This window comes from Streptomyces sp. NPDC057099, assembly GCF_042671245.1.
Lineage (GTDB): Bacteria > Actinomycetota > Actinomycetes > Streptomycetales > Streptomycetaceae > Streptomyces > Streptomyces purpurascens.
The window spans coordinates 1-57,671 of the sequence record NZ_JBHUTX010000046.1 but is presented as its reverse complement, the minus strand read 5'-3'; the positions used below and the strand labels follow the sequence as shown (position 1 = coordinate 57,671).

The 57,671-nt window shown below is 71.3% G+C and carries 46 protein-coding genes (1 of these 46 running past the window's edge); 28 read left to right on the top strand and 18 right to left on the bottom strand.

Translation table 11 applies throughout. From position 1 onward, the window contains the following. From gcvT to ACFT4A_RS34870, 4 genes are all read left to right on the top strand, one after another. A protein-coding gene (gcvT, locus tag ACFT4A_RS34885) for a glycine cleavage system aminomethyltransferase GcvT (protein WP_382838524.1) crosses the window boundary here: on the top strand, window positions 1-37 show its end. 1,085 nt of this gene lie to the left of the window's left edge; the window shows 37 of its 1,122 coding nt (coding positions 1,086-1,122); the start codon falls outside the window, past its left edge; its stop codon occupies window positions 35-37. A gap of 135 nt (window positions 38-172) precedes the next feature. Then, window positions 173-550 (top strand): glycine cleavage system protein GcvH, encoded by a 378-nt coding sequence (gcvH, locus tag ACFT4A_RS34880; protein ID WP_382838521.1) that lies wholly within the window; start codon window positions 173-175, stop codon window positions 548-550. Between the two features lie 14 nt (window positions 551-564). Beyond that, window positions 565-1,827: a serine hydroxymethyltransferase gene (gene glyA / locus ACFT4A_RS34875; protein ID WP_382838519.1), complete on the top strand. Its 1,263-nt coding sequence runs from the start codon at window positions 565-567 to the stop codon at window positions 1,825-1,827. A 116-nt stretch (window positions 1,828-1,943) separates the two neighbouring features. Beyond that, a complete protein-coding gene (locus ACFT4A_RS34870; protein ID WP_382838516.1) occupies window positions 1,944-3,311 on the top strand; it encodes an L-serine ammonia-lyase in 1,368 nt (455 codons plus the stop codon). 69 nt (window positions 3,312-3,380) lie between these two features. On the opposite strand, the gene ACFT4A_RS34865 is transcribed toward ACFT4A_RS34870, so the two are convergent. Next, window positions 3,381-4,961, bottom strand: coding sequence for a GMC family oxidoreductase (locus ACFT4A_RS34865; protein ID WP_382838514.1), 1,581 nt, complete (start codon window positions 4,959-4,961; stop codon window positions 3,381-3,383). 172 nt (window positions 4,962-5,133) lie between these two features. Between ACFT4A_RS34865 and ACFT4A_RS34860 the strand changes: the two genes are divergently transcribed. Continuing rightward, complete coding sequence (locus ACFT4A_RS34860) at window positions 5,134-6,717, top strand: GMC oxidoreductase (protein WP_382838511.1); 1,584 nt, start codon at window positions 5,134-5,136, stop codon at window positions 6,715-6,717. 27 nt (window positions 6,718-6,744) lie between these two features. On the opposite strand, the gene ACFT4A_RS34855 is transcribed toward ACFT4A_RS34860, so the two are convergent. Then, on the bottom strand, window positions 6,745-8,352 hold the full coding sequence (locus ACFT4A_RS34855) for a PucR family transcriptional regulator (protein WP_382838509.1): 1,608 nt from the start codon (window positions 8,350-8,352) through the stop codon (window positions 6,745-6,747). 127 nt (window positions 8,353-8,479) lie between these two features. Here ACFT4A_RS34855 and hisD point away from each other — a divergent pair, with 127 nt between their 5' ends. The 4 genes from hisD (at window position 8,480) to ACFT4A_RS34835 (ending at window position 13,998) form a co-directional block, all read left to right on the top strand. Continuing rightward, complete coding sequence (hisD, locus tag ACFT4A_RS34850; protein ID WP_382838506.1) at window positions 8,480-9,805, top strand: histidinol dehydrogenase; 1,326 nt, start codon at window positions 8,480-8,482, stop codon at window positions 9,803-9,805. A gap of 95 nt (window positions 9,806-9,900) precedes the next feature. Continuing rightward, window positions 9,901-11,511 (top strand): APC family permease, encoded by a 1,611-nt coding sequence (locus ACFT4A_RS34845; protein ID WP_382838503.1) that lies wholly within the window; start codon window positions 9,901-9,903, stop codon window positions 11,509-11,511. Then, entirely contained in the window at window positions 11,508-12,176 is a 669-nt protein-coding gene (locus ACFT4A_RS34840) for a ThuA domain-containing protein (RefSeq protein WP_382838500.1), read from the top strand. Before ACFT4A_RS34845 ends, ACFT4A_RS34840 begins: the two co-directional genes overlap by 4 nt. Window positions 12,177-12,210: 34 nt before the next feature. After that, window positions 12,211-13,998: a thiamine pyrophosphate-binding protein gene (locus tag ACFT4A_RS34835; RefSeq protein ID WP_382838497.1), complete on the top strand. Its 1,788-nt coding sequence runs from the start codon at window positions 12,211-12,213 to the stop codon at window positions 13,996-13,998. 87 nt (window positions 13,999-14,085) lie between these two features. Here the strand turns inward: ACFT4A_RS34835 and ACFT4A_RS34830 are convergent, their stop codons facing one another. Then, window positions 14,086-14,847 (bottom strand): DeoR/GlpR family DNA-binding transcription regulator, encoded by a 762-nt coding sequence (locus ACFT4A_RS34830; RefSeq protein ID WP_382838494.1) that lies wholly within the window; start codon window positions 14,845-14,847, stop codon window positions 14,086-14,088. Window positions 14,848-14,937: 90 nt separating this feature from the next. Between ACFT4A_RS34830 and ACFT4A_RS34825 the strand changes: the two genes are divergently transcribed. The 5 genes from ACFT4A_RS34825 to ACFT4A_RS34805 all read left to right on the top strand — a co-directional run bounded on the left by ACFT4A_RS34825 (window position 14,938) and on the right by ACFT4A_RS34805 (window position 20,125). Further along, window positions 14,938-16,146, top strand: a complete 1,209-nt coding sequence (locus ACFT4A_RS34825) for an MFS transporter (RefSeq protein WP_382838491.1) — start codon at window positions 14,938-14,940, stop codon at window positions 16,144-16,146. A 104-nt stretch (window positions 16,147-16,250) separates the two neighbouring features. Next, window positions 16,251-17,240: an LLM class flavin-dependent oxidoreductase gene (locus tag ACFT4A_RS34820; protein ID WP_382838487.1), complete on the top strand. Its 990-nt coding sequence runs from the start codon at window positions 16,251-16,253 to the stop codon at window positions 17,238-17,240. Between the two features lie 36 nt (window positions 17,241-17,276). Continuing rightward, window positions 17,277-17,912, top strand: coding sequence for an HAD family hydrolase (locus ACFT4A_RS34815; RefSeq protein WP_382838484.1), 636 nt, complete (start codon window positions 17,277-17,279; stop codon window positions 17,910-17,912). 112 nt (window positions 17,913-18,024) lie between these two features. Beyond that, window positions 18,025-19,437 carry an MFS transporter gene (locus tag ACFT4A_RS34810; protein WP_382838481.1) on the top strand — a complete coding sequence of 471 codons (1,413 nt, stop codon included), beginning with the start codon at window positions 18,025-18,027 and terminating at the stop codon, window positions 19,435-19,437. Between the two features lie 130 nt (window positions 19,438-19,567). Next, window positions 19,568-20,125 (top strand): glycoside hydrolase family 25 protein, encoded by a 558-nt coding sequence (locus ACFT4A_RS34805; RefSeq protein WP_382838478.1) that lies wholly within the window; start codon window positions 19,568-19,570, stop codon window positions 20,123-20,125. A gap of 13 nt (window positions 20,126-20,138) precedes the next feature. On the opposite strand, the gene ACFT4A_RS34800 is transcribed toward ACFT4A_RS34805, so the two are convergent. Both ACFT4A_RS34800 and ACFT4A_RS34795 read right to left on the bottom strand, forming a co-directional pair. Continuing rightward, window positions 20,139-20,801 (bottom strand): NADPH-dependent F420 reductase, encoded by a 663-nt coding sequence (locus ACFT4A_RS34800; protein ID WP_382838476.1) that lies wholly within the window; start codon window positions 20,799-20,801, stop codon window positions 20,139-20,141. Between the two features lie 88 nt (window positions 20,802-20,889). Continuing rightward, window positions 20,890-21,582, bottom strand: coding sequence for a FadR/GntR family transcriptional regulator (locus ACFT4A_RS34795; protein ID WP_382838473.1), 693 nt, complete (start codon window positions 21,580-21,582; stop codon window positions 20,890-20,892). 208 nt (window positions 21,583-21,790) lie between these two features. Between ACFT4A_RS34795 and ACFT4A_RS34790 the strand changes: the two genes are divergently transcribed. Continuing rightward, window positions 21,791-23,506 carry a 2-isopropylmalate synthase gene (locus ACFT4A_RS34790; RefSeq protein WP_382838470.1) on the top strand — a complete coding sequence of 572 codons (1,716 nt, stop codon included), beginning with the start codon at window positions 21,791-21,793 and terminating at the stop codon, window positions 23,504-23,506. Then, a complete protein-coding gene (locus tag ACFT4A_RS34785; RefSeq protein WP_382838467.1) occupies window positions 23,503-24,294 on the top strand; it encodes an ABC transporter ATP-binding protein in 792 nt (263 codons plus the stop codon). The genes ACFT4A_RS34790 and ACFT4A_RS34785 overlap by 4 nt, the downstream gene beginning before the upstream one ends. Window positions 24,295-24,368: 74 nt before the next feature. Here the strand turns inward: ACFT4A_RS34785 and ACFT4A_RS34780 are convergent, their stop codons facing one another. After that, window positions 24,369-24,581, bottom strand: a complete 213-nt coding sequence (locus ACFT4A_RS34780; protein ID WP_189727755.1) for an EF-hand domain-containing protein — start codon at window positions 24,579-24,581, stop codon at window positions 24,369-24,371. Between the two features lie 48 nt (window positions 24,582-24,629). Next, window positions 24,630-25,544 (bottom strand): MerR family transcriptional regulator, encoded by a 915-nt coding sequence (locus tag ACFT4A_RS34775; protein ID WP_382838462.1) that lies wholly within the window; start codon window positions 25,542-25,544, stop codon window positions 24,630-24,632. 49 nt (window positions 25,545-25,593) lie between these two features. On the opposite strand from ACFT4A_RS34775, the gene ACFT4A_RS34770 reads away from it, so the two are divergent. Further along, window positions 25,594-26,265 carry a GNAT family N-acetyltransferase gene (locus ACFT4A_RS34770; protein ID WP_382838460.1) on the top strand — a complete coding sequence of 224 codons (672 nt, stop codon included), beginning with the start codon at window positions 25,594-25,596 and terminating at the stop codon, window positions 26,263-26,265. Here the strand turns inward: ACFT4A_RS34770 and ACFT4A_RS34765 are convergent. The 6 genes from ACFT4A_RS34765 to ACFT4A_RS34740 form a co-directional block, all read right to left on the bottom strand. Continuing rightward, on the bottom strand, window positions 26,219-26,851 hold the full coding sequence (locus tag ACFT4A_RS34765; RefSeq protein WP_382838457.1) for an ADP-ribosyltransferase: 633 nt from the start codon (window positions 26,849-26,851) through the stop codon (window positions 26,219-26,221). The genes ACFT4A_RS34770 and ACFT4A_RS34765 overlap by 47 nt on opposite strands. Before the next feature lie 91 nt (window positions 26,852-26,942). Beyond that, window positions 26,943-28,121, bottom strand: coding sequence for a YncE family protein (locus ACFT4A_RS34760; RefSeq protein ID WP_382838454.1), 1,179 nt, complete (start codon window positions 28,119-28,121; stop codon window positions 26,943-26,945). 123 nt (window positions 28,122-28,244) lie between these two features. Next, a complete protein-coding gene (locus ACFT4A_RS34755) occupies window positions 28,245-28,748 on the bottom strand; it encodes an ATP-binding protein (protein WP_382581168.1) in 504 nt (167 codons plus the stop codon). Window positions 28,749-29,022: 274 nt separating this feature from the next. After that, on the bottom strand, window positions 29,023-29,790 hold the full coding sequence (locus ACFT4A_RS34750; protein ID WP_382838451.1) for an enoyl-CoA hydratase/isomerase family protein: 768 nt from the start codon (window positions 29,788-29,790) through the stop codon (window positions 29,023-29,025). An 89-nt stretch (window positions 29,791-29,879) separates the two neighbouring features. Next, window positions 29,880-31,112 (bottom strand): Ig-like domain-containing protein, encoded by a 1,233-nt coding sequence (locus ACFT4A_RS34745; RefSeq protein ID WP_382838448.1) that lies wholly within the window; start codon window positions 31,110-31,112, stop codon window positions 29,880-29,882. A gap of 155 nt (window positions 31,113-31,267) precedes the next feature. Further along, window positions 31,268-32,512, bottom strand: coding sequence for an Ig-like domain-containing protein (locus ACFT4A_RS34740; protein WP_382838444.1), 1,245 nt, complete (start codon window positions 32,510-32,512; stop codon window positions 31,268-31,270). 188 nt (window positions 32,513-32,700) lie between these two features. On the opposite strand from ACFT4A_RS34740, the gene glgX reads away from it, so the two are divergent. After that, window positions 32,701-34,953: a glycogen debranching protein GlgX gene (gene glgX / locus ACFT4A_RS34735; protein ID WP_382838441.1), complete on the top strand. Its 2,253-nt coding sequence runs from the start codon at window positions 32,701-32,703 to the stop codon at window positions 34,951-34,953. A 172-nt stretch (window positions 34,954-35,125) separates the two neighbouring features. Further along, on the top strand, window positions 35,126-36,532 hold the full coding sequence (locus ACFT4A_RS34730; RefSeq protein WP_382838438.1) for a sulfatase: 1,407 nt from the start codon (window positions 35,126-35,128) through the stop codon (window positions 36,530-36,532). Here the strand turns inward: ACFT4A_RS34730 and ACFT4A_RS34725 are convergent, their stop codons facing one another. The 4 genes from ACFT4A_RS34725 to ACFT4A_RS34710 are packed head-to-tail and all read right to left on the bottom strand — an operon-like array spanning window position 36,533 to window position 40,119. After that, window positions 36,533-37,180: a response regulator gene (locus tag ACFT4A_RS34725; RefSeq protein WP_382838436.1), complete on the bottom strand. Its 648-nt coding sequence runs from the start codon at window positions 37,178-37,180 to the stop codon at window positions 36,533-36,535. Continuing rightward, window positions 37,173-38,426 carry a sensor histidine kinase gene (locus tag ACFT4A_RS34720; RefSeq protein ID WP_382838538.1) on the bottom strand — a complete coding sequence of 418 codons (1,254 nt, stop codon included), beginning with the start codon at window positions 38,424-38,426 and terminating at the stop codon, window positions 37,173-37,175. Before ACFT4A_RS34720 ends, ACFT4A_RS34725 begins: the two co-directional genes overlap by 8 nt. A gap of 44 nt (window positions 38,427-38,470) precedes the next feature. Then, window positions 38,471-39,220, bottom strand: a complete 750-nt coding sequence (locus ACFT4A_RS34715) for an ABC transporter permease (protein WP_382838435.1) — start codon at window positions 39,218-39,220, stop codon at window positions 38,471-38,473. After that, complete coding sequence (locus ACFT4A_RS34710) at window positions 39,217-40,119, bottom strand: ATP-binding cassette domain-containing protein (protein WP_382838432.1); 903 nt, start codon at window positions 40,117-40,119, stop codon at window positions 39,217-39,219. The genes ACFT4A_RS34715 and ACFT4A_RS34710 overlap by 4 nt, the downstream gene beginning before the upstream one ends. Window positions 40,120-40,303: 184 nt before the next feature. Between ACFT4A_RS34710 and ACFT4A_RS34705 the strand changes: the two genes are divergently transcribed. The 7 genes from ACFT4A_RS34705 to ACFT4A_RS34675 all read left to right on the top strand — a co-directional run bounded on the left by ACFT4A_RS34705 (window position 40,304) and on the right by ACFT4A_RS34675 (window position 52,561). After that, window positions 40,304-42,415 (top strand): ABC transporter transmembrane domain-containing protein, encoded by a 2,112-nt coding sequence (locus ACFT4A_RS34705; RefSeq protein ID WP_382838429.1) that lies wholly within the window; start codon window positions 40,304-40,306, stop codon window positions 42,413-42,415. After that, the gene (locus ACFT4A_RS34700; protein WP_382838426.1) at window positions 42,412-44,274 is read left to right on the top strand and encodes an ABC transporter ATP-binding protein; all 1,863 of its coding nucleotides are present in this window, start codon (window positions 42,412-42,414) and stop codon (window positions 44,272-44,274) included. Before ACFT4A_RS34705 ends, ACFT4A_RS34700 begins: the two co-directional genes overlap by 4 nt. Window positions 44,275-44,296: 22 nt before the next feature. Beyond that, window positions 44,297-46,075 (top strand): ABC transporter ATP-binding protein, encoded by a 1,779-nt coding sequence (locus ACFT4A_RS34695; RefSeq protein ID WP_382838423.1) that lies wholly within the window; start codon window positions 44,297-44,299, stop codon window positions 46,073-46,075. Next, a complete protein-coding gene (locus tag ACFT4A_RS34690; protein WP_382838420.1) occupies window positions 46,072-47,844 on the top strand; it encodes an ABC transporter ATP-binding protein in 1,773 nt (590 codons plus the stop codon). The genes ACFT4A_RS34695 and ACFT4A_RS34690 overlap by 4 nt, the downstream gene beginning before the upstream one ends. Before the next feature lie 168 nt (window positions 47,845-48,012). After that, complete coding sequence (locus ACFT4A_RS34685; protein ID WP_382838417.1) at window positions 48,013-50,094, top strand: M4 family metallopeptidase; 2,082 nt, start codon at window positions 48,013-48,015, stop codon at window positions 50,092-50,094. A 235-nt stretch (window positions 50,095-50,329) separates the two neighbouring features. Beyond that, entirely contained in the window at window positions 50,330-51,973 is a 1,644-nt protein-coding gene (locus tag ACFT4A_RS34680; protein ID WP_382838414.1) for a M4 family metallopeptidase, read from the top strand. Between the two features lie 69 nt (window positions 51,974-52,042). Beyond that, window positions 52,043-52,561 (top strand): DUF1990 domain-containing protein, encoded by a 519-nt coding sequence (locus ACFT4A_RS34675; protein ID WP_382838412.1) that lies wholly within the window; start codon window positions 52,043-52,045, stop codon window positions 52,559-52,561. A 74-nt stretch (window positions 52,562-52,635) separates the two neighbouring features. Here the strand turns inward: ACFT4A_RS34675 and ACFT4A_RS34670 are convergent, their stop codons facing one another. Further along, window positions 52,636-55,254: a glycosyltransferase family 1 protein gene (locus ACFT4A_RS34670; RefSeq protein ID WP_382838409.1), complete on the bottom strand. Its 2,619-nt coding sequence runs from the start codon at window positions 55,252-55,254 to the stop codon at window positions 52,636-52,638. Between the two features lie 289 nt (window positions 55,255-55,543). On the opposite strand from ACFT4A_RS34670, the gene ACFT4A_RS34665 reads away from it, so the two are divergent. Both ACFT4A_RS34665 and ACFT4A_RS34660 read left to right on the top strand, forming a co-directional pair. Further along, window positions 55,544-56,746 (top strand): S8 family peptidase, encoded by a 1,203-nt coding sequence (locus ACFT4A_RS34665; RefSeq protein WP_382838406.1) that lies wholly within the window; start codon window positions 55,544-55,546, stop codon window positions 56,744-56,746. 215 nt (window positions 56,747-56,961) lie between these two features. Then, a partial coding sequence (locus tag ACFT4A_RS34660; protein ID WP_382838403.1) for a maltotransferase domain-containing protein occupies window positions 56,962-57,671 on the top strand: 710 nt, incomplete at its 3' end.

Genomic DNA, 57,671 nt, shown 5'->3' with positions numbered 1-57,671 from the left:
GGTCGTGGCGCTGCCGTTCTACAAGCGCCAGAAGTAGAGACTGGCCGAGCGCCAGAAGCAGACACCGGCCGCGGGCCGCCACAGCGGTCCCGGGCCGTCTCACCCCCGCTCACCAGCGGTCCCCTTCACAAGCACTCATCAGCACTCCCGCGCGTACAGGAGAATTCAGGCCATGAGCAACCCCAAAGAGCTGCGGTACAGCAAGGAGCACGAGTGGCTGTCGGGCGCCGAGGACGGCGTCTCGACGATCGGCATCACGGAGCACGCGGCGAACGCGCTCGGCGACGTCGTCTTCGTCCAGCTCCCGGAGGTCGGTGCCGCCCTGTCCGCGGGCGAGACCTGCGGCGAGCTGGAGTCGACCAAGTCCGTCTCCGACCTCTACTCCCCGGTCTCCGGTGAGGTCACCGAGGTCAACGAGGACGTGGTGAACGACCCGTCGCTGGTGAACTCGGCCCCCTTCGAGGGCGGCTGGCTGTTCAAGGTGCGCGTCACGGACGAGCCGGGCGACCTGCTCTCCGCCGACGAGTACGCCGCCTTCTCCGCCGGCTGAGAGGTCGTAGCCGTATGTCCGTCCTGAACACGTCCCTGCACGAGTTCGACCCGGCCGTCGCCGCCGCGGTCGACGCCGAGCTGCACCGGCAGCAGTCCACGCTCGAGATGATCGCCTCGGAGAACTTCGCCCCGGTCGCGGTCATGGAGGCGCAGGGCTCGGTCCTGACCAACAAGTACGCCGAGGGCTACCCGGGCCGTCGCTACTACGGCGGCTGCGAGCACGTCGACGTGGTCGAGCAGATCGCGATCGACCGCGTCAAGGAGCTGTTCGGCGCCGAGCACGCCAACGTCCAGCCGCACTCCGGTGCCCAGGCCAACGCCGCCGCGATGTTCGCGCTGCTCAAGCCGGGCGACACCATCATGGGTCTGAACCTCGCGCACGGCGGGCACCTGACCCACGGCATGAAGATCAACTTCTCCGGCAAGCTCTACGACGTCGTCGCCTACCACGTCGGCGACGACGGCCGGGTCGACATGGCCGAGGTGGAGCGGCTGGCGAAGGAGTCCCGGCCGAAGCTGATCGTCGCGGGCTGGTCGGCCTACCCCCGGCAGCTGGACTTCGCCGAGTTCCGCCGGATCGCGGACGAGGTCGGCGCGTACCTGATGGTCGACATGGCGCACTTCGCCGGGCTGGTGGCGGCGGGGCTGCACCCGAACCCCGTTCCGCACGCGCACGTGGTGACCACGACCACCCACAAGACGCTGGGCGGCCCGCGCGGCGGTGTGATCCTCTCCACGGCCGAACTCGCCAAGAAGATCAACTCCGCTGTCTTCCCCGGTCAGCAGGGCGGTCCGCTGGAGCACGTGATCGCGGCCAAGGCGGTCTCCTTCAAGGTCGCGGCCTCCGAGGACTTCAAGGAGCGCCAGCGCCGTACGCTGGAGGGTGCCCGCATCCTGGCCGAGCGTCTGGTGAAGGACGACGTCCGGGCCGTGGGCGTGGACGTCCTGTCCGGCGGCACGGACGTACACCTGGTCCTGGTCGACCTGCGCCACTCGGAGCTGGACGGACAGCAGGCCGAGGACCGCCTCCACGAGGTGGGCATCACGGTCAACCGCAACGCCATCCCGAACGACCCGCGCCCGCCGATGGTGACGTCCGGTCTGCGGATCGGCACGCCGGCCCTGGCGACCCGGGGCTTCGAGGCCGAGGACTTCGCGGAGGTCGCGGACGTCATCGCCGAGACGCTCAAGCCGTCCTACGACACGGACGCGCTCAAGGCCCGGGTGAAGGCCCTGGCCGACCGGCACCCGCTGTACCCGGGCCTGAACAAGTAGCTCCCGCACAAGCAGCACCTGCACAAGTAGCGAAGAAACCTTTCAGGGCGCCGTGCCCGCCACAAGCGGTCGCGGCGCCCGGCCCCACCGCACCACCCCCGTAGTCAGGAGTTCCCGTGGCCATCTCGGTCTTCGACCTGTTCTCGATCGGCATCGGCCCGTCCAGCTCCCACACGGTCGGCCCCATGCGCGCGGCCGGCCTGTTCGCCCGGCGGCTGCGCAACGAGGAGCTGCTGGAGTCGGTCGGATCGGTCCGTGCCGAGCTGTACGGCTCGCTCGGCGCCACCGGCCACGGCCACGGCACGCCCAAGGCGGTCCTGCTCGGACTGGAGGGCGAGTCGCCGCGCACGGTCGACGTGGAGAAGGCCGACGCCCGGGTGGACGCGATCAGGACCGACGGCCGGCTGAATCTGCTGGGCGAGCACGAGATCGCGTTCTCCTTCGACGACGACATGGTCCTGCACCGCCGCAAGGCCCTGCCGTACCACGCGAACGGCATGACCCTGTGGGCGTACGACGCCTCGGGCGCGGAGCTGCTGACGAAGACGTACTACTCGGTCGGCGGCGGGTTCGTCGTCGACGAGGACGCGGTCGGCGCGGACCGCATCAAACTCGACGACACCGCGCTGAAGTACCCCTTCCGCACGGGCGACGAGCTGCTGCGCATGGCCGAGGAGACGGGCCTGTCCATCTCGGCGCTGATGCTGGAGAACGAGCGCGCCTGGCGCACCGAGGAGGAGATCCGCGAGGGCCTGCTGGAGATCTGGCAGGTGATGCGGGACTGCGTGGCACGCGGGCTGTCGCAGGAGGGCATCCTGCCCGGCGGCCTCAAGGTCCGCAGGCGCGCCGCGAACACCGCGCGCAAGCTGCGCTCCGAGGGCGACCCGAAGGCCCTCGCCATGGAGTGGATCACCCTCTACGCGATGGCGGTCAACGAGGAGAACGCGGCCGGCGGCCGGGTCGTCACCGCCCCCACCAACGGCGCCGCCGGCATCATCCCCGCGGTCCTGCATTACTACGTCAACTTCGTGCCCGGCGCCGACGAGGAGGGCGTGGTCCGCTTCCTGCTCGCCGCCGGCGCGATCGGCATGCTGTTCAAGGAGAACGCCTCCATCTCCGGCGCCGAGGTCGGCTGCCAGGGCGAGGTCGGCTCCGCCTGCTCGATGGCCGCGGGCGCCCTGGCCGAGGTCCTCGGCGGCTCCCCTGAGCAGGTCGAGAACGCCGCCGAGATCGGCATGGAACACAACCTGGGCCTCACCTGCGACCCGGTCGGCGGGCTGGTCCAGATCCCGTGCATCGAACGCAACGGCATGGCCGCGGTCAAGGCCGTCACCGCCGCCCGTATGGCCATGCGCGGCGACGGCTCCCACAAGGTGTCCCTCGACAAGGTCATCAAGACGATGAAGGACACCGGCGCGGACATGTCGGTGAAGTACAAGGAGACGGCCCGGGGCGGGCTGGCGGTGAACATCATCGAGTGCTGAGGAAGCAGGCCCTGCCCGGCGCGTTCTCGTCGTCCGGCGCCGCCAGGGCCTTCCTCACCCGAAAGGGGTTCAACCCGCCGACGTCCGGATGAACTCGGCGGCCCTCTCCCCGATCATGATGGCGGGAGCGTTCGTGTTCCCGGTGACGAGGGTCGGCATGATCGACGTGTCCGCCACGCGGACGTTCTCGAGCCCGCGCACGCGGAGTTCGTGGTCGACGACCTTGCCCATCATGCAGGTGCCCGACGGGTGGTAGAAGGAGAACGACTGCGTGCGGATGAAGTCGTCGATGTCCTGGTCGCTGTCCGACAGCGGGGCGAGTCCGGCTTCGGCGGCACCGCGCAGGTCCGACTGCAGCAGGGACGTCAGCCGCTGCTCACGGGCGATGCGCATGCACAGCCGGACGCCCTCGCGCAGCCGCCGCCGGTCGTCGGGGTCGTCGAGGTAGTTGTGGAAGATGCGCGGCTTGGCGTACGGGTGGGAGTGCCGCAGCCGCACCGAGCCGCGGCTCGCGGGCCGTGCGACGTAGGGCCCGAACGACATTCCCGGCTCCAGCGGCGCGGCAAGGCCTTCGTCACGGACGATGCCCAGCGCGGCGTGGACCTGGATGTCCGGGGCAGGAAGGTCGTCGCTGGAGCTGAAGAAGCCGCCGGTCTCGTTCCACGCCATCGGGCCGGTGCCCTGCCGGCGCAGGAGCTGCTCCTCCGCGGAGGTGTCCGGTCCCAGGAGCGGCTCGGTGTCGCTGAAGAAGCTGATGAAGCACCCGGTGTGGTCCTGCATGTTCCTGCCGACGTCCGGCAGGTCGTGCCGGGGGGTGATCCCTCCCGCGGTCAGTTCGTCGGCCGGCCCGACGCCGGACTGGAGGAGCAGGTGGGGCGAGTTGTAGGCCCCCAGGGACAGCACGATCTCACGGTCGACGCGGATCGTCCGGACGGTTCCGAGGTGGTCGACCTCCAGGCCGGTGGCCCGCGAGCCGTCGAAGCTCAGGCGCAGAGCGGTCGTCGAGGGAAGCACGGTGAGGTTCGCACGGCCCGCGGCCGGCTCCAGGAACGCGATCGCGCTGCTGCACCGCAGGCCGTTCCGCTGCGTGACCTGGTGGTAGCCCACGCCCTCCTGCTCGGCTCCGTTGAAGTCCGAGTTGTACTTGTGGCCCGCGTCCTGAGCCGCCTCGACCCATGCCGTCAGCAGGGGGTGGACGGAGTTGGGGTTGCTGACGGTGAGGGGGCCGCCGACGCCGTGGAAGTCGTCGGCTCCGCGCTCGTTGTCCTCGGACTTCTTGAAGAAGGGCAGGACGTCGTCGTACCCCCAGCCCGGGTTGCCGAGCCGCTCCCAGGTGTCGTAGTCGTAGCGGTGACCGCGGACGTACAGCATCGTGTTCATCGAGCTGGTGCCGCCGATCGCCCGGCCGCGGGGCAGGTAGGCACGGCGCCCGCCGAGCTGCGGCTCGGGTTCCGTCTCGAAGTCCCAGTCGAACGCCGTCTTGAGCTGCTGCGAGAACAGGGCGGGGATCTCGAAGAGGCGGCCCCTGGCCGGCGGCCCCGCTTCGATCAGCGCGACCGTGACATCAGGATCCTCGGACAGCCGGGCCGCCAGCGCACAGCCGGCCGAGCCGGCACCGACGACGATGTAGTCATACGTTTCCGTGTTCATTTCGCCTCCCTGGAACTGGTTCCTGGAGAGGCTAGAGACGCCGGGCATGCTCAGCCCATGCACGACGTGAGCAACTCAGGCGGCTGTCATTACCCATTCCGTGCATGTGCTGAATCCGTGCCGCTGCTTACGCTCTCTTGGAACCACCGCGGCAAGGAGGGGAATCCCACTCATGTCCGACCCGGTCCGTCAGGATTACACGCCCCCGGAGCTCCGGCCCGAGGCCCTCGTTTCAGTCGGTACGGCCGAAGAGATCAGCACCGATGTCCTGATCATCGGCTCCGGCATGGGCGGGTCCTCGCTGACCTGGGCGCTGAAGGACTCCGGTCTCGACGTGCTCGTCGCCGAACGCGGCCATTTCCTGCCCCGTGAACCGGAGAACTCGCAGCCGGCCGAGATGTATATCAAGGGCCGGTACAAGAACGCCGGCCATTGGTACGACGGCAGCACCGGCAAGCCGTTCGCGCCGGGTGTGTATTACTGGGTGGGCGGAAACACCCGTTTCTACGGAGCCATGCTGCCCCGTTTCCGGCGCAGTGACTTCACCGAGGTGGAACACCACGAGGGCGTCTCGCGTGCCTGGCCTTTCGATTACGACGACCTGGAGCCCTTCTACACCGTCATGGAGCATCTGCTCCAGGTGCACGGGCAGACCGGCGAGGACCCGACCGAGCCGCCCCGCTCCAAGCCCTACCCGTACCCCGCGCTCCAGCACGAACCGGAGATCGAGCGGTTCTCCCGGTCGCTGCGCAGGCAGGGCCTGCACCCGTTCCACACGCCGAACGCGCTGAACATCAGCACGCAGGCCGATCGCGCCGCCGTGACGACCGCCGACGGCTGTCCGGACGAGACGGGCATGAAGTCGGACGCCGAGAACCGGCTCCTGCTCCCCGCGCTGCGCGACGGCGTGAAGATCCTCACGGGTGCGGAGATCACCCGTCTGATCACCTCGCCCGACGGGCGCAAGGTCGTCGCCGCCGAGGCACGGCACGCGGGCCGTACCGTCCGGATCAACGCCAAGACCTTCGCCCTCGCCGGAGGCGCCGTCAACTCGACCGCGCTGCTGCTGCGTTCGGCCGACGACGCGCACCCTGAGGGTCTCGCCAACTCCTCAGGGCTGCTGGGCCGCAACTACATGGTCCACAACAGCACGTTCTTCGTCGGGGTCAACCCCCTGCGGACCAACCCCACGCAGTGGCAGAAGACCCTCGGTCTGAACGACTTCTACGAAGCGGGACCAGGGACGCGCTTCCCGCTCGGGAACCTCCAGATGCTGGGCAAGCTACAGGCCCCCATGCTCAAGCCCGCCCGTCCGTGGGCACCGACGTGGGCCCTGAAGTTCATGGCGGCCAGGAGCCTCGACATCTACCTGACGACCGAGGACCTCCCGTCCCGGAACAACCGGGTGCGCGTGGACGGCGACCGCATCCTCATCGACTGGACGCCGACCAACCTCGCGCCCCACCACGAACTCGTACGCCGGGTGACCCGGGCGGTCCGCAAGTCCGGCTATCCGCTGATCTTCACCCAGCGCATGGGGATCGAGACCAACTCCCACATGTGCGGAACGGCCGTGGCGGGTCACGACCCGGCGCAGAGCGTGCTGGACCCCCTGTGCCGCAGCCATGACGTCGAGAACCTCTGGGTGACCGACTCGTCGTTCTTCCCGTCCTCCGCGGCGCTCAACCCGGCCCTGACGATCGGGGCGAACGCCCTGCGCATCGCCCCGTCCCTCGCCCGGGCGACGAAGGGCTGACGCCGTAGCGGCCTGACCCGCCGCAGGTCAGGTCCGCCGCAGCGTCGGCTTGCGCAGCAGATCGTGTCCGCGCACGGCCAGTTGCAGCCGCTGCTGGTTGCTGACCTGGGTGAGGTCGAGCCCGAGGATCTCGGAGAGTTTGTCGAGGCGGTGGTAGAGGGTGCGTCGCTGGATGAAGAGTTCCTCCGCCGCCCGCGCCTTGTTGCCACCGCAGTCGAGGAACGAGCGCAGGGTGGGCAGCAGAGGGTTCTTCGCCAGTGCGTCGTGCTCGAGGAGCGGACCGAGTTCGTCCTCGACGTAACGCCTGAGCTCGGGCCCCTCGGAGAGGGCGACGAGAAGGCGCAGAGCCCCCAGATCGTCGAAGTGACGCACTTCCGTGGTCGAGGCCGCCGCGGCGACGGACGCCGCGCTGCGGCTCTGGCGCAGCGCCAGCGGAAGCACCGCCGGCTCCACGATGCGGCTGATGCCACCCCGTACCCCGTGATCGGCCAGCAGGGTCCGCACACGGCCGGCGTCGGCGCGGGTGGGCAGTCCCACGACCGCCACGTCGAAGTCACCGGTGTCGCCCACGACGGCGGGCCAGCCGGCCTCCTCCAGAAGGCGGGCGAGGATGTGGTCCTTGACGGGCTCCTCGTCCCCCGCCCATGCCGTGACGACGATCAGGTCCCGCCCGCGCAGGTCCTGGCCGAGCGCCAGGCTGAGCGTCACGAACCGCTCTCCCGTGACGTCGCCGAGGAGCAGCCGGTTGAGCAGCGCCGTCTGGCGCTGGGACGCGCGGGCGCCGCTCTCCCGCTCGCTCAGCAGCGAGATCGCCACGGCCGCGGCGGCCCGCTCCAGCGTGCGCAGTTCGGGCGGGCTCGGCTGCCTTCCACCGTGCAGAAGGTGCAGCCACCCCCATGACTCGCCCCGGAGCACCACGGGTTGGCGAGCGCACGGCGCGACCTCGCGGAACGACGCCGCCGAGGCGGTCGGGACCTCGGGACGCTGCGCCGCCAGCGAGGTGTGGCGTTCGTGGATCGCCCGGGAGTGCGCGCTCCACTCGTCCACGATCCGGTCGGCCTCCGGCGTCGCGCCTCCGTACGCCAGCATCTGATGGGCGACGTCCTCCAGCACCACGGGGTGCCCGGTGCGACGGGCCAGTTCTCTGACCACTCCGACGTAGTCCTCGTCCGCCAGGAGCAGGTCCATGAACGCCTGGCTGGTGGCCTCCTCGGCGATGAGCTGCTTGACGCGCATCCCGACCAGGACCTCGTGGACCTGGGCCGATGTCTCGACGAAGGGAATCTCGTCGGTGAGTCCCACCAGGGGCAGGCCGACCGCCTCCGCCTCCTCGATCACGGCCTCGGGCATGGAGTCGAACATGCGCCCGGCCAGTTCGACGACGAGTACGGCCGCGTGGGCGTCCGCGAGCCGCCGGATGAAGGCACGCTGCTCGAGCTCCGTCGCGCCCATGCCGAGGCCGGCCGTCAGCAGCATCTCCTGACCCGTGAGAAAGCGATGGATGTCCGGGATCTCCCCGGTGTGCACCCAGCGCACAGGACGGTCCAGATTCCTCTCCCCGGCGTACACACGCACGGCCGTGCGCGTGAACACCTCAAGCTCCAGTACGGCGCGAACAGTCAGAACTTGAGCCATGATCCACGACCTCGGTGTGTGCAGAACCCCCGGTCAATATTGCACACACTGTGCCTGTCGTCCCACGCCCCGTTTGCCCAGACTTCAGGGCAAGCCCGCAGGCACGACCCCGTGCAAGGAGTGCAGAGTGTCAGCACAACACAAGACCATCAAGGCTCCTGTCGCCGTGAAGACGTCGCGGACCAGCCGTCCGGAAATCGTCGAAACCGTCGCGGACGTGATCGCCGACGTACGTGCCAACGGCGACGCCGCCGTGCGCCGCTGGTCGCAGAAGTTCGACGACTGGAGCCCGGAGTCCTACCGTCTCGGTCCGGACCAGATCGCCTCGGTCGTCTCCTCCGTCCCCGAGACGGTCCTCGACGACCTGCGGTTCGTCCAGAAGCAGGTCCGCGGCTTCGCCCAGGCGCAGCGGGATTCCCTCACCGACTTCGAGGTGGAGACGCTGCCCGGCGTCTACCTGGGGCAGCGCAACATCCCCGTCGGCGCGGCCGGCGCCTACGTGCCCGGCGGCCGCTACCCCCTCACCGCGTCGGCCCACATGACCGTCCTGACGGCCAAGGTCGCGGGGGTCGGACGGGTCGCCGCGACGACTCCGCCGGACCGGGGTGCTCCGCCGCCCGTCAGTATCGCCGCGATGCATCTGGCCGGCGCCGACGAGATCTACGTGATGGGCGGTGTCCAGGCCGTGGCCGCCCTGGCGCTGGGCACCGAGACGATCGACGCGGTCGACATGCTCGCCGGCCCCGGCAACGCCTACGTGGCGGAGGCCAAGCGCCAGCTCTTCGGCGAGGTCGGGATCGACCTCTTCGCCGGACCGACGGAGGTACTGATCGTCGCGGACGGCACCGCGGACCCGTTCGTGGTGGCGACGGACCTGCTGTCCCAGGCCGAGCACGGACCCGACTCCCCGACGGTTCTCATCACGACGTCCGAGGAGGTGGGCAGGCAGACCATCGCCTGGGTGGACAAGCTGCTGCCCGACCTGCCCACCGGAGACATCGCCGGGCGCGCCTGGCGCGACCACGGCGAGGTGATCGTGGTCCCCACCCTGGACGCCGCCTACGAACTCGCCGACGAGTACGCCAGCGAGCACGTCCAGATCCTCACCGCCGAGCCCCGCGAGGCGCTGCACCGGATGCGCAACTACGGTGCCCTGTTCCTCGGGGACAAGACGTGCGTCGCCTACGGCGACAAGGTCATCGGCACCAACCACGTGCTGCCCACCCTGGGAGCGGCCCGCTACACCGGCGGCCTCTGGGTCGGCAAGTACCTCAAGACCATGACCTATCAGGAGATCAGGGACTCCGGGTCCAGTGCCCGGCTCGGCGAGATCTGTGGCAGGGCCTCGCGCATCGAGAACTTCGAGGGACACGCGCGCTCGGGAGACGTCCGCGCCGCGCGCTTCGGATCGGCCCGGCTGGACTGGACCGACCACACCTTCGAGCAGAGCTGAACCGCGATGACCGATCGCGACTTATGCCGGACCGCATACGCAGCACGGCAGCCGTTCGACAAGGAGCACTTCCCCCTCGACCCACGGAGATCGTCATGTCAGCTACGGACAACGAGGCGCACGCGGCGCCCACATCCACCCCCGTCGGCCCCTCGGGCGGGGCCGCGACCCCCGTCTCATCGGCCGAGGACGCGGAACTGCTCGCCGCACTGGGTTATGAGCAGAAGTTCGACCGCAAGGTCAGCCTGTGGGGCAACTTCGCCCTGGGCTTCGTGTACCTCTCGCCCCTGGTGGGCGTCGTGGCCCTCTTCGCGGTCGGTCTGGCGACCGCCGGCGGACCGTCCATCTTCTGGATCGGCATCGTCGGGGCCGGGCAGTTCCTGGTCGCGCTGGTCTTCGGGGAGGTCGTCTCGCAGTTCCCGCTCGCGGGCGGGCTCTACCAATGGGTCAGAAGGCTCTGGAACGGGCGCTATGCCTGGTTCAACGCGTGGACCTACATCTGTTGCATCACCATCGGCATCACCAGCACCGCACTGTTCAGCTCGGACTTCGTCGCCAGCCTCTTCGCCGGAACCGCCGACGCGCCCGGCATCAGCTCCACGCCCTCTCAGCGCCTGTGGATCGCGATCGGCGTCACCGCCGTCTGCCTGATCTGCAACTGCTTCGGCACCAGGACTCTGGCGCTGATCTCGAAGATCGGGCTCGCCGCGGAACTGATCGGCATCGTTCTCGTGGGCTTCTACCTGCTGATCTTCGAACGGCACAACTCCATCTCGATCTTCTTCGAGACCAGCAGCTCCACCCACGACAACTACGTCATGGCCTTCATCGCGGCCTCGCTCGTCGGGCTCTTCCTCTTCTACGGCTTCGAGGCGTGCGGCGAGATCGCCGAGGAGGTTCCCAACCCCTCCCGCAGCATCCCGCGGGCCATGCAGCTGACCGTGGCCGTCGGTGGAGTGGCCGCGCTTCTCGCGTTCGTCGGGTACGCGCTCGCGGCTCCGGACCTCGCCTCGATCCTCTCGGGCAAGGACACCAACCCGATCCCCTCGATCCTGCAGAACTCGCTCGGCATCGTGGGCACGAAGGCGGTGCTCGCGGTCATCATCACGTCCTTCATCGCGGGTGTGATGAGCCAGCAGGCCGCCGCGAGCCGGATCGTCTTCTCCTTCGCCCGTGACGACATGTTCCCGGGCTCCCGTGTCTTCTCGAAGATCTCCCGCAAGCACCGCGTCCCCATGAACGCGCTGCTGGCCGTGAACGTCGTCCCGCTGCTGATCTTCGTGTTCGTCTACTACTCGCCCGACTCCCTCACCAAGATCGTGGCGTTCCAGGTGCTGGCCGGATACGCGGCGTTCATGATGGTCGTACTGGCCGCGCTGCGGATGCGCCTGAAGGGCTGGCGTCCCGCCGGAGCCTGGACCCTCGGCCGCTGGGGCTTCGTGGTCAACGTGGCGGCCCTGGTCTACGGCGTGCTCGGGATGGTTCTTCTCGCCTGGCCCACCGGCGACGCCGGAACCGCGTTCCTGGACCGGTGGATCGCACTCATCGGCTTCCTCGTCGTCTCGGCCGTGGGCCTGGTGTACCTGCTGACCGCGAAGCCGGAGCGCAAGTCCACCGCGCCGGAAGGTGACGCGATGGAGGTGGCCGAGATTCTGCGCAGCCGCGCCGCGGCCCTGTCCCGTACGACCGGAGGGAACACCGCATGACCCGCGTCCTGTATCTGTACGGAGGCTGGCCGGGGCACAAGCCCTACCAGGTGGCCGAGGAATGGGCCCTCCCCATTTTCAAGAACCTCGGGTTCGACGTCGCCGAGACCAACGACATCTTCGCGCTCGACGCCGACCTCACCGGCTACGACCTCATCGCGCTCAACTGGAACAACGCCCTGCTGTCCGAGGGGCTGACCGCCGCCCAGGAGTCGAACCTTCTGGGGGCGGTGGAAAGCGGCACCGGGATCGCCGCCTGGCACGGCGCGGCCGCCGCGTTCCGCACGAGCCTCAAGTACCACTGGCTGCTCGGCGGCAGCTTCCTCGAACACCCCGCCGGCGAAGGCGTGAAGTACCCCTACGAGGTCACCGTCACGGACACCGGCCACCCGATCACCGCCGGCGTGCGGGACTTCCGGGTGGCGTCGGAGCAGTACTACATGTCCGTCGACCCCAACAACCACGTCCTGGCCGAGTCCACCTTCACCGGCGAACACCTGCCGTGGCTGGAGGGAAAGACGATCCCCCAGGCCTGGACCCGGACCTGGGGACGGGGCCGCGTCTTCTACAGCGCGGTCGGACACGACCTCGACGACCTCCAGAACCCGGACGTCACCCGCCTGTGCACACAGGGTTTCGCCTGGGCCGCCCGTCAGGACGCCTGACCCCCCTTCGAACCGAGCTGATTGGGAGCACACCATGCCTGTCCTCACCGGAGGCCAGATCGTCGCGCGGACCCTGCGCAACTACGGGGTCGACGTCGTCGCCGGCATCCCCGGCCACGGCATCTGGTCACTGACCGACGCCTTCCTCGACGACGAGTCCAGGATCCCCTTCATCCAGACCTTCCACGAGCAGAGCGCCGTCCACCTCGCCGACGGCTACTACCGCGTCACCGGCCGCCCGCAGGCCGCTGTGACCTCCATCGGCGCCGGCGCGAGCAACACCGTCATCGGCATGGGCACCGCGTTCACGGACTCGACCAGTGTTCTCGTCGTCACGGGCGGCCCGCCGACCCATATGCGCGGCCACGGACTGCTGCAGGAGCTCGACCGCTACACGGCGAACGACTTCCCCAAGGTGGCCGAGGCCGTCAGCAAGCGGCACTGGGTCGTCACCCGGGTCGAGGAGCTCCCCTTCGTCCTGCACCGCTGTTTCAACTCCATGCTGACCGGCCGCCCGGGCCCGGTGCACCTCGAAGTCCCCATGGACGTACAGGCCGAGGCCGCGAACGTGGACCTGCACGACCTGGAGCGGCGCATCCCGGTCGGCCGTCAGCACCCCGATCCGGAAGCCGTGGACCGTGCCGTGGACGTGCTGCGCGCGGCCACCCGGCCGGTCATCGTGGTCGGCGGCGGTGCGATCACGTCCGAGGCGTCCGACCAGGTCCTCGCGCTCGCCGAGCGGTGGCAGATCCCGGTCGTCACCACGTGGAACGGCAAGAGCGCCTTCCCCGAGGACCACGAGCTGTTCGCCGGCAGCGTCGGCCAGACCGGCACGATGACCGGCAACGCGATCGCGAGCTCCGCCGACGTCGTGATCTCGGTCGGCTGCCGCTTCACCGACTGGTCCGCCTCCAGCTACGCCAAGGGCATCAGCTTCTCCATCCCGCCCGCGAAGCTCATCCACATCGACATCGACCCGCACGAGATCGGCAAGAACTACCCCGCCGAAGTGGGCATCGTCGCGGACGCGCAGCGCGCCGTTGCCGCCATCGTCGACTCCCTGCCCAGCAAGGGCGTCGACCGCTCCGAGTACCTCGCCGAACTCGCGAGCCTCAAGCAGGACTGGGAGGAGAAGCTCGCCGGCCGCCGGGACAGTGACCGCTTCCCGTTCACCTCCCAGCGCCCGCTCGGCGCCCTGCGCTCGGTGCTGCCGCGCGACGCGATCGTCGTCGCCGGCTCGGGCAACACCCAGGGAGCGGTCAAGCAGACCTTCCCCGTCTACTCACCGCGCACCCACCTCACCTCCGGCGGCTTCTCCTCCATGGGCTGGGCCGTCCCGGCCGCCGTCGGCGCCAAACTCGCCCGGCCCGACAGCCCCGTGGTGTGCGTCCTCGGCGACGGCGACTTCCTCATGACCGCCCAGGAGATCGCCCTGAGCGTCACCGCCGACGCACCGGTGATCTTCGTGGTCCAGAACAACGCCGGTTACATGTCGATCCGCGGCGGCCAGCGCAAGCAGACCTCGCGGCACATCGGCACCGAGTTCTCCCACCCCGACGGCTCGCCGTACAGCCCCGACTTCGCGGCCATGGGCCGGGCCTTCGGGATCGAGTCGTGGAAGGTCAACGACGCCGCGTCGCTGGAGCCGACCCTGCGCAAGGCGGTCCAGTCCGGGGCACCGGCCCTGGTCGAGGTCCCGACGGACCGCGACGCCGCGGGCCCCTGGGTCCCCGGCTGGTGGGACTTCCCGATCCCGGCCTACATCACCGACGAGCGCCAGGACGAGTACCACCGCACCCGGGCCACCGAGCAGCACCTCTGAGCCGGCGGCACGCCCGGTGACACCCGCCGCCCATGCAGCCGAGACCCGGCCGCAAGGGCGGCGGGCGCCTGTGGAGCAGACGGTCCGTCAGACGGTCTGAACGATGGTGCCGCCGTCCTCGAGTGCGGTGACTTCCCCGGCGGCTGCGGTGGCGTCGGTGACGAGGGTGTGCAGGAGGGCGGCGGGGCCGACGTAGGCATAGGCGGTGTGGCCGAGTTTGCTGCCGTCGGCGGCGGCGATGACGCGGCGGGCGGAGGCGATGCCGGCCTTCTTCACCGCGGCGTCGTCGAGGTCGTAGGCGGTCAGGCCGTCGGCCGCGGTCAGCCCGCAGCAGCCGATGACGGCGGTGTCGAAGCGCAGGGCGGCCAGGGAGGCGAGGGTGAGGGGGCCGGTGAGGGCTCCTTCGGCGGCCCGGGGCTGTCCGCCGGGCACGACCAGCGTGGCCGGGCCGGGTGTCTCGCCGACCAGGTGAATGGCCTGCAGGGACAGGGGCATCACGGTGACGGGCCGCTCGCGCAGGAGGCGGGCGACCTCCAGGCAGGTGGTGCCGCTGTCCAGCAGGACGCTCTCGCCGTCGGCGATGAGTCCGCAGATCCGGGCGGCGATCCGGCGTTTGGCGTCGATCGCCTCGTGGGCGCGCAGCGCGAAGGGCGGCTCCTCGCCCCGGAGCAGCAGGGTGCGTGCCCCTCCGCGGACGCGTTCGAGGACGCCCTGGGCGGCGAGGGTGTCGAGGTCGCGCCGGATGGTCATCTCCGAGGCGCCGGTCAGCTCCGCGAGTTCCTGGACCGTCGCGCCTCCGGCGTCCCTGACGGCCTTCGCGATCAGCCCGTGCCGGTCTGCGTTGCTCATACCGCGATTGAACACCACGGAGAAATGAACAATCCAACTGTTCATTAGAGCGGTTTCCGAACATCGAATATGTTCGTTACGCTGGGCGGTATGGAACGTTCCCTGCGAGCCGCCCGTGTGGCGACCTATGTCTACTTCGTCCTGTACGGCACCTTGTTGGGCACCTGGGTGGTGCACATACCCGCGATCGAGGAACGCGTGGGCATCAGCCACGCCACCCTCGGCGGCCTGCTGGTGGTGCTCGGGCTCGGGGCCTTCGTAGGCATGCAGGTGGCGGGTCCGCTGACCGACCGGCTCGGCACCCGGGTCGTGGTGCCCGCCGGGGGCGTCCTCTGCGGCGCGACCCTGTTCCTGCCCGGTCTCGCCCAGGATCCGTGGACGCTGGCCGGCGCACTGCTGGTCTTCGGACTCTGCAACGGCTGCCTGGACGTGAGCATGAACGCCCACGCCGTTCACGTGGAGAAGGCGTACGGCCGCCCCGTCATGTCCGGCTTCCACGCCACGTTCTCCGTCGGCGGTGTCCTCGCCGCACTCGCCGGAGCGGGCGCGGCGGGCGCCGGCCTGCACCCGGCCGCGGGCATGGCCGCCATGGGAGCCGTGGGTGTGGTGATCTCCCTGGCCTCGGCACGCGCCCTGCTGCCCGCCGCTCCCGCCGTCGAGAGCCCCGGCTCCGCGGAGGCGCCCGGGACGTCACCGGCCGTCGAGCGTGGCGGCAGCACGGGCCGGGTCTGGCTGCTGGCCGTCCTGGCGCTGATGGTGATGCTGTGCGAAGGCGCCGCCAACGACTGGAGCGCCCTGCACATGAAGGACGTCCTGGGTGCGTCCGCCGGCGCGGCGGCCTTCGCGTACGGCACCTTCGCCGCGGCGATGACCGTCGGCCGCCTGCTGGCCGACCGCTTCGTCGCCCGGTTCGGATCCCTGGCGATCCTGCGCCACGGCGCCATCATGGCCGCCGTCGGCATCACCCTCGTGGTGCTCGGCCCGTGGATGTGGGCCGTGTTCACCGGCTGGGCGCTGTTCGGTCTGGGCCTGTCCGGATGCGTCCCGCAGCTGTTCAGCGCGGCCGGGCACGCCGACCCCACCGCCGCCGGGGCCAACGTCTCCCGCGTCGCCGGACTCGGCTACGTCGGCATGCTCGCCGGCCCCGCCGTGATCGGCTGGCTGACCCACGTCGTCGCCCTCAACCACGCCTTCGTCCTGCTGACCCTGCTGTGCGTGACCACCGCCGTGGGCGCGGGCGTCCTGCGCACCGGACCCGACCGCACCCGTCGGCGCGAGATGCCGGCCGACACCCACTGACCGCTTGTGCGGCACGGTCCCTGACAGCCGTGCCGCACAAGCTCTCTTTCCCCGGCCACCCGAGGCCAGGGAGGAACGCCCTCAGCCGACCGAAGGAGTCCCCGATGCCCGAGTCCCACGCACACCCCGCTCGCGGCCGTGTCGGTGTCATGCTGCCGCTCGATCTCCCCGTGGGAGAGGTGCTGCCCTATGTCCGGCGTGCCGAGGAGCTGGGGTTCGACCAGGTCTGGGTGGTGGAGGACCTCGGCTGGCGCGGCGGTGTCGCCCAGGCCGCCACCGTCCTGGCCTCCACCACGAACCTCACGGTGGGGATCGGGATCATGCCCGCCGGCGCCCGCAACGTGGCCTTCGCCGCGATGGAACTGGCCACGCTCGCCCAGCTCCACCCCGGACGGCTCATCGCGGGAATCGGTCACGGCATGCCCGGCTGGATGCGCCAGGTGGGGTCCTGGCCCGCCAGCCCCCTGACGCTGATCAAGGAGTACGCGAGAGCGCTGCGCCTGCTCATCGCCGGTGAGCCCGGCCCCGAGAACGGCCGTTACGTGCGCTGCGAAGGCGTCGTCATCACCGAGACCCCGGACATCGTCCCCCCGGTGATCCTGGGCGTCCGCGGCCCCAAGTCGCAGGCGGTCGCGGGCGAGGTCGCCGACGGACTCCTGCTGGCCGAGCCCGCCGCACCCGGCTACATCACCGCCTCCCTGCGCAACCTGGGCCCCGCCGCCGCGAACTCTCCGGAGATCGTCGTCTACGACGCCGCCGCCGTGGACGACGACGAGGAAGCCGCCCTCACCCGCGTCCGCGCGGCCCTGGAATCGGTCGGTGAGCCGCAGTGGGCCGCGCACATAGACCCCCTGCCCTTCGCCGAGGAACTGCGCGCACACCGCGCCGCCGGCCCCGACGCCCGGCACTTCGCCCGGACGATGCCCGCCGACTGGGTCCGTGCGTTGAGCATCGCCGGCACCCCCGCCCAGGCCCGCAAGGCGATCGACGCCCGTCATGCCGCCGGCGCGACCAGCGTCGTTCTCGCCCCGGCGGGCCCCGACCGCCTGGCCGCACTGGACGCGCTCGCCCGCGCCCTGCCCCACCGGCACTGACCCGAACGCCCCCGACACCCAAGGGAACGGACCCCCATGTCCACCGACCGCCGCATCGTGCTCTTCGACCTCTTCGGGGTCATAGCCCGCCACCAGCGCCCGGGCGCACCGGAGAAGATGGCCGCCCGCTGCCACACCTCCACCGACGCCTTCACCACGGCCTACTGGACCCACCGCCCGCCCTACGACGCCGGCCTGCAGACCGCGTCCGCGTACTGGACCGACGTGCTTCACGCGCTGTCCCGCCCCGCCGACGCCGACACGGTCGAGGAGCTGCGGCTCACCGACATCGACAGCTGGTCCCGGGTCGACGGGCGCATGGTCACCTACGTGCGGAACCTGCGCGAGCGCGCTCGGGTCGCCCTGCTGTCCAACATCCCCGCGGACCACGCGGACGCCTTCCTCGCCGCCCAGCCCTGGCTGCACGACCTCGACCACCTCGCCTTCTCCGGAAGGATCGGCGCCGCCAAGCCCGACCCGGCCGCCTTCCGGCACTGCGTCATCGCCCTGCGGGCCGCACCCGCCGACTTCCTCTTCATCGACGACCGCGAGGAGAACGTCCGCGCGGCGCGGGCCGTCGGCATGGACGGGCACGTCTTCACCGGCCAGGACGAACTCGCGACCGCCGTCGACGCGTGGCTGCCCGGGTTCACGGGCCGGAGTCCGAGTTGAGTGCCGACGGGCGGCACCCGTCCGATATCTCACCATGCGAGACGTCAATACCGAAAAACAAGACGGCTGACATCGTTGCATTACCCATGTTTCAAACGTGAAAGACCGAGCGATGCCCGCACCAGCCACCGGTTCAGCCACCACGCCCGTCAACCCGCGGTCCCGTGTCCTCGTCGCCAGCCTCATGGGCACGACGATCGAGTTCTACGACTTCTACATCTACGCGACCGCCGCGGTGCTCGTCTTCCCCCAGCTCTTCTTCCCGAGCAGCGACCCGACCACCGCGCTGCTGTCGTCCTTCGCGGTCTTCGGCGCCGCGATGGTCGCCCGGCCGATCGGCGCCATCGTCTTCGGGCACCTCGGTGACCGGCTCGGACGCAAAAAGACACTCGTCGTCTCGCTCCTGACCATGGGCATCGCCACGTTCCTCATCGGCGTTCTGCCCACCTACGCCCAGGCCGGCTGGGTGGCCACCGCGCTGCTCGTGCTGATGCGGCTCGCGCAGGGCTTCGCGCTCGGCGGCGAGTGGAGCGGCGCCGCCCTGGTCGCGACCGAGAACGCCCCCAGCGGCAAGCGCGCCCTGTACGGCACCTTCCCGCAACTGGGCGCCCCGCTCGGCTTCATCATCGGCAACGGCCTGTTCCTGGTCATCGGCGCGCTGCTGCCGTCCGCGGCCGGCGCCGACCCCTCGCAGCCCTCGGACGCCTTCGTCAGCTGGGGCTGGCGCATCCCGTTCCTGTTCTCCGCCGTGATGGTCGCGATCGGCCTGTGGGTGCGCTCCCGGCTCGTCGAGTCGGCGGTCTTCGCCAAGACCCGCGAGACCGGCGGGGTGCGGCGGCTGCCGCTCGCCACGGTGGTGCGCAGCCATGGGAAGCAGCTGGTCCTGGGCACCTTCATCATGCTGGCGACCTACGTGCTCTTCTACCTGATGACCACCTTCTCGCTCAGCTACGGACGCGCGGCGAAGGACGGCGCCGTGCCCGGACTGGGGTACGACTACACGACGTTCGTGCTCATGATGATCTTCGGGGTGCTGTTCTTCGCCGCGTTCACCCTGATCTCCGGTCCGCTCGCGGACCGGTACGGGCGGCGCGCCACGCTGATCTGGATCACCGCCGCGATCATCGTCTTCGGACTGGTCTGGGTGCCGCTGATCGAGCTGGGCACGCTCGGCGTGGTGCTGTGGCTGGTCCTCGGCTTCACCCTGATGGGCATGACGTTCGGCCCGATGGGCGCGCTCCTGCCCGAGCTCTTCCCGACCAGCGTCCGCTACACCGGCTCCGGCATCGCGTACAACGTCAGCTCGATCCTCGGGGCGGCGGTCGCCCCGTTCATCGCCGTGGCCCTGTGGGAGGCCGGGGACGGCTCGCCGTGGCTGGTCGGTGTCTACCTCTCGGCGATGGCCGTGCTGACGATGATCGCGCTCCTCCTCGGCAAGGAGACCAAGCACGTCGCCCTGGACGACCGCGAGGCCGTCTCCGCCGACGACGCGACCAGCGCTCCGGCCCCCTCCCCCACCTCCTGAGACCGACCGGCGTTCACCACCGCCGGGTCGCGAGCCTCCTCGCGCCCGGCGTACCGCCGCCGTCGCGGGGCATAACAACAACCCCCGAACCAAGGGAACTTCCGCCCCACCCGCACCAGAGGGAGCCCCCATGCTGCGCGGCATCGACGTGAGCGCCTACCAGTCCTCCTCCTACGGCACCGACGGCCTCTCCTTCGTCTTCGTCAAGGCGACCGAGGGGCGTTCCTACGTCAACCCCAAGCTCGCCGCCCAGACGAAGCGGGCGCGTGATGCCGGACTGGTCGTCGGCTTCTACCACTTCCTGTGGCCAGGGAACCTCACCGCCCAGGCCGAGTACTTCGTCGGCAAGGCCCCGGACCGTCCGGGCGACATCCTCGCCGTCGACTGGGAGACGACCAGCAACGGCACGCACGCGAGCAACGCGGAGAAGGACCTGTTCATCCGCAAGCTGAAGGACCTCCGGCCGAACAACCAGGTGGTGCTCTACTGCAACCGGAACTACTGGCTCACGGTCGACAAGACCTCCTATGCGGGCGACGGCCTGTGGATCGCCGACTACGTCTCCGCGGGCAAGCCCCGCATCAAGGCGAAGTGGCGCTTCCACCAGTACACCGACGACCCGCTGGACAAGAACGTGGCCGACTTCGAGAGCAAGGCGGCGCTGCGGAGATGGGCCGAGGACGCCTGACCGGCCGGGTGCCCTAGCCGCTGAACCCCGGCGTGCGTTCCGGGGACGCCTGCGACAGGGCCCTGGTGACCGCGGACGTGCCGGCGCGCAGGCCGTAGACCGGGGTGTCGGGCTGCTGGCGCCAGGAGTCGTCGATGCCGCCCGCGTCCACCGTGTCGAAGCCGAGGGCGTCGATGAGGTCGCGTACCTTGCGCTTGGCCGGCTCGTCGTCGGCGGCCACCGGGAGGGCCATGCGGTCGGGGTGACCGGGCGGGAGGGGGCGTTCCAGGATGTCCTGGGCGTAGGTGCCGTTGAAGGCCTTGACGACCGGGTGGCCGATCCGGCGTTCCGTCCAGCGGCTCTCGGTGAGGCCGTCGTCCTCGATCGCGGCGATCCTGCCGTCCCGTTGCCTGGGGTAGTAGTTGCCGGTGTCGATGACAGCGACGCCGTCCGCCGCCTCGTCGAGGAGGCCGGACGGCAGGTCCGGGACCGCCTTCAGCGGGACGGTGATCACGACGATCTCGGCGCCGCGCGGCGCCTCCTCGACCGTCACGGGTGTCGCGCCGGTCTCCTCCGCGAGGGCCGTGAGGGTCTGCGGGCCCCGGGAGTTGGCGACGGAGACGTCATGACCGAGGGCGGTGAGCCGCCGGGTCAGATTGCCGCCGATGTTGCCCGCTCCGATGATGCCGATCTTCATGTCCTCGCCTCGCCCTTCCGGGGATCGATAGCGCCCGGGCCTCCTCGCGGAGCCTTCGTGACCAGGGTCAACCTCCGGGGCGGAGGGGCTATTCCGGCTTCCCGGCCGGTGCGAACGGGTCCTCCAGTTCGGCGCGCAGCACCTCGGCCGCTCCGTCCGCGTCGCCGTCCGCCACCGCACGGACGAGCGCCTCGTGGGCGTCGTCGGCGGTGTTCGGGTCGTGGACGCGCAGGCCGGTCAGGGTCAGGAGTTCGATCAGGCCCTCGCGCAGGACCGGGGTGAACTCGGTGAACAGGTCGGCGAGCACCGGGTTGCGGGCGGCGGCGATCACGGCGGCGTGGAAGGCGATGTCCGCGTCGACGAAGGCGGCGTCGTCGGCGGCGGAGGCGGCGCGGCGGCCCTCCAGCGCGGCCCACAGCGCCGTGACGTCCTCCGGTGTGCGGCGGCGCGCGGCGAGCCGGGCGGCGTGGACCTCGACCGCCATACGGACCTCGTAGACGTCGGTCACGGCGGCCCGGCGCAGTCGCGTGGGCCAGTCCTCGACCGGCTCGATCGCGAGGACGAAGACGCCGGCGCCCTGGCGGGGCTGCACCAGCCCGGCTCCCGCCAGGGCGCGCAGCGCCTCGCGGACGGTCGAGCGGCCCACGCCCAGTTCCTTCGCGAGGGTCGTCTCGCCGGGCAGCTTGGTGCCGACCGGCCAGTGGCCGCCGGTGATCTGTTCGCGCAGCCGGGCGGCGGCCTGCTCTACCAGGGGGCTGGGGCGGACGGCGCCGAGCGGCATGTGCTTCACCAACTTGTCTGAGGAGTGGGAGGATTCTACCGAGGTTTCACTTGTCTGAGGAGCTGAGGAGTGGCTAGCGTACGGCGTATGACGTTCCGCGGTCTCCTTCTTCTCGGCTGCCGCGGCGGGGCCTGACGCGACCGGCACCCCGCCGCGGGGCGCCGTGCTGCCGGTCACCGTCCGACCGAGCCGAAGGCCACAGCCGACGATGACCACCACCCCCGCCCCGGCCTGGAACCCCCAGCGCCCGGGCCCCATGCCCTTCCACCGCTACCGCCCCTTCCAGGACCGCGTGCACGTCCCCGCCGCCGGCCGCGACTGGCCCGCGGCCCGTGTCGAGCGCGCTCCCCTCTGGGTCCCCGTCGACCTGCGCGACGGCAACCAGGCCCTCGCCGAGCCGATGGACACGCCCCGCAAGCGCCGCTTCTTCGATCTGCTGACCGGCATGGGCTTCAAGGAGATCGAGGTCGGCTACCCGTCCGCGAGCCGCGCCGACTTCGACTTCGTACGGCACCTGGCGACCGGCGACGCCGTACCGGACGATGTCACGCCGGTCGTGTTCACCCCGGCCCGCCGGGACCTGATCGACCGCACCTTCGAGGCGATCGAGGGGATGCCGAGGGCCGTCGTGCACCTGTACATCGCGACCTCGCCGGTGTGGCGGGACGTCGTCCTGGGGCGGGACCGGACGGAGGTGCGGCGGACCGTGCGGGAGGCCGCCGAGCACATGGCCCGCCGGGCGGACCGGGCCTCGTACGTCCGCTTCCAGTTCTCCCCGGAGACCTTCAACCTGACCGAGCCCGACTTCGTCCTGGAACTGTGCGACGGGCTGACCGAGCTGTGGGACGCGAGCCCGGACCGGCCGGTGACCCACAACCTCCCGGCGACCGTGGAGATCGCGACGCCGAACGTCTACGCCGACCAGATCGAATACGTGCACCGCCATCTGTCCCGGCGCGACAGCGTGATCCTCTCCGTGCATCCGCACAACGACCGCGGCACCGGGGTCGCCTGCGCCGAACTGGCCGTCCTGGCCGGTGCCCAGCGCGTCGAGGGCTGCCTGTTCGGCAACGGGGAGCGCACCGGCAACGTCGACCTGGTGACCCTCGCGCTGAACCTGTACGCCCAGGGCGTCGACCCGATGATCGACTTCCGGGACATCGACACGGTCAGGGAGACGGTCGAGCACTGCAACCGGCTGCCCGTGCACCCGCGCCACCCGTACGCCGGGGACCTGGTCCACACCGCCTTCTCGGGCACCCACCAGGACGCGATCAGCAAGGGTCTGGCCCGGCACGCCGAGCGGGCGCGGGAGCTGGGCGTGCCGGAGCGGCAGGCGCCCTGGTCGGTGCCGTACCTGCCGGTCGACCCGGCCGACGTGGGCCGTTCCTACGAGGCGGTGATCCGGGTGAACTCGCAGTCGGGCAAGGGCGGCATGGCCTATCTGCTGCGCGCCCACCACGGCGTCGACCTGCCCGCGCGCATGCGGCCGGACTTCTCCCGGGCGGTGCAGCGGGCGACGGACGACAGCGGCCGGGAGATGGCGGCGAAGGAACTGTACGAGCTGTTCCGGGCCACGTATGTGGTGGAGGACGGGGAGGTGGCCCTGGAGGCCTGGTCCGTGCACCCGGACGAGTCCGGCGGCGGCCATCGGTTCGTCTGCACGCTGCGGACCGGTGAGCGCACCGGCGACTACGAGGGCACCGGCAGCGGCCCGGTCTCCGCGTTCGTCGACGCGCTGGCCGGGGCGGGAGCCGACGTGGAGGTGCTCGACTTCCACGAGCAGGCCGGTGACGACGGTGCGCACGCCTTCGCCGAGTGCCGTGTCCGCGGTACGACGTGCTGGGGCGCGGGCCGGGACTCCTCGGCCCTGGCCGCGTCCGTCCGGGCGGTGCTGTCCGCGGTGAACCGGGCGCTGCGGTGACGGCGGTCGTTCTGCGCGCCGAGGACGTGGCCGTCGTACGCGAGGGCCTGCCGATCCTTCAGGAGGTGTCCCTCACGGTCCGGGCCGGTGAGCACTGGGCGCTGCTCGGGGCCAACGGCGCGGGCAAGTCCACCCTGCTCCGTCTGCTCGGCGCGCTCGTCCACCCCACCCGGGGCGCCGTGGAGGTGCTGGGCCACCGGCTGGGCCGGGTCGATCTGCGGGAGCTGCGCGCGCACGTCGGGCATGTCGATCCTCGGCATCCGCTCGGCTCGCCGCTGCGGGTACGGGACGTCGTCCTGACCGGCCTGACCAACTCCGTGGAGCCGCTGCCCCGCTGGCGTCCGACGCCGGAGCAGGAGGAACGGGCGGAGCGGCTGATCCGGACGCTGGGGCTGGCGGAGCACCGTGAGGCGCGCTGGCCCACCCTCTCCCAGGGCCAGCGCGGCCGGACGCTGATCGCCCGGGCCCTCATGCCCGAGCCCCGGCTGCTGCTCCTGGACGAACCGGCCACCGGCCTGGACCTGCCCGGCCGGGAGCGGCTGATCGGGGCGCTGGAGGAGCTGCGCCGGGACCATCCGCGGCTGGCGACGGTCCTGGTCACCCACCATCTGGAGGAGCTGCCGCCGCACACCACGCACGCCCTGCTGCTGCGCGAGGGCCGTCCGCTGGCCGGCGGTCCGGTGGGCGAGGTGCTGACGGCCGACCGGCTCGGCAAGTGCTTCGACCTGTCGCTGGCCCTGGAACGGCGGGAGGGCCGCTGGAGCGTGCGCACGGCTCGCGGGGCATGACGAGGGGCCCGGTCCGACCGAGGTCGGACCGGGCCCCTTCGTTCAGGAAGCGGAGCGCCTCCAGCAGCGGGCGACTACTTGTTCAGGTAGGCCCAGAACTCGTCGAAGCTCAGCTGCTTGTCGCCGTCGAGGTCGCGGGTCTTGATGACGACCTCGGCGACGGACTCGGTGACGTTCCAGTCACCCGACCGGGCCAGGGCGGTCTTGAACTCGGCAGCGGTGATGAATCCGTCGCCGTCCGTATCGATCCGCTCGAACTGCTTGCGTGCTTCCTCGATGTCCGCCACCGATCCGCCCCTACTCTCGTGTTCTGCGTCGTGCTGACGCAGGTCAGATTAACTGGCCGTGCGCGCCTCCAGCGCGGCGACCACCCAGGCGAACTCCTCGTCGTGGGTCGGCTGGGGGTCGAGGCCGTTGACGACGGCCTGGAGTTCGCGGTAGCGGGCGACCCGTACGTTGGCCGCGGCCGTGAGGCGTTCGAGTACGGCGGCCCGGTCGGTGTCGCCGAGCAGGTCCCTCAGGATGTCGTCGGCCTCCGGTGCCCCGGGGGCGATGCCGCGCTGCCGGGCGTCGGCCGCGAGCTGTACGAGCCGGCTGACGAACCACAGGGACGAACCGGCCGGGACGTCCGGCCCCCGGTCGGCCGCGTTGAACTCGATCAGCTGCCGCATCTGGGCGCGGAAGCCGGGGTCCTGGATCAGCTCGGCGAGCTCCACCCAGGCGTCGACCTGCTCGGGTGTGGGGTCGTCGGGCAGCTCGGCGGCCGCGAGACGCAGCCTGCGGCGGATGTCCGGGGCGGCCGTGTCGATCCCCTCGAAGACCTCCGCCATGAAGTCCTCGACGATCTGCCGCCGTTCGGCCGCCGAGAGCCGTGCCAGTCTGTTCATGAGTGTCATCTCCTCCGCGCTGGAACCCCGCTTCGCCACCGTCGACAGCACCGCACGGGTCACCTTGAGCGAGCTGATCTGCGCGTCCAGCGCGACCACGTGCGCGGCGGCCACCTGCGCGACCGTCGCCTCGCCGGCCAGGACCCGGCGGACGTCCGCCAGGCCGAGGCCGAGTTCGCGCAGGGTACGGATCAGCTCCAGGCGGGCCACGGACGCGGAGTCGTACAGCCGGTACCCGCCCGCGGACCGGCCCACCGGGGGCAGCGCGCCCTCGTCCGACCAGTAGCGGATGGTGCGCACGGTCAGCCCGGTGACCCGGGCCAGTTCCCCGATGGTGAGAAGTCCGGTGGCTTCGTCGGTCATGTCTGGGAGTCTGGGCCCTCCAGTGGGTGGAGACTCAAGGAGCGCGTCGGTGGCGGACACTCTGCGGGACATTCTGGACGCGGCGGCCCGAGGCGTCTTCCCGCCGGCGGACGGCGGGACGACGATCGTGAACCAGCCCTCGCACCGGGACGCGGGGGTCCTCGCCTTCACGGCCCACTCCGTCGTCTTCACCGACGAGGATCCCGGGTGGATACGCCGGACGCTGGCCGGCACCGACTGCGACGGTCTCGCGGCCACGATGAACGCCCGTTTCCTGGCGGCCCTCATGGACCGCACCGGGCGTACGTCCGACACGATCGACGTGCTGCTGACCGGCGGCGCGCTGCCCGGGGAGCCTCCGCTCGCGTTGACGGAGATCGACGATCCCGGCCATCCACGGGTGGTCTCCGCACGCCGCCGGCGCGACGACGTGCAGGTGTGGGCGGCCGATGGCGGGCTCCTCGTCCTCGGCCGTGGGGTGGCCGGGCGGTGGGAGGTCGCCGTCGAGGTGGTGGAGGAGGCGCGGCGGCGGGGGCTGGGGCGGCGGCTGGTGGAGGCGGCACGGCACCTGGTCGGGGACGCCCCGGTGTGGGCCCAGGTGTCGGCGGGGAACGCCCGTAGTCTGCGGGCGTTCCAGGCGGCCGGCTACCGTCCCGTGGGCTCGGAGGCGCTGCTCAGTGCCAGGGCTCGTAATGCGGATTGCTCTCGCACTTGCTCATGATCTCGGTCTTGGTCTGCTTGTCGACCGGGCAGACGCCGATGATGTACTGCCGGGCGACGCCGCCGGGGAAGGCGACCTCGTGCTGGTCGGCCCACCTGTGGGTGTCGCCGATGGTCTTGTTGACGTCGATGCCGCCGGGGGCGTCGACGTAGTAGTTGAAGCCGGAGCGCCACTGCTTGTACAGGTCGTGGTCGTACGACGTCGACACATACGGGGACGGCTGGTTGACCAGGACGTACTTCTCCAGGTCGTACTGGCCGGCGATGACGTCCTTGGGGTGGAAGCCCTCATCGAAGATGACGGACGGGCCGCGTCCGTCGGCGCGGTAGAGGGTGCCGCAACTGGTGCGCCAGGAGGGTTCGGGGGTGATGCGGTCGACGTCGACACGGCGGTCGGCGGCGGCCTTGATCTTGTCGGTGAACCGGACGGGACAGGCGGTCGGCGCGGGGGCGGCAGCGGCTGTGGCGGCAGCCGTTGCGATGGTCGGGACGGGCGCCTGGACGGGCGTGGCGGCCGTGGTGGTGAGAACGGCCGCGAGGGAGAAGGCGGCGGCAGCGATCCGCCGCCGCAGGGTCATGGTGATCACGAGGGCACGATGGCGGGTCCGCGGCGCCGGGCGTCGGACCCTCACCCGATCAGGGCGTGTCAACTTCCCTTCGGTGGACGGCAGATGGCGCTCACCGGAAAATGCCCGTGTGGCCGAGGGAGTAGCGGCCTGGCTGTGGGTAGACCGCGAGGCCGTGGGGGCCGCTGCCTACGGGGATGCGGGCGAGCTGGGCGCCGGTGCGGGTGTCGATGGCGTAGACCTCGGAGTCGTAGCGGCCGGAGAGCCACAGGACCTTGCCGTCGGCGGAGACGCCGCCCATGTCGGGGCTGCCGCCGTCGGGGAGGTCCCACTTCTTGGTGAGCTTGTTCCGGGTGAAGTCGAAGACGGAGACGGTGCCTTCGCCGCGGTTGGAGACGAACATCTCGCGGGAGTCGCGGCTGACGTAGAGGCCGTGGCAGCCCTTGCCGGTGGGCAGCAGGGTGGGCTCGGTGAACTTGTCGCCGTCCAGGACCCACATGCCGTGGGCCATCATGTCGGCGATGTAGAACCTCTTGCCGTCCGGCGAGACCTTCACGTCCTGCGGCATGGCGCCCTCGAACGGCAGCCGCTGCTGCCCCACGACCTTCATCTTCTCGGTGTCGACCTTGAGCAGCTCGCCGCTGAACTCGCAGGAGACGATGAAGTAGCGGCCGTCGAGGGAGAAGTCGGCGTGGTTGACGCCGTAGCAGGAGACCGGGACCGTCTTCTTGATCTCCATGGTGTGGGGGTCGCGGAAGACCAGCTCGCGGTCGAGGGAGGCCATCACGACCGCGTACTTGCCGTTGGGCGTGAAGTAGAGGTTGTACGGGTCGTGGACCTCCACCTCCTTGCCCGCCTTGCCGGTCTTCGGGTCGATCGGGGTGAGGGTGTGGCCGCGGTTGTTGTTGACCCAGAGCGTCTTCAGGTCCCAGGAGGGCACGACGTGCTGGGGTTGCCGGCCGACTCGGATCGTCTCGATGATCTCGTACGTCTTCGGGTCGATGACGGAGACGGTGTCGGACTCGGTGTTGGGGACGTAGACCCGGGACGGGAAGCCCTTGACCACGGGCGACAGCTTGTTGGGGCGGTCGGCCGCGTAGACGTCCTTCGGGTCGAGGACGGGCGGCATGCCCGGCAGGCCCTGGACGGTCTTCTTCTCGGGCGGGGCGGGCACGGCGGCCTTGGTGGGGCGTGTCTCGGAGGTCCGCTCCTCGCCCTGGGTGCCGCAGGCGGCGAGGACGGCGAGGGCGGCGCCCGCGACGAGGGTGCTCTTGAGGAAGTGGCGGTGCATTGGACCATTTAAGGGGCGTTTCACGGGGAAACCGGTGATTCGCCCGATCGACATCCAGGTGAGTCGTCGCAGGTCACACCCCCGGTCGAGCCCCGGCCGCCACCGGCAGGCGACAAGCGGCCGTCAGCGGTCGACGACCCGCATCTCGAACCACGTCGTCTTTCCCCGGGGCAGCAGATCGACCCCCCAGCGGTCGGCCAGCTTGTCGACGAGGAAGAGGCCCCGGCCGCTGACGTCCATCTCCTGGACCGGCATCAGACAGGGCAGCCCCCGGGAGGGGTCGCGGACCTCGACGCGGATCCAGCCGCGGCGCCGGTGCAGACGCAGCCCGAAGACGCGGGCGCCGGTGTGACGTACGGCGTTGCCGACCAGTTCGGAGACGAGGAGGACAGCTTCCTCGGTGATCTTGGGGGTGAGCCCCCAGTGACGCAGGACCACGACCTGGGTGAGCCGTCTGGCGGTGGCGGCGGACTCGGGGCGGGACGGCAGTGGAACCTCTGCCTCCGTCGGATTGCCGTACAACTCCAGCGCCTTGAGCGCCCGTTCGTCCTCGACGGTCGGCGACCAACGCGCCGCGGCCGCATGTGCGTGTCCCCGCGGCTGTTCCATACCCTCCAGCCCCGCCATGCCCCCCATCATGGCCGTCCAGGGCGCCCGACGGGGCCGTTCCCGGGGAATGGACCCCCCGCGACGGGCCCCGAAACGGCAGTCGGACGGCATGTGCCAGAGGCACTTCGGAGCCTTCCGCAGCCCGTATGACCTGCGGAAACGGCCACTTTCGGGGCAAGCGACAACATTCCCCGACCGGACACGCTTAAGGCTCCCTTAAGGCTGCGATAAACCGCCCCATCGAGGGACCCGGATCAGACGCCGTGTCAATTGCAAGCCCCTGGAGGGGTGTTCACAGGAACTTGGCCTTGCCCGGCCCCTCCTCCACGAAGCTGCGCATGCCGCGCTCGCGGTCCTCGGTGGCGAACAGGCCCGCGAACCAGTTGCGTTCGACGGTCAGGCCCGTCGCGATGTCCGTCTCCAGGCCGGCGTCGATCGCCTCCTTAGCGGCGCGCAGCGCGAGCGCCGGGCCCTGTGCCAGCTTGGCGGCCCAGGCGTGCGCCTGCGCGTACACCTCGTCGGCGGGCACGACCCGGTCCACCAGGCCGATCTCCCTGGCCTCGTCGGCCTTCACCATCCGGCCGGTGAAGATCAGGTCCTTGGCCTTGGAGGGGCCGACCAGACGGGCCAGGCGCTGGGTGCCGCCCGCGCCGGGGATCAGGCCGAGCAGGATCTCGGGCTGGCCGAGCTTGGCGTTCTCGCCGGCGATGCGGTAGTCCGCGCACAGCGCGAGTTCGCAGCCGCCGCCCAGCGCGTAGCCCGTGACGGCCGCGACGACCGGCTTGGGGATACGGGCCACCGCCGTGAACGAGTCCTGCAGCGCGCGGGAGCGCAGGACCATCGCGGCGTGGTCCATCGCCTGCATCTCCTTGATGTCCGCGCCGGCCGCGAACACCTTCTCGCCGCCGTAGACCACCACGGCCCGCACGTCGTCGCGGCGCGTGGCCTCCTCGGCGAGTTCCTTCAGCCGGTCCTGGGTGGCGATGTCCAGCGCGTTCATGGGCGGGCGGTCCAGGCGCAGCGTGCCGACGCCTTCAGCGACTTCGAGAGAGACGGTCATGGGAGCAGGTTAACGGCGACTAACGGCGAGGGCCCCGGTGCTGTCCGTCACACCGGGGCCCTCGTCGTCGGCTCATCGTGAGCCGGGCGCTACTTCTTCCACTTCTCCCACGACATGTTCCAGCCGTTGAGCCCGTTGTCCGGGTCGACGATCCGGTCCTCGGAGTTCTTGACGACGACCACGTCGCCGATCATCGAGTGGTTGAAGAACCAGGCGGCCGGCACCTTCTTGTCCCAGCCGCCGCGCACGTCGCGCAGGCCGATGCAGCCGTGGCTGGCGTTGTACTCGCCGAAGGCGCCGCCCGCCCAGTAGTTGCCGTGCAGGAAGGTGCCGGAGGTGGTGAGGCGGATGGCGTGCGGCACGTCCTTGATGTCGTACTCGCCGCCGTAGCCGACAGTCTCGCCGTTCATCCGGGTCACCGGGAGCATCTCGCTGACGACCATCTGGCCGTTCCAGGTCTCCATGCCGGGCTTGCCGGTGGTGACCGGGATGGTCTTGAACAGCTTGCCGTCGCGCATGACCTTCATCGTGAGCTTCTTGGCGTCCACGACGGAGACCTGGTTGCGGCCGATGGTGAAGTCGACCGTCTTGTCCTGCTCGCCGTAGACGCCGGAGCGTCCCTCGACGCCGTCGAGGTTCAGGTCGACGGTCACCTTGGTGCCGGTCTTCCAGTACTTCTCGGGTCGGAAGTCGAGACGGTCGTTGCCGAACCAGTGGCCCTCGACGTCCACGGCCGGCTCCGTCTTGATGCGGATGGCCTTCTCGACGTCCTCCGGGTTGGTGATGCCCCGGTCGAAGCGGATGGAGAACGGCATCCCGACGCCGACCTTCGAACCGTCCTCGGGAGTGAAGGTGCCGGTGAAGGTGTTCTCCGGCGTCAGCGTGGTGAAGCCCGCGTCCTCGGCGGCCGTGCGGCCCTCGGAGTCCTTCGCGACCGCGTGGACCGTGTACTTGGTGGCGGCGGCCAGATGGCCGGACGGCGTCCAGGTGGCGCCGTCGCCGGATATCTCGCCGTCGACCTTCTTGCCCTTGGCGTCCTTGACCTCGACCTCGGTCAGCTTGCCCTTGGCGGCCGTGACCTTCAGCTTCCCGCTGGTGTCGACGGACTTGGCGCCGTCCTTGGGGGTGATGCTCACGACGGCCTCGGACTGTTTGCTCTGCGCGCTGTCGGAGCCCTTGCCGGTGCCGTCGCCCCCGCCGGCACCGGCCCCGCTCTCCCCGCCGCCACACGCCGTGACGGTGAGGAGCAGCACGCCGAGTATCAGCGCGAGCAGTCCGTGCCTGCCCCCAACCGACGCCCCCGATATCGGTCGCCCGTTCAAGTCGTACTCCCCTCCCCGGGCCTGGTCAGGCCCACAACCCCTGCGCGTCCCCCGCGCCCCGGCGCATAGTAACCACAAGGCACCGGGCACCGGCGGTCCGCGATTGTCACTGTTCCGTCCCAACGGAACGCGGGGTCGATCCGCCCCCTGTCGGACTACTTCACCGCACTGCCCGCTTTCCATGCGTTCCAGCCCATGTTCCAGCCTCCGAGGCCGTTGTCGGGAGAGACCTCCTTGTCCTTGCTGTTGACGACCTCGACGACGTCCCCGATCAGACTGCGGTCGAAGAACCAGCCGGCCGGGGTGGCCGAACCGCCGCCCTTCACATCGCGCAGCCCGATGCAGCCGTGGCTGACGTTGCTCCGACCGAAGACGGTGTGGTCCGCCCAGTAGTTGCCGTGCAGGAAGGTGCCGGAGTCGGTCAGGCGCATGGCGTGCGGGACGTCCGGGATGTCGTACTCGCCCTTGCCGTCGCGCTTCTTGAAGCCGACGGTGGCGCCGTTCATCCGGGTGACGTCGAGCATCTCGGTCACCACCATCTTCCCGTTGTACGTGGTCGTCTCGGGGGCGCCGGCCGTGACCGGCACGGTGGCGAGGGTCTCGCCGTCGCGCCGGACCTCCATGGTGTGCCGCGCGGCGTCGACCACGGAGACCTGGCCGCGCCCGACGGTGAAGGAGAAGGTCTTGTGCTGCAGGCCGTAGACCCCGGGCGCGCCCTCGACGTCGCGCAGGCGCAGGTCGACGGTGACCTGGGTGCCGGGTTTCCAGTAGTCCTCGGGGCGGAAGTCGAGCCGGCTCCGGCCGAACCAGTGCGGGCGGATCTCGACGGCCGGGCGGGAGGTGACCCGCACCGCGCGTTCGACGACGGCGCGGTCGACGATCTCCCGGTTGAACTCCAGGGAGACGATCATGCCGGTGCCGACCGTGGCACGGTTCTCCGGGGCGACGTAGCCGATGAAGCGTTCCTCGGGGACGTACGTCGTGAAGGTGGTGTGCCGGGCCGAGCGGTGGCCGTCGCCGTCCACGGCCACCGCGTCGACCGTGTACTCGGCGGCGAGCCCCAGGCGCTTCTCGTCGGGCTCCCAGGTCAGGCCGTCGGCCGAGACCCGCCCGGGCACCGGGGACTCCTGCGCGTCCTGGGACCGGGTGACCTTCACCGACTCCAGCCTGCCGTCGGGCACGCGCACCCGCAGCGTCCGTCCGGGGCGCACGCCCCTGCTGCCGTCCTCGGGCGAGACCTTGATGACGTCCTCGGGCGCCGGGGGCGCGCCGAACGCCCCCGCGATCCCCCCCGCGTCGTCCGAGGTACAGCCCGTGGCCCCGGCCAGCAGCCCTGCCCATGTCACTACGGCGGCCAGCGCGGCCCTCGCGCGCCGCGCGCGCCCTTGTACGTGCCTCACGGGGTACCCAACGACCGGTCGCGTCCCCGGGAAACGACCATGCCCGCCCCCGGGGAAACGTGAGTGCGACCCACGCTCTGGGCAGAACAGTGGGGAGGACGACGCGCAGGGGAGCCGCGGCCCGGGCCGCAGTACAGGACCGCACCCCTCTGTCCCCCGTCGTTCCACGAGCCGCGGGAGGCTGACAGGTGTCCAGCGCAGCCGAGCAGGAGGCGGTGGCCGGCCATCAGGCCACCGGGAACGGGCGCCAGGCCGCCGCCGCGAACGGCGTACGGCGGCCCGCACCGCCGCCCATGGTGCCCGCCTGGCCGGGCGCGGCGACACCGCTGGGCGCCCGGTTCCGGGTCGGCCCGGACGGGGTGGCGGGGACCAACTTCGCGTTGTGGGCGGGCGGGGCGGAGGGCGTCGAGCTGTGCCTCTTCGACGAGGCGGGCAAGGAGTCGCGGGTCCGGCTCGGCGAGCTGACCCACGAGATCTGGCACGGCTTCGTCCCGGGCGTGCTGCCCGGACAGCGCTACGGCTACCGGGTGCACGGCCGCTGGGACCCGTGGACCGGCGCCCGCTGGAACCCGGCGAAGCTGCTGCTCGACCCGTACGCGCGGGCGGTGGACGGGGACTTCTCGCTGCCTCCCGAGGTGTACGGGCACGTCCGCGACTGGCCGCAGCAGCATGTCGCCGACACCGTGCGCGACGACCGGGACTCGGCGCCGTACGTCCCCAAGGGCGTCGTCGTCCACGATGACGACGACTGGGCCGACGACCGCCGCCCGAAGACCCCGTGGGCGGACTCGGTGATCTACGAGGTGCACGTCAAGGGCTTCACCGCGCTGCACCCGGGCATCCCGGAGGAACTGCGCGGCACCTACGCCGGGCTCGCGCACCCGGCCGCGATCGAGCACCTGGTGAAGCTGGGTGTGACGGCGGTGGAACTGCTGCCGGTGCACCAGTTCGCGCACGAGGACCATCTGCTGCGCCGGGGCCTCGGGAACTACTGGGGCTACAACTCCATCGGCTACTTCGCGCCGCACGCGGCCTACGCGGCCTCCGGGACGAGAGGCGGGCAGGTCGGCGAGTTCAAGCGCATGGTGCGCGCCCTGCACGCGGCCGGGATCGAGGTCATCCTCGACGTGGTCTACAACCACACGGCGGAGGCGGGCGAACTCGGCCCGACGCTGTCCCTGAAGGGCATCGACAACCGCGGCTACTACCGCCTCCAGGACGACCCCCGCCGCTACGCCGACTACACCGGCTGCGGCAACACCCTGCACGTGGTCCAGCCGCAGGTGCTGCGCCTGATCACGGACTCGCTGCGGTACTGGGTGACGGAGATGGGCGTGGACGGCTTCCGCTTCGACCTGGCGGCGGCGCTGGCCCGCTCGATGCACGACGTCGACATGCTCTCCCCGTTCCTCGCGGTCATCGCCCAGGACCCGGTGCTGCGCCGGGTGAAGCTGATCGCCGAGCCGTGGGACGTGGGGTCGGGCGGCTACCAGGTGGGGGCGTTCCCGCCGCTGTGGACGGAGTGGAACGACCGGTACCGCAACGCCGTAAGGGACTTCTGGCGGCACGCGCTGCCGGACGTACGGGAGATGGGCTACCGCCTGTCGGGCTCCAGCGATCTGTACGCCTGGGGCGGGCGCAGGCCGTACGCGTCCGTCAACTTCGTCACCGCGCACGACGGCTTCACCCTGCGCGACCTGGTGACGTACGAGCGCAAGCACAACGAGGCCAACGGCGAGGGCAATCGCGACGGCACGAACGACAACCGGGCCTGGAACTGCGGCGCCGAGGGCGAGACGGACGACGAGGGGATCAGGGCCCTGCGGCGCCGGCAGCTGCGGAACCTGCTGACCACGCTGCTGCTGTCGACGGGCGTGCCGATGCTGGTCGCGGGCGACGAGCTGGGCCGCACCCAGCGGGGCAACAACAACGCGTACTGCCAGGACAACGAGATCAGCTGGGTGGACTGGGGGCTCCTGGAGGATCCCGGGTGGCGTGCCCTGTTCGAGCTGACCTCCCGGCTGATCGAGCTGCGCCACCGGCACCCGGTGCTCCGCCGCCGGGCGTTCTTCTCGGGCCGGGCGCAGACGGCGGACGGGCTGCGCGACCTGGCGTGGTTCACGTCCCGGGGCACCGAGATGACGGAGCGGGACTGGTACGCGCCCGCCGCCACGCTGGGGATGTACCTGTCCGGCCGGGACATCCCGGGCCGGGACGAGCGCGGGGCGCAGATCCTCGACGACAGCTTCCTCGCCGTGCTGCACGCGGGCGAGGGGCCGGTGCGATTCGAGCTGCCGGGGCCGCCCTGGGCGGAGCGGTACGAGGTCGTCGTCGACACGAGTCTGGAGGAGCAGGGGGAGGCGCCGGGCGTGGAGCACCGGGCGGGGACGGAGATCACGATGCCGGGGCGGGCGGTGCTGCTGCTGCGGGTGGCGGGCTGAGGCATCGTTTCGCCCGGTAGGGCTGCCGCTTTGTTGCGGGGTGTTGCGGCGCGTTGCGGGTCCGTGAACTAGGCGGGGATCTTCTTGACCCCGTCGTCGGACGGCTGGCAGCGTCCCTGCTGAGCCGTGGCGCCCCCTCCCTCCTGCTCTCTGACACCCCCAGGACTTCCGCATGCCCGAAATATCCCGTCGTGCCCTTGGTGCCCTCGTCGGTGGTGGTGCCGTGGGCGCCGTCGCCGGTACGGCCACCGGCGCCGAAGCCGTCCCCGCCGAGCGGCCGTTCAGGGCCCGCCCCGGTGCCGGGTCCGGGCGCCGCCCCAACGTTCTCGTCATCCTGGGCGACGACCTCGGCTGGGCCGACCTTTCCTCCTACGGCGCCCCGCACATCAGGACGCCGAACCTGGACCGGCTGGCCCGCCAGGGCGTGCGGTTCACGGACGCCTACTCCGGCTCCTCGACCTGCTCCCCGACCCGCTTCAGCCTCTACACCGGGCGCTATCCGGGCCGTACGAAGGGCGGGCTCGCCGAGCCGATCGCCGACCGATCGCAGGGCCTGGACCCCCACCACCCCACCCTGGCCTCCCTGCTGAAAAAGGCGGGCTACGCCACCGCGCTCATCGGCAAGTGGCACTGCGGCTGGCTGCCCGACTACAGCCCCACCAAGTCGGGCTGGGACGAGTTCTTCGGCAATCACGGGGGCGTGCTGGAGTACTACTCCAAGCTCGGCCAGCTCGGCGACCACGACCTCTACGAAGGGGACGCCGAGTACAAGGACCTGCGGTACTACACGACCGTGCTCACCGAGCGGGCCGTCGAGTACGTCGGCCGGGACCACGACCGGCCCTGGCTGCTCAACCTCAACTTCACCACCCCGCACTGGCCCTGGCTCGCCGAGGGCGACGAGGAGACCGGCGCCGAGATCGCGGCGAAGATCCGGGCGGCGACGTCCCAGGCCGAGGTCAGCAAGGCCCTGAACCACTACGACGGCGGCTCGGTCGAGAAGTACACGCAAATGGTTCAGAGCCTGGACGCGGCCGTCGGCGAGGTGCTCGCCGCCCTGCGCCGCTCCGGGCAGGAGGAGAACACCGTCGTGCTGTTCGCCAGCGACAACGGCGGCGAGCGCTGGTCGTACCTGTGGCCCCTCAGCGGCCAGAAGTTCTCGCTCCAGGAGGGCGGCATCCGGGTGCCCGCGATCCTGCGCTGGCCCGCCCGGATCGACGGCCGTCAGGTCAGCCACGAGCCGAACTTCTCCCCCGACTGGACCGCCACCCTGCTGGAGCTGGCCGGTGCCCGGCCCGACCCGGCGTATCCGCTGGACGGCAAGAGCCTCGCCGGCTATCTGCTGCGCGGCGAACGGCTGCCCGAGCGGGACCTGTTCTGGCGGACGCGCGGCAACCGGGCCCTGAGGCGCGGCGACTGGAAGTACTACCGGGACGCCAAGGGCACCGACCACCTGTACAACCTGGCCGAGGACCAGCGCGAACAGGCCGACCTCGCTCCCGACGAGCCGGAGTTGCTCACCGAGCTGAAGACGTCCTGGGAGGAGACCGCGGCGGGGCTGCTGCCGTACCCGGGCTAGCTAGCCCAGGATGCCTCGCTCGTAGGCGGTGGCCACCGCCGCCGCCCGGTCCTTCACGCCCAGTTTCGCGTAGAGGTGCGTGAGGTGGGTCTTGACCGTGGCCTCGCTGATGAAGAGTTCACGGGCGATCTCGCGGTTGGAGGTGCCCTTGGCGACCAGGCTCAGGACTTCGCGCTCGCGGGCGGACAGGGTGTCGTTGCCGGGGGTGCGGGGAGTGCGGACCGCGGAGACCAGGCGGGAGGCCACGGCCGGGGAGAGGACGGTCCGGCCTTCCGCCGCCGCGCGAACCGCCGCGAACAGTTCGTCCCTCGGGGCGTCCTTCAGGAGGTAGCCCGTCGCGCCCGCCTCGATCGCGGGGAGGGTGTCGGAGTCGGTGTCGTAGGTGGTGAGGACGAGGACCTTGGCGCGGGCGCCGGTGCGGGTCAGCTCGCGGATGGCGTCCACGCCCCCGCCGCCCGGCATGCGCAGGTCCATCAGGATCACGTCCGGGTCCAGGGCGGCGGCGAGCGCGACCGCCTCGACGCCGTTCGACGCCTCACCCAGCACGCGGAAGCCCGGCGCGGACTCGAACATGCCGCGCAGGCCGTCCCGTACGACGGGGTGGTCGTCGACGATGAGCAGGGTGATCGCGGCGGCGTCGTCAGTCATGGCGGACCAACGGTACGCGAGCGGAGACCGCCGTACCGTGGCCCGGCTCGGACTCGACGGTGAGGGACCCGGCGACGCGTTCGGCGCGGGCGCGCATGCCGTCGAGGCCGAAACCGCCCGAGCCGGTGCGTTCGGGGACGGCGAGCGGGTCGAAGCCGCGGCCGTCGTCGCGGATGTCGAGGATGACCTCGTCGCCGAGGAAGGACAGGGTGACACCGACCCGGCCGGCGGCGGCGTGCCGGGCGGTGTTGGACAGGGCCTCCTGGACGATCCGCAGGAGGGTGGCCGCTATCTCCTCGTGGAGTTGCTCGTCGGTGCCGGTGACCGTGAACTCGGCGCGCACCCCGGTCCGTTCGCCCCATTCGGCGACCGTCTTCTTCAGGGCTTCCGGCAGCCCGGCATCGGCCAGCGCCACGGGGGCGAGGTTGTGCACGGAGCGGCGGGCCTCGCCGAGGCTGTGCCGGGCCAGGTCCGAGGCGCGTTCGAGGTGGGTGCGGGCCACGGCCAGGTCGGGGGCGTTCGCGACGACCTGGAGCTGGGCGATGATGCCGGTCAGCCCCTGGGCGATGGTGTCGTGGATCTCGGCGGCCAGCCTCCGGCGCTCGTCGGCGACCCCGGCCTCCCGGGCCTGCACCAGGAGTTGCGCGTGCAGGGCGGCGTTCTCGTCGAGGGCCTGCTGCAGGGCCGCGTTGGTGCGCTCCAGTTCGGTGATGCTGGAGGTCTGGATCCGGGTGCGCTCCTCCTCCCGCGCTGCCAGCTGCCCGAAGACGACCAGCAGCCCGATGTGGACGCAGAGCAGCGCGCCGAACACCGCCCAGTTCAGCGGCCCGTGCAGGGGCATGCCACCGGCCTGCGACCCCGCGATGGTCACCGCGGTCGCCAGCAGCCCGAGTTTGAGCGGGCGCCCCCGCAGCAGCCGGTCGGGGCCGACGAACCCGGCGGCGGCGTAGAAGGCGAAGAACGGGTTCAGCCAGCTCAGCGCGAACCCCAGCCCCCAGCGCACGAAGTAGTAGCAGGCGCCCGGCACCGACGGGGCCAGGGGCCGGCCGCTGGACCAGCGCCCCCACCACAGCTGGAGCACCACCGCGGCACCGACCAGGACGACGGCGACGCACCGCTCCACCGTGGTCATGCCGACCGCGTCGACCGTGGCCGCGGAGAGCACGGTGCCCGCCGCGAGCATCCCGTACGGCCCCCAGCGGAAGTACGCCGCCCACCGCTGCTCCACACCCGCCACGTCCGTCATGCCCACAGTGTCGGCCACGGCCGTGTCCCCTCCCCGGGCGCCGGTCATTCCCAGCGGAACCAGCGCGCGGCCGACGCCGAGAGCACCGCGGTCCACGCGGCGAGGACGGCCAGGTGGCCCCAGCTCGGCCAGTCGCCCGCGGCGGCCTGGTCCAGGGCCCGTGCGGCGGCGCCGAACGGGGTGCACTGGACGATGCGGCCCAGCAGGTCCGGCATGGCCTGCACGGGCACCCACACCCCGGCGCAGAACATCATCGGGAAGAACACGGCGGTGCCGATCGCGGTCGCGATCTTCGTCGTGCGGGCCCGTGCCGAGATCACCGCGCCCAGCGAGATGGCGGCGAGCACGGCGAGGAGCAGCGCGAGCAGGTATCCGACGGGCTGTTCGGGCAGCCGTACGTCCCAGGCGAGCCGTCCGACGAGGAGCGTGAGCAGCGCGGATGCCAGGGCCGCCACGCCGTTCACCAGCATCTGGGCGGCCAGCAGGGCCGAGGGGCGGACGGGAGTGGTGGAGAGCCGGCGCAGGATGCCGTTCTCGCGGTAGCCGGTGAGGGTGGGCGGCATCGCCTGCACCCCGGCCATGATGAGGGCGACCAGCACGCAGACGGGCACGTAGACGTCGACGATCCGCAGCCCGCCGAGTCCGTCCTGCGCCTCGCGGAAGGACGGCACGGAACCGAGGATGCCCAGCAGCAGGGCCGGGAACAGCAGGACCCAGAAGAGACTGCCCGGCTCACGCCGGAAGAGCCGGAACTCGCTGCGCAGAACAGCGGGGTTGATCAGGGCCGTGCTCATGCGGAGGCCTCCGTGAGGTCCAGGAACGCGTCGTCCAGCGTGGCGTCGGTGACGCGGAGTTGACGGGCGGTGATGTGGTGGCGGGCGAGCAGCGACAGCACGGCGTTGACCGTGTCGTCCGTGCCGGACAGCGTGATCCGGCCGTCCTTGTTCTCGACGGCGACCAGGGCGGGGAGCGTTTTCAGCTCGCGGTCGTCCAGGGGTGTGGACGGGGTGAAGCTGATGACGGTGGCGCCCGCCGAGCGGCGGATCAGCCCGGACGGGGTGTCCAGGGCGGCCACCCGGCCCTTGTCGATCACGGCGATCCGGTCGCAGAGCCGCTGCGCCTCCTCCATGAAGTGCGTGACGAGCAGGACCGTGACGCCTCCCGCCCGGACGTCCTCGATGAGCTGCCAGGTGTCGCGGCGGGCGCGCGGGTCGAGGCCGGTGGTGAGCTCGTCCAGGACGACGACGCGGGGGTCGCCGATCAGGGCGAGCGCGATGAACAGGCGCTGTTTCTGGCCACCGGACAGCTTGGCGAAACGGGTGGTCAGCTTCTCCTCCAGGCCGAGGCGTTCGGCCAGCGGGCGCCAGTCGACGGGGCGCGGATAGAACGCGCTGTAGAGCTCCAGCGCCTCACGGACGGTGAGTTTGGGCTGGAGCCGGCTCTCCTGGAGCTGGGCGCCCAGGACCTGGGCGACCCGCTCGTGGTCGGCGACCGGGTCGAGGCCGGTGACGCGGACGCGGCCGGAGTCGGGGACGCGCAGGCCCTCGACGCACTCGACGGTGGTGGTCTTGCCGGCGCCGTTCGGGCCGAGGACGCCGAAGATCTCGCCCTCCTCGACGGCGAAGGAGACGCCGTCCACGGCCGGGCGGCCGGCATAGGCCTTGCGCAGGTCGGTGACTTCGATGACGGACATGGACCGAGGGTCCCGGTGCGGCGGGTCCGCGCACATCGCCCGTCGCGCTCGAACGGGCATCAGCCGATCGGCTGATGTCCGCCCTACGACTCCCCGAACACCCAGGTCGTAGGACCAAGGACGGACCCGGACTCGGAGAAAACTCGGTGGGCAGTGTCAGTGGCGATCCGTAGGCTCACTGCTGATGGCCACGACATCCGCCCCCGCCCCCGACCGTTCTGCCGTGCGCACGCTGCTCCGCCTGTGGCCGTACGTGCGGCCCGCGCGGGCACGGCTGTTCAGCGCCGCGTTCGTGGCGATAGTCGCCTCCAGCACGGGCCTGGTGATCCCGCTCGTCCTGAAGTGGATGGTGGACGGGCCGGTCGCCGACCGGGACCCGGCCGGGGTGTGGCTCGGGGCGCTGTTCCTGCTGCTGCTCGGCTTCGCGGAGGCCCTGCTGTTCGGGCTGCGGCGCTGGCTGGTGGCCCGGCCGCTGGCACATGTCGAGGCGTCGATGCGGGCGGATCTGTACGGGCGCCTGCAGCGGCTGCCGGTGTCCTTCCACGACCGGTGGGCCTCCGGGCAGTTGCTGTCCCGGGGGATGACGGACCTGATGCTGGTCCGTATGTTCCTCGCCTTCCCGTTGACGTTCCTGCTGGTCAACGGCGTGACGATAGTGATCGGCGTGTTCATCATGCTGCTCCAGGACTGGACGCTGGGGCTGGTGATCCTCGGGCCCGCCGTGCCCGTGATGGTGACCTGCGTGGTCTTCGAGAAGCGGTACGCCGAGGTGGCGCGGCGCGCGCAGGACCAGGTCGGCGATCTGACGACGGTCGTCGAGGAGAGCGTGCTCGGCATCCGCATCATCAAGGGGTTCGGCCGCCACCGGAGCCAGGCACGGGCGTTCCGCGACCTGTCGGGGAAGCTGCGCGGCACGGAGCTGCGCAAGGCGCGGCTGCTGGCGACGATCTGGGGCGTCATCGTGACGCTGCCCGAGATGGCGATCGGCGCGGCACTGGTCGTGGGGGTCGTGCAGGTCGCCGACGGGGGCTTGTCGGCGGGCACGCTGGTGGCGTTCCTGTCGACGGCACTGGCCCTGCGGTGGCCGGTGGAGTCGATCGGCTTCCTGCTGGCGATGAGCCAGGAGGCGGCGACGGCGACCGAGCGGTATTTCGAGGTGATGGACGAGGAGGTCGAGGAGCCGGGAGCGGCTGGAAGTTGGGCGTCGCTGCCGGGAGGTGGGGCGCGTGACTCGGCGTCGCCGCCGGAGGACCGGGCGCCGGTGCTGGCCGGGACCTCGGCGTCCCTACCCGGGGGCCCGGCACGCGACGCGGCGTCCCTGTCGGAGGACCGGGCACGTGACTCGGCGTCGCCGCCGGTGGACCGGGCGCCCGGGGTGGCAGGGACCTGGGCGTCCCTTCCCGCGAGCCCGGCACGCGACTCGGCGTCCCTACGGGAGAACCCGGCGCACGACTCGGCATCCCTGTCGGAGGGCCCGGCACGCGACGCGGCGTCACGAGGTGCCGACGCGCCCGAGCGGGCCGCATCGGTGGTGCGGCCGCCCGCGGCTCGGGCGGGCTTGCGCTTTCACGGCGTCACCTTCCGCTACCCCGACGCCCCCGCCGACTCCCCGCCCGTCCTCCAGCACATCGATCTCCACATCCGCCCCGGCGAGTCCATGGCCCTGGTCGGCTCCACCGGCAGCGGGAAGACGACCCTCACCGCGCTCGTCCCCCGGCTCTACGACGTCACCTCGGGCCGCATCACCCTCGACGGCGTCGACATCACCGGTCTGTCGAGGCAGGCGCTGCGCGCCAAGGTCGCGGTCGCCTTCGAGGAGCCCACGCTCTTCTCGGCCGCGGTCGGCGACAACGTTCTCATGGGGGCCGACGGCACGGCCGGGGCGGCGGAGCTGGAGCGGGCCCTCGCCGTGGCCCAGGCCGACTTCGTGCACGCCCTGCCGCAGGGGACCGACACCCAGGTCGGCGAGCAGGGCCTCAGCCTCTCCGGCGGACAGCGGCAGCGCCTCGCGCTCGCCCGGGCGGTCGTCGGACAGCCGGAGTTCCTCGTCCTGGACGACCCGCTGTCGGCGCTGGACGTGCACACCGAGGCCGCCGTGGAGGCCGCCCTGCGGGACGTCCTCGCGGACACGACCGCGCTGATCGTGGCGCACCGCCCCTCCACCGTGCTGCTCGCCGACCGGGTCGCGCTGCTCTCCGGCGGCCGGATCGCCGCCGTCGGCACCCACCACGAACTGCTGCGGACGAACGCCGAGTACGCGCACCTGATGTCAGGGGAAGAGGAGGGCGCACGATGACGGCGGCCACCAGCACACCGGCCGACAGGAAACCCGACGACGAACCCGACGACCGGCCCGCCGCCACCGGCGACCCCTTCGACCAGGACGTCCTGCCCACTCCCCCGGGCGCCACCGCCGCCCTGCTGCGCTCCCTGCTCACGCCCCTGAAGGCCCGGGTCACGGTCACGACGGTTCTGCTGCTGCTCCAGCAGGCGGTCGTGCAGGCGGGCCCGCTCCTCGTGGCGTACGCCATCGACCGTGCCGTGCCGGCGTTCCGGGCCGGCGACCACGGGCCGCTGATCACGGTGGGCGCCGGCTATCTGGCCTGCGCGCTGGCCGCGGGCGGGCTGCAGTACGCCTTCGTCCTCGCCGCGGCCCGCGTCAGCCAGGACGTGCTGCTCGACCTGCGCGGCCGGATCTTCCGCCACGCGCAGGCGCTGAGCGTCGACTTCCACGAGCGCTACACCTCGGGCCGGCTCATCTCCCGCTCCACGGCGGACGTGGAGTCCCTGCGCGAACTGCTGGACGAGGGCCTGCAGGAGCTCGTCACGGTCATCCTGTCCTTCGTCTACATCTCGGCGATGCTGCTCTGGCTCGACCTGGGCCTCGGGAGCGTGGCGGTGGCGTCCCTGGTGCCGCTCTACGCCCTCGTGCGGCGGTACCGGCGGCGCGCCGGGCGGGTGTACCGGGCGCGGTCCACCGCCATCGCGGCCGTCATCGTGAAGTTCGTCGAGACGATGAACGGCATCCGGCCGGTGCGCGCCTTCCGCCGCGAGGCCGTCAACGACGCGGACTTCGGCGTGCTCAACCAGCGGCACGAGCGGACCAACGGCAACGCGCTGCTGGAGATGGCCCGCTACGTCACCGGCTCACGGCTGGTCGCCAACACGGCCGTCGCGGCGATCGTGCTGTGGGGCGCCTACCGGGTCGCGGGCGGCACGCTGGCCCTCGGTGTGCTGGCGGCGGCCGTGCTGTACCTGCGGCGGCTGTACGACCCGATCGACCGGCTCGGGATGTTCCTCAACTCGTACCAGTCGGCGGCGGCCTCGCTGGAGAAGATCGCCGGGCTGCTCGCCCAGACCCCGTCCGTCCCCGAGCCGGCGGACCCCCGGCCGCTCCCGCCCCTGGCGAGCGAGCACCCGGGCCGCGAGGTCGTCTTCGACGGTGTCGGCTTCGGCTACCGCACCGGCGGCGAGGTGCTGCCCCGCTTCGACCTCACGATCCCGGCCGGTCAGACGGTCGCGGTCGTCGGCTCCACGGGCGCCGGAAAGTCGACGCTGGCCAAGCTGCTGGCCCGGTTCTACGACGCCTCCGAGGGCCGGGTCCTGCTGGACGGCGTCGACCTGCGCGACCTGGCCGTGCCCGACCTGCGGCGCGGGGTGGTCATGGTGACGCAGGAGGCGTTCCTGTTCTCCGGCACGGTCGCCGAGAACATCGCGATCGGCCGCCCGGACGCGACCCGCGAGGAGATGGAGCAGGCCGCGAAGGAGATCGGCGCGCACGACTTCATCAGCGCTCTGCCCGACGGCTACGACACCGACGTACGCAAGCGCGGCGGCCGTATCTCGGCCGGGCAGCGGCAACTGGTCGCGTTCGCCCGGGCGTTGCTGGCCGATCCGGCGGTGCTGATCCTCGACGAGGCGACCAGCTCGCTGGACATCCCGGGCGAGCGCGCGGTGCAGCGGGCGATGGCGACGGTGCTGAAGGGACGCACGGCGGTGGTCATCGCGCACCGGCTGTCGACCGTCGAGATCGCGGACCGTGTCCTGGTGATGGAGCAGGGGAAGATCGTCGAGGACGGCGCACCGGCCGAACTCGTCGCGGGCACGGGCAGATTCGCCGATCTGCACCGGGCCTGGCGGGACAGTCTGGCGTAGTGCGGCGGCGGAGGGCGGGCGGATGATCGACGCGTACGAGGACCCGGGCACACCCGACCGCCGAGGCGGGGGCCGCTACCTGTGGTGGCTGGTCACCCGGCAGCCCTGGCGGTGTGCGGCCGGGGCGATGTTCGGCAGTGTGTGGATGGTGCTGCTGGCGGCCACGCCGTATCTGATGTCCCGGGCGATCGACGACGGTCTCGAGCCCGGCGACATGCGCGCCCTGGTCCTGTGGAGCGGGGCGCTGTTCGCGGTGGGCGCGTTCAACGCCTGGCTGAGCATCATGCGGCACCGCACGATGACCCGGGTGCGGATGGACGCCAACTTCCGCACGGTGAAGGTGGTCGTCGGTCAGGCGGTGCGGCTGGGCGCCTCGCTGCGGCGGCAGGCGGGTGCGGGTGAGGTCGTCACGATCGGTGTGGGCGATGTGCAGACGGTCAGCCAGTCACTGACGGTGGTGGGGCCCGGGGTCGGGGCGGTCCTGGGCTATCTGGTCACCGCCCTGCTGCTGATGTCGGTCTCGGGGCTGGTCGCCGCCGTCGTGCTGCTCGGGCTGCCGGTGATCCTCCTGCTGGTCGGGCCGCTGCTCGGCCGGTTGCGGGGATCGGAGGCGGAGTACCGCGAGCGGCAGGGCGTGCTGACGGCCCGGATCGGCGACCTCGCGGGCGGGCTGCGCGTCCTCGCCGGCCTGGGCGGCAAGCGACTGGTGGCGGACGCCTTCCGGCAGGACTCACGGCGGCTGCGCGAGCAGGGCTACCGGGTGGGGAGGGTGACCAGCTGGGTGCAGGCGCTGGGGACGGGGCTGCCGACCCTGTTCCTGGCGGTGGTGACCTGGCTGGCGGCCCGGCTCACCGCCCAGGGCGACATCACGGTGGGCCAGTTGGTGTCCGTCTACGGCTATGTGGCGGTGCTGGTGTGGCCGGTGGCCTTCCTGGTCGAGTGCGGCTACCAGATCAGCCGGGGCCTGGTGTGCGCACGGCGCGTCGTACGGTTCCTGCGCCTGGAGCCGATGCCCGACACCGGCACCCTGGACGCCCCCTCCGAACCGTCGGCCCTGCACGACCCCGAGTCGGGCGTACGAGTCCTGCCGGGCCGCTTGACGGCTCTGGTGGCCGAACACCCGGCGGATGCCACAGCGGTGGTGGACCGCCTGGGCCGCTACAGCCCGTCGAACGCGACCTGGGGAGACATCCGCCTGGACGAGATCGCCCTGAACCAGCTCCGAGCCCACATCGTGGTGGCCGACCACGAGGCCGACTTGTTCGCAGGAACGCTGCAGGACATGGTCGCCCCGTCTCTCAGGGGTGCAGGGCTGCGTCGATATGCGGCTCCGCCGCGGGGCGCGACAAGCCGCAACGCACCCGCGCACGCCACACCACTCAACCCCGCACTTCAGAGGGCGCTCCACACCGCCGCAGCCGAAGACATCGTCCAAGCCCTCCCCCACGGCCTGAACACCCCGATGACCGCCCAGGCCCGCAACCTCTCCGGCGGCCAACGCCAACGCATCCGCCTCGCCCGAGCCCTCCTCACGGACCCCGACATCCTCCTCGCCATCGAACCCACCTCCGCCCTCGACGCCCACACGGAAGCCACAGTCGCCGCCCGGCTCAGAGACGCCCGCCAGGGCCGCACCACCGTCGTCACCACCACCTCCCCCCTGGTCCTGGACCGCACGGACACCGTCCTCTACCTGAAGGACGGCAAGGTCGAAGCCTCCGGCACCCACCACGAACTCCTCGACACCGCCCCCGGCTACCGGGCACTCGTCGCGAGGGAAACGGAAGAGGTCACGGGATGAGCCACGGACCACTGCCGGTCGCCGACCGGGCCGACGTCCGGCGCGCCCTGCTCGGACTCGTACGGGCCGACGCCCGTGCCTTCGGTGTCGTCCTGGGCCTGAACGCGCTCGCGGCCGTGGCCGGGCTCGCCGGACCGTGGCTGCTGGGCAGGATGATCGACGACGTGCGGGCCGGGCAGGGGGTGGCCGCCGTCGACCGGCTGGCCCTGCTCCTCCTGCTGAGCGCACTGGCACAGGTGCTGCTGGCGCGCTGGGCCCGGTCCGTGGGCCATCGCTTCGGGGAGCGGACGCTGGCCCGGGTGCGTGAGCGGTTCGTGGACCGGGCGCTGACCCTGCCCGCGTCGGTGGTGGAGCGGGCCGGTACAGGTGACCTGACCGCGCGGGGGACGGCGGACGTGACGACCGTCGGCAACACCCTGCGGGACGCGGGTCCGGTCCTGCTCGTCAACCTGGTGCAGGCGTTGTTCCTGGTCGCCGCGGTGTTCCTGACGAACCCGCTGCTCGGCGCCCTGGCGGTGCTGGCGCTGACGCCGATCTGGATCGCGTTGCGCTGGTACCTGCGCAGGGCCCGCGACGGGTACCTCGCCGAGGGGGCCGCCACCTCGGACGCGGCGGAGATCGTGGCGTCGACGGCGGCCGGGGCGCGCACGGTGGAGGCGTTCGGGCTCCAGGAGCAGCGCACGGCCGCGAGCCGGGACGCCCTGGAGACCTCCCGCCGCACCCGCTATTACACGCTCTTCCTGCGCTCGGTGTTCTTCCCGGTGATGGAGACGTCGTACGTCCTGCCGGTGGCCGGTGTGCTGGTGATCGGCGGCGCGCTGCACACGTCCGGGTCGATGAGTCTCGGGGCGGTGGTGACGGCGGCCCTGTATCTGACGCAGCTCAGCGCGCCGCTGGACGAGGTCCTGGTCCGGATCGAGCAACTCCAGGCGGGCGGCGCCTCCTTCGCCCGGGTGGAGGGACTGGCCCGGGCCCCGCGCACCCCCGGGGAGGGCGAGTGTCCGGATCCGGACGGCGACCGCATCGACGTCACCGGCGCGCGCTACGCCTACGACGGCGGCGTCGAGGTGCTGCGCGGCGTCGATCTGACGGTGACGCCCGGGGAGCGGCTGGCCGTGGTCGGGCCCTCCGGGGCGGGCAAGACCACGCTGAGCCGGCTGATGGCGGGCATCGACGCGCCGACCGTCGGCTCGGTGACGGTCGGCGGCGTTCCCGTGGTCGGGCTCGGACCGGAGCGGCTGCGCCGCCAGGTCGTCCTGGTCACCCAGGAGCACCATGTGTTCCTCGGCTCGGTCCGGGACAACCTGCGGATCGCCGAGCCGTCCGCCGACGACGCACAGGTGTGGAAAGCGCTGGCCGTGGTCGGCGCCGACACCTGGGTGCGGGAGCTGCCGGAGGGCCTGGACACCCGCCTGGGCCAGGGCGGTTGCCGTACGGACGGCTCGCAGGCCCAGCAACTCGCCCTCGCCCGGGTGGTGCTGGCGGATCCGCACACGCTGATCCTGGACGAGGCGACCGCCCTGCTCGACCCGACGACCGCCCGGCACACCGAGCGCGCCCTGGCCGCCGTCCTGGAGGGGCGCACGGTCATCGCCGTCGCCCACCGGCTGCACACCGCGCACGACGCCGACCGGGTCGCGGTGATGGAGGACGGCCTGTTGGCCGAACTCGGCACGCACGACGAGCTGGTGGCGGCCGGCGGGGCGTACGCGGCCCTGTGGCACTCCTGGCACGGGGACCTGCCCGAGGGCCGTCAAGGGTCCGCCTAGGCAAGCGTTCGTATAACGAACATGAACTTCCGGTCAACGAACCTTTTCCGGCCATACTGTTGACGCGGTCCTGACAGAAAGCGCACTCCCCTGCCACGCTTCCCACGACTGCTCCACAGAAACCCCACTGCAACACCTCCACCTCCCCAGGCCGGGCGACCCCCGGCCATGCAGAAGGAGTCCGTGTTGAGAAGCAGTTCCTCGCGCAGAGGCACCTCCCACAGACGCACTCCCCACACCCCTCGCCGTACCGCGGCCGTGGCCCTCGCCGGCGTCGCCGCGCTGATCGCCACCGCCGTGCAGGCCGGCACCGCCACCGCTGCCCCGGAGAACAGGGCTCCGGCGGCCGCGAGCAAGGCGAAGCCCGGCTCGGAATCGGTCCGGCTCACCCCCGCCCAGCGCGCCGCGCTGATCCGGGAGGCGAACGCCGGCAAGGCCGAGACCGCGAAGGACCTGGGCCTCGGCGCCCAGGAGAAGCTGGTCGTCCGCGACGTCCTGAAGGACCGCGACGGCACCGTGCACACGCGCTACGAGCGCACCTACGCGGGCCTGCCCGTCCTCGGCGGCGACCTGGTCGTCGAGAGCACGAAGGCGGACTCCACCGCGTCCGTCACGAAGGCCACCCGCTCCGCGATCAAGCCCGCCACGACGAAGGCGGCGGTGTCCGTCGCCAAGGCCCGGCAGCAGGCACTGACCGCGGGGAAGGCCGACGAGGCCAAGAGCCCGGACATCAACCGCGAGCCCCGCAAGGTGATCTGGGCCGCGAGCGGCAAGCCGGTCCTGGCGTACGAGACGGTCGTCGGCGGCTTCCAGCACGACGGCACCCCGCAGGAACTGCACGTGGTCACCGACGCCGGCACCGGCGCGAAGTTGTACGAGTGGGAGGCCATCGAGACCGGGACCGGCAACACGGTCTACAGCGGCACGGTCGACCTCACCACGACCCAGTCCGGCTCGACGTACAACCTCACCGACGGCGCCCGCGGCGGCCACAAGACGTACAACCTCAACCGCGGCACCTCCGGCACCGGCACCCTCTTCTCCGGCCCCGACGACGTGTGGGGCAACGGCACGCCCTCCAACCTGGAGTCGGCCGGCGCCGACGCCCACTACGGGGCCGCGCTGACCTGGGACTACTACAAGAACGTGCACGGCCGCAGCGGTATCCGCGGCGACGGCGTGGGCGCGTACTCCCGGGTCCACTACGGCAACAACTACGTCAACGCGTTCTGGTCGGACAGCTGCTTCTGCATGACCTACGGCGACGGCTCGGGCAACGCGAACCCGCTGACGTCGATCGACGTGGCCGCCCACGAGATGACCCACGGCCTGACGTCGAACACCGCGGGCCTCAACTACAGCGGCGAGTCCGGCGGTCTGAACGAGGCCACCAGCGACATCTTCGGCTCGACCGTCGAGTTCTACGCGAACAACTCCTCCGACGTCGGTGACTACCTCATCGGCGAGGAGATCGACATCAACGGCGACGGCACCCCGCTGCGCTACATGGACAAGCCGAGCAAGGACGGCTCGTCCAAGGACAGCTGGTACTCCGGCATCGGCTCGATCGACGTGCACTACTCCTCGGGCCCGGCGAACCACTTCTTCTACCTGCTGAGCGAGGGCAGCGGCACCAAGACGATCAACGGTGTCACCTACAACTCGGCCACCTCGGACGGGCTTCCGGTCACCGGCATCGGCCGGGACAAGGCGGAGAAGATCTGGTTCCGCGCGCTGACCACGAAGTTCACCTCGACCACCAACTACGCGGGCGCCCGCACGGGCACCCTCGCCGCGACCGGTGAGCTCTACGGCACCGACAGCGCCGAGTACACGGCGGTCCAGCACGCGTGGGCGGGCATCAACGTCGGCACCCGTCCCGGCGACGGGGGCGGCGGCGGTACGTCCTTCGAGAACGCCGCCGACGTGGCGATCCCGGACCGGGGCGCGGCGGTCACCTCGCCGGTCACCGTCACCGGCCGGACGGGCAACGCGCCCTCCAACCTCCAGGTCGCCGTGGACATCGTCCACACCTACATCGGTGACCTCAAGGTGGATCTGGTCGCCCCCGACGGCACCGCGTACACGCTGAAGGGCTACGGCACCGGCGGCAGCGCGGACAACATCAACGAGACCTACACGGTGAACGCCTCCTCCGAGGTCGCCAACGGCACCTGGCAGCTGCGGGTCCAGGACAACGCGGCCATCGACACCGGCTACATCAACAGCTGGAAGCTCACCTTCCCGTAGGCCGCAAGCCGTGAGCCGTAGGCCTTAGGCCGCATCGGTCCCCAAGTCAGGGCGCCGCCCCGGTGGGTTCGACTCCCCCGGGACGGCGCCCGCTTCACATGCCCGGACCCGTCAGCCTGTCGTCGATTTCCGGCCAACATCACTCGTTACTCCTGACATGTACGCGCCCTTGGTGCCACTCTTCCCCCACCCGCCGCACAGCACCCCAGCAGTTCCCCCACATCAAGGAGCTCGTGTGACCCCCCTCTACGCGCGTCACAAGCGCACCACCCTGGCCATCGCCACCGCCGTCGCCGCCGGCGCCCTGCTCACCACCGGCCTGACCTCCGGCAGCAGCGTCGCCGCCGACTCCTCCTCCAAGCCGGTCCTCGCCGCCGCCCCCGTCCTGCTCTCCGCGCCCGCCCGCACGGCTCTCGTCAAGGAGCAGCAGGCGGACGCCCCGAAGACCGCCGACGAGATAGGCCTCGGCGAGCAGGAGAAGCTGGTCGTCAAGGACGTCGTGAAGGACGCCGACGGCTCGGTCCACACGCGCTACGAGCGCACCTACGCGGGCCTGCCGGTCCTCGGCGGCGACCTCGTCGTGCACGAGTCGAAGTCCGGCGCGACCAAGGGCGTGACCAGAGCGACGAAGGCCGCCCTCAAGGTCGCCTCCCTCAAGCCGGCGGTCGCCGCGGCCAAGGCCGAGAAGCAGGCCGTGACGCTCGCCAAGGCGGCCGGCTCGGAGAAGACCGAGGCGAACTCCGCTCCCCGCAAGGTGATCTGGGCGGCCGACGGCAAGCCCACGCTCGCCTACGAGACCGTCGTCGGCGGCCTCCAGGAGGACGGCACGCCGAACGAGCTGCACGTCATCACCGACGCCGCCACCGGCAAGAAGCTCTACGAGCACCAGGCCATCGAGACCGGCACCGGCAACACCACGTACAGCGGCAAGGTCGACCTCACGACCACCAAGTCCGGGTCGACGTACAACCTGACGGACAGCACCCGCGGCGGCCACAAGACGTACAACCTCAACCGCGGCACCTCCGGCACCGGCACCCTGTTCTCCGGCGCGGACGACGTCTGGGGCACCGGCAGCCCGTCCAACCTGGAGACCGCTGGCGCCGACGCGCACTACGGCGCCCAGGTGACCTGGGACTTCTACAAGAGCACCTTCGGCCGCAGCGGCATCCGCAACGACGGCAAGGCCGCCTACTCGCGCGTCCACTACGGCAACGCCTATGTCAACGCTTTCTGGTCGGACAGCTGCTTCTGCATGACCTACGGCGACGGCGAGGGCAACACCAACCCGCTGACCTCGCTCGACGTGGCCGCCCACGAGATGAGCCACGGTCTGACGTCGGCCACGGCCGGCCTCAACTACAGCGGCGAGTCCGGCGGTCTGAACGAGGCCACCAGCGACATCTTCGGCGCGGGCGCCGAGTTCTTCGCCAGCAACTCCTCCGACGTCGGTGACTACCTCATCGGCGAGGAGATCGACATCAACGGCGACGGCACCCCGCTGCGCTACATGGACAAGCCCAGCAAGGACGGCTCGTCCAAGGACGCCTGGTCCTCCAGCCTCGGCGGCGTGGACGTCCACTACTCCTCCGGTCCCGCCAACCACTTCTTCTACCTGCTGTCCGAGGGCAGCGGCTCGAAGACCATCAACGGCGTGACCTACAACTCGCCCACCTCCAACGGCTCCACGGTCACCGGCATCGGCCGCACCAAGGCGCTGCAGATCTGGTACAAGGCGCTGACGACGTACATGACGTCGACGACCAAGTACGCGCAGGCCCGCACGGCGACCCTGAACGCGGCCTCGGCGCTCTACGGCGCGAGCAGCACCGAGTACAAGGCGGTCGCCGCCGCCTGGTCCGCGGTCAACGTCGCCTGACCGAAGCTCGACCCACGGGCGGTACCCGGAGCCACGGCGGCTCCGGGTACCGCCCTACTCTTGGGGACCATGTCTTCGGAGGACTTCACCTACGCCGATGTCGGCGCCACCCGCGAGGAGCACTTCTGCCCCCCGGGCTTCCACCCCATGAACGTGCGCACCCGCCTGGGGGAGGGCGAGGAGGTCTTCCAACGGGCCTCGGAGGCGGTGCTCACCTGGGAGATGCACCGGGCCATGGGCGTCGGCGTCGACGCGAGCGCGGATCGGGCCGCCCCCGGCGTCGACGTCACCGTCACCCTCGCCGGCATGATCAAGGCCCCCTGCCGCGTGGTCTGGACCCTGGAGGAACCCCGCCGCACCGGCTGGGCCTACGGCACCCTGACCGGCCACCCCGAGTGCGGCGAGGAGTCCTTCGTCGTCGACCGCACGGGAGACGGCACGGTCTGGCTGACGGTGAACGCGTTCAGCAGGCCGGCGAAGTGGTACTCACGAGCGGGCGGCTTGGCGACCAGGGGCTTGCAACACGCGTACGCGCGCAGGTGCGGAAGCGTACTGCGACAACTGGTCGCAGAGGTGGATACGCCCTAGGGGGCGCGGGGCTGTATCGATTTGCGGCTCCGCCGCGTGGGCGCGACCAGCCCCCACGCACCCGCGGACACAACTCAACGCATCAACAACCCGGCCGCCTCCACCAACTCCTCAGAAGGCCCGGCCACCAGCCCCAACTCCGCACTAGAGGCCAACAACCGATGCGCAGGAAGGATCCGCACCGTGTACCCGAAAGGCCCGGTGCGATCCAACGACAAGGCCCCTTCATAGGCCCACCGCCCGTCCTCCCCGGGGGACCCGACCGGCTTCAGGGGAACAACCGTCGCGTCACCGATACGGTCCTCCTCGTCCACCCGCCCCGAGACGACCTGCACATCCACGTCGTCCGGCCCGAGCTCACCGAGGCCGACCCGCACACGCACCCCCAGCGTCGTCCCGAGCTCCGCCAGCGCCTCGGACACGGACGTCTCCACATGGTCGACCGTGACTCCCGGCCAGGCGGCCCGCACCCTGCCCTTCCACTCGGCAAGCTCACGCGCGGGTTCCGGCCCCATCGAGCGATGCGCGAGCGCCGCCGGCGCGTAGAGACGCTCGACGTACTCGCGGACCATGCGCCCGGCCAGCACCTTCGGCCCGAGCAGGCTCAGGGTCCGGCGGACCATCTCGATCCACCGGTCGGGCAGCCCGCTGCGGCCGCGCTCGTAGAAGCGGGGCGTCACCCGCTGCTCCAGCAGGTCGTACAGCGCCGCGGCCTCTATGTCGTCGCGGCGGTCCGGGTCGGTCCCGACACCGTCGGCCGTGGGGATGGCCCAGCCGAAGTCCGGCTGGAACCACTCGTCCCACCACCCGTCGAGGACGGACAGATTGAGACAACCGTTGAGCGCGGCCTTCATGCCGGACGTGCCGCAGGCCTCCAGCGGCCGGAGCGGATTGTTCAGCCAGATGTCGCAGCCCGGGTACAGCTTCTGCGCCATGGCCATGCCGTAGTCGGGCAGGAACACGAGCCGGTGCCGGACCCGCGGATCGTCCGCGAACCGCACCAGCTCCTGCACCAGCCGCTTCCCTCCGTCGTCCGCGGGGTGCGCCTTGCCCGCCACGACGATCTGGACCGGCCGCTCGGAGTGCAGCAGCAGGTCCATCAGCCGGTCGCGGTCGCGCAGCATCAGCGTCAGACGCTTGTACGAGGGGACGCGCCGCGCGAAGCCGATGGTGAGGACGTCCGGGTCGAGCACGCCGTCGATCCAGCCCAGCTCGGCCGTACCGGCCCCGCGCTGCCGCCAGGAGGCCCGCAGCCGCTCCCGCACCTCGGTGACGAGCTGCTCGCGCAGGCCCCGGCGCAGCTCCCAGATCTCCTGGTCGGGGATGTCGGCGACCGAGTCCCAGCGGTCCGAGCCGCCGACGGTCAGCGCGTCCTCGGCGCGCTGCACGCCGATCTGCCGGGCGCCCAGCCGGAACACCTCCGGGGCGACCCAGGTGGGCGCGTGCACCCCGTTGGTCACGGACGTGATCGGCACCTCGTCGGCGTCGAAGCCGGGCCACAGGCCGGAGAACATCTCGCGGCTGACGTTGCCGTGCAGCAGGGACACCCCGTTGGCGCGCTGGGCCAGGCGCAGGCCCATCACGGCCATGTTGAACAGGTTGGGCTCCCCGCCGGGGTAGGTCTCCATGCCGAGTTTGAGGACGCGCCCGACGTCGATGCGGGGCAGCTCCGCGTCGGGGCCGAAGTGGCTGGCGACCAGCTCGCGGTCGAAGCGGTCGATGCCGGCCGGGACGGGGGTGTGGGTGGTGAAGACGGTCCCGGAGCGGACCGCCTCCAGCGCCGCGTCGAAGTCCGAGCCCGCCGCGCAGAGTTCGGCGATCCGCTCCAGACCGAGGAACCCGGCGTGCCCCTCGTTGGTGTGGAACACCTCCGGAGCGGGGTGCCCGGTCAGCCGGCAGTACGTCCGGACCGCTCGCACACCTCCTATCCCCAGCAGCATCTCCTGCAGCAGCCGGTGCTCGCTGCCGCCGCCGTAGAGCCGGTCGGTCACACCGCGCTCGCCGAGGTCGTTCTCCTCGACGTCCGAGTCCAGCATCAGCAGCGGGACCCGGCCGACCTGCGCCAGCCAGATCCGGGCGCGCAGCTGCTTCTCCCCGGGCAGGGCGAGGGCGACCTGGGCGGCGGTGCCGTCGGGCTCCTCCAGGAGGACCAGGGGCAGCTCGTTCGGGTCGAGGACGGGGTAGTGCTCCTGCTGCCAGCCGTCCCGGGAGAGGGTCTGGCGGAAGTAGCCGTGCCGGTAGAGCAGCCCGACGCCGATCAGTGGGACGCCCAGGTCGCTGGCGGCCTTCAGATGGTCGCCGGCCAGGATGCCGAGGCCGCCGGAGTACTGCGGCAGGGCGGCCGTGACGCCGAACTCGGGTGAGAAGTAGGCGATCGCGGCGGGAAGTTCCTCGGGCTGGGCCTGGTACCAGCGCGCGCCGGTCATGTAGTCGTGCAGATCGCCCGCGACCGAGGCGAGGCGGCGCAGGAACCGGCGGTCCTCGGCCAGGGCCGCGAGCCGCGCGGGCGGCACGCTGCCCAGCAGCCGGACCGGGTCGCGCCCGGAGGCGGCCCAGCGCTCGGGGTCGACGGACTGGAAGAGGTCACGGGTCTCCGTGTGCCACGACCACCGCAGATTGCGGGCCAGATCGCTGAGCGGCCGGAGGGGGTCGGGGAGAACGGGTCGGACGGTGAATCGACGGATCGCCTTCACGGGTTCCACCTCGGCGCGTTCGCTGGTTGACGCAGGGCTTTGACACAGGGCTTCATCGACGTCTCCTACGACAGTACCGGCGGATGCGCCGCCGCCGCTGAGGCTCCGCCGTCGGACCCCCGATCGGCCTGAACAGCACCATTCACGGATATGGCCGATTCCACCCCCATAGGCGTCCTTGTGGTGTTTCACGCGCCACGAGAGGCTGCCTCTGGCGTACCGGCCCGCGCCCGCCGCACGCGGCGTCGCACGGCCGCCGTACGCCGAGTCGAGGAGGGGAACTCGGACCATGGCACGGACGCGCACACGGCGCCCGCGCTGGACGGGGGGCCTGGTCGCGGCGATCTGCATCGCGGTGTTTTCGGCCATCACCCTGCCCGCGCACGCCGTACCGGAGGGGCGGATACTCGGCGCCGGAGGACCCGGCTCCGTGCACGGCAGCTATCTCGTGACACTGAAGGAGGGCACGCGGGCACCTTCGGGCGCCGGAAAGGGCCTGGCCGAGACGTACGGGGTGGACATAAGCCACACCTACGGCACGGTCCTGAACGGCTACGCGATCAGGGCGAACGCGAGACAGGCGGCGCGGCTCGCCGCCGATCCGCGGGTCACCTCGGTCGTCCAGGACACCCGCGTGCGACTGGACCGCGCACAGCGGACCCCGGCGTCCTGGGGGCTGGACCGCGTGGACCAGCCGAGTCTGCCCCTGGACCGGAGCTACACCCCGCCCGAGTCGGCGGGTGCCGGGGTGACGGTGTACGTGATCGACACCGGCGTCCGGACCACCCACCGGGACTTCGGGGGCCGGGCGAGCCACGGCTGGGACTTCGTCGGGAACGACAAGGTCGCGGCGGACGCCAACGGCCACGGCACGCACGTGGCCGGCACGGTCGCCGGGAAGACCCACGGCGTCGCCGGGAAGGCCCGGATCGTCTCCGTACGGGTCCTGGACGCCGCGGGCGCGGGCACCACGGCGCGGGTGATCGCCGGGATCGACTGGGTGACCCGGCACGCGAGGAAGCCCGCGGTCGCCAACCTCAGTCTGGGCGGCCCGCGCAACGACCGGCTGGACGCCGCCGTCCGTGCCTCCATCGCCTCCGGCGTCAGCTACACGATCGCCGCGGGCAACGACGGCAGGCCCGCCGGGCTGTACTCCCCGGCGAGCGTCAAGCAGGCGATCACGGTCGGCGCGACCGACCGGAGGGATACAAAACCGGCCTTCTCCAACCACGGTCCGGCCCTCGATCTGTTCGCCCCGGGCGTCGAAATCACCTCCGCGGCCGCAGCGAGCGACACCGCGCGGGCCACGTTCTCGGGCACCTCGATGGCGTCTCCGCACGCGGCGGGCGCGGCCGCGCTGTATCTGGCCGATCATCCGAAGGCGACTCCGTCCCAGGTCGGGAGGGCTCTGACCGCGGGAGCGGCGACCGGGAAGATCTCCGGCCGGGGCATCGGTTCGCCGGACAAGTTACTGCGGGTGCCGCACCCGTAGGGCGAAGGAGTAGCCACACACCAGGGCCGGCCTCGTCCGTCGCGGACGAGGCCGGTCTTGTGTGTCGACATACGCGTGAGTAGTTAACAAAGTGCCGGATTGCCCACCCGAATAGGGTGGGAAGGCTCCTGCGGGTACCCCTCTCAGGAGCACCACGCAGGACCCACCTCCCCATAGACCTCCGCCCACCCACGTTGACGCGGACAGGAGCGGTCATGCCCGCCAAGCACCCTTCGTCACCACCCCCGACCCGCCGCACCGGGGCGCACGCGCCCGGCGGCGGGGCACCCCCCGTGCGCCCGGCCGACGCCGGTCCACCGGTCCCGCAACCACCCCCCGTGGGCGAGGCGACCGCCGTCGGGCGCATACCCGTGCTCGACGTCCGCCCGGTCGTCCAGCACGGACGCCGGCCGGCCAAGGCCGTGACCGGCGAGACCTTCGAGATCTCGGCGACCGTGTTCCGGGAGGGGCACGACGCGGTCGCCGCCAATGCCGTCCTGAGGGATCCCGAGGGCCGCCCCGGGCCGTGGACGCCGATGCGGGAGCTGGCCCCCGGCACGGACCGGTGGGGCGCCACGGTCACCGCCGGGGAACCCGGCCTGTGGACGTTCACCGTGGAGGCGTGGGGCGACCCGGTCGGCACCTGGCGCCACCACGCGCAGATCAAGATCCCGGCCGGTATGGACACGGACGTCGTCCTGGAGGAGGGCGCGCGCCTGTACGAGCGGGCCGCCGACGGCGTACCCGAGGAGGAGGGCCTGCGGGACGTGGTCCTGGCCGCCGTCGACGCCCTGCGGGACGAGAGCCGCCCGGCGGCCTCGCGGCTGGCGGCGGCGTTGACGCCGGAGGTGGACGAGGTGCTGTCCCGCCATCCGCTGCGGGACCTGGTCACCACCTCCGAGCCCCTGCCGCTCCTCGTCGAGCG

Coding starts and splice junctions, on each gene's coding strand:
- ACFT4A_RS34820 (WP_382838487.1), top strand. CDS start 16,251: ATGCCCGAGTCCCACGCACACCCCGCTCGCGGCCGTGTCGGTGTCATG.
- ACFT4A_RS34665 (WP_382838406.1), top strand. CDS start 55,544: ATGGCACGGACGCGCACACGGCGCCCGCGCTGGACGGGGGGCCTGGTC.
- ACFT4A_RS34790 (WP_382838470.1), top strand. CDS start 21,791: ATGACCACCACCCCCGCCCCGGCCTGGAACCCCCAGCGCCCGGGCCCC.
- ACFT4A_RS34860 (WP_382838511.1), top strand. CDS start 5,134: ATGTCCGACCCGGTCCGTCAGGATTACACGCCCCCGGAGCTCCGGCCC.
- ACFT4A_RS34675 (WP_382838412.1), top strand. CDS start 52,043: ATGTCTTCGGAGGACTTCACCTACGCCGATGTCGGCGCCACCCGCGAG.
- ACFT4A_RS34695 (WP_382838423.1), top strand. CDS start 44,297: ATGATCGACGCGTACGAGGACCCGGGCACACCCGACCGCCGAGGCGGG.
- ACFT4A_RS34685 (WP_382838417.1), top strand. CDS start 48,013: ATGCAGAAGGAGTCCGTGTTGAGAAGCAGTTCCTCGCGCAGAGGCACC.
- ACFT4A_RS34720 (WP_382838538.1), bottom strand. CDS start 38,426: ATGACGGACGTGGCGGGTGTGGAGCAGCGGTGGGCGGCGTACTTCCGC.
- gcvH (WP_382838521.1), top strand. CDS start 173: ATGAGCAACCCCAAAGAGCTGCGGTACAGCAAGGAGCACGAGTGGCTG.
- ACFT4A_RS34795 (WP_382838473.1), bottom strand. CDS start 21,582: ATGCCGCTCGGCGCCGTCCGCCCCAGCCCCCTGGTAGAGCAGGCCGCC.
- ACFT4A_RS34775 (WP_382838462.1), bottom strand. CDS start 25,544: ATGACCGACGAAGCCACCGGACTTCTCACCATCGGGGAACTGGCCCGG.
- ACFT4A_RS34825 (WP_382838491.1), top strand. CDS start 14,938: ATGGAACGTTCCCTGCGAGCCGCCCGTGTGGCGACCTATGTCTACTTC.
- ACFT4A_RS34800 (WP_382838476.1), bottom strand. CDS start 20,801: ATGAAGATCGGCATCATCGGAGCGGGCAACATCGGCGGCAATCTGACC.
- ACFT4A_RS34830 (WP_382838494.1), bottom strand. CDS start 14,847: ATGAGCAACGCAGACCGGCACGGGCTGATCGCGAAGGCCGTCAGGGAC.
- glyA (WP_382838519.1), top strand. CDS start 565: ATGTCCGTCCTGAACACGTCCCTGCACGAGTTCGACCCGGCCGTCGCC.
- ACFT4A_RS34810 (WP_382838481.1), top strand. CDS start 18,025: ATGCCCGCACCAGCCACCGGTTCAGCCACCACGCCCGTCAACCCGCGG.
- ACFT4A_RS34815 (WP_382838484.1), top strand. CDS start 17,277: ATGTCCACCGACCGCCGCATCGTGCTCTTCGACCTCTTCGGGGTCATA.
- ACFT4A_RS34855 (WP_382838509.1), bottom strand. CDS start 8,352: ATGGCTCAAGTTCTGACTGTTCGCGCCGTACTGGAGCTTGAGGTGTTC.
- ACFT4A_RS34700 (WP_382838426.1), top strand. CDS start 42,412: ATGACGGCGGCCACCAGCACACCGGCCGACAGGAAACCCGACGACGAA.
- ACFT4A_RS34840 (WP_382838500.1), top strand. CDS start 11,508: ATGACCCGCGTCCTGTATCTGTACGGAGGCTGGCCGGGGCACAAGCCC.
- ACFT4A_RS34760 (WP_382838454.1), bottom strand. CDS start 28,121: ATGCACCGCCACTTCCTCAAGAGCACCCTCGTCGCGGGCGCCGCCCTC.
- ACFT4A_RS34835 (WP_382838497.1), top strand. CDS start 12,211: ATGCCTGTCCTCACCGGAGGCCAGATCGTCGCGCGGACCCTGCGCAAC.
- ACFT4A_RS34755 (WP_382581168.1), bottom strand. CDS start 28,748: ATGGCGGGGCTGGAGGGTATGGAACAGCCGCGGGGACACGCACATGCG.
- ACFT4A_RS34705 (WP_382838429.1), top strand. CDS start 40,304: ATGGCCACGACATCCGCCCCCGCCCCCGACCGTTCTGCCGTGCGCACG.
- ACFT4A_RS34725 (WP_382838436.1), bottom strand. CDS start 37,180: ATGACTGACGACGCCGCCGCGATCACCCTGCTCATCGTCGACGACCAC.
- ACFT4A_RS34865 (WP_382838514.1), bottom strand. CDS start 4,961: ATGAACACGGAAACGTATGACTACATCGTCGTCGGTGCCGGCTCGGCC.
- ACFT4A_RS34690 (WP_382838420.1), top strand. CDS start 46,072: ATGAGCCACGGACCACTGCCGGTCGCCGACCGGGCCGACGTCCGGCGC.
- ACFT4A_RS34730 (WP_382838438.1), top strand. CDS start 35,126: ATGCCCGAAATATCCCGTCGTGCCCTTGGTGCCCTCGTCGGTGGTGGT.
- ACFT4A_RS34710 (WP_382838432.1), bottom strand. CDS start 40,119: ATGTCCGTCATCGAAGTCACCGACCTGCGCAAGGCCTATGCCGGCCGC.
- ACFT4A_RS34805 (WP_382838478.1), top strand. CDS start 19,568: ATGCTGCGCGGCATCGACGTGAGCGCCTACCAGTCCTCCTCCTACGGC.
- ACFT4A_RS34750 (WP_382838451.1), bottom strand. CDS start 29,790: ATGACCGTCTCTCTCGAAGTCGCTGAAGGCGTCGGCACGCTGCGCCTG.
- ACFT4A_RS34845 (WP_382838503.1), top strand. CDS start 9,901: ATGTCAGCTACGGACAACGAGGCGCACGCGGCGCCCACATCCACCCCC.
- ACFT4A_RS34715 (WP_382838435.1), bottom strand. CDS start 39,220: ATGAGCACGGCCCTGATCAACCCCGCTGTTCTGCGCAGCGAGTTCCGG.